The sequence below is a fragment of the Zoogloea sp. genome, from assembly GCF_017302315.1.
In the GTDB taxonomy this organism is placed as follows: Bacteria; Pseudomonadota; Gammaproteobacteria; order Burkholderiales; family Rhodocyclaceae; genus Zoogloea.
This window is the reverse complement of record NZ_JAFLDT010000018.1, coordinates 1-53,599: the sequence shown is the minus strand read 5'-3', so window position 1 is coordinate 53,599 and position 53,599 is coordinate 1. Positions and strand designations below refer to the sequence as shown.

The window sequence follows — 53,599 nt, the reverse complement described above, 5'->3', positions numbered from 1 at the left end:
CCCGTTCGCCACTCGTCAGCGGAGCAAGCTCCCTGTTACCGTTCGACTTGCATGTGTAAAGCATGCCGCCAGCGTTCAATCTGAGCCAGGATCAAACTCTTAAGTTCAATCCAAAAACTCCAGAAACTTGACGTTTCTGCAGATACTTCAATTTCTTCGTGGCTTCTGGTATAAACCAGTTACCCCTCAGAACCGAGTACCCACACCTATCGGTTGTTCATCTTTTTAAAGAACGGCTGCCACAGCAGCGAAGAGGTGCGCATTATACAGAGCCTAAAAACCCTGTCAAGCACTTTGTTTCGAAAACCACTTGACCACCGAAACAAACCACTTGGCGCAAGCATCGCAATACCTACCGCAACACCCCCTCCACCGCTTCGGAACACTTCATCGTGCGCCGCAGCGAAGAGAGGCCGAATTATAAAGACCAATCGCTACGTGTCAACAAGATTAAGAAAATAAATCCTATCGAACGGTGACGCGGGCAAATTTCCTCTTCCCGACCTGCAACACAACGACAGCCCCAGACTCGAGCATCAACCCACGATCCGTGAGCTTGTCTCCGTCAAGACGAACCCCCCCCTGGTCAATCATCCGGATCGCCTCCGAGGTACTGGCCGTCAGACCAGCCTGCTTCAGCACGGCCACAACACTTATGCCGCCCTCGCCCGCAAGCGATACTTCAGGGATGTCGTCAGGGATCGCATTCCGCTGAAAGCGGGCCTGAAAGTCCTCAAGGGCGGCAACCGCAGCCGTCGGCCCATGGAAGCGCGCAACCAACTCCTGAGCAAGGAGTACCTTCACATCCCTTGGATTCCTGCCTTCGGATATGGACTGACGCAATCCAAGAATCTCCGACTCAGACTTGAAAGAGAGCAAGTCGTAGTAGCGCCACATGAGCTCATCAGAGACCGACATGACCTTGCCAAAAATCTCATTCGGAGGCTCATAGATCCCGATGTAGTTACCCAGCGACTTGGACATTTTGTTGACACCGTCGAGCCCTTCGAGAAGAGGCATCGTCAAGACGCACTGGGGAGCTTGCCCATAGTGCTTCTGCAACTCACGCCCCACCAGCAGGTTGAAGCGCTGATCAGTCCCGCCAAGTTCGATGTCAGCCTTCATGGCGACAGAGTCGTAGCCCTGACACAATGGGTACAGGAACTCGTGAATGGCGATGGGCTGCTGAGCGGCATAGCGCTTTGAAAAGTCGTCGCGCTCCAGCATTCGCGCCACCGTGTGCTGCGCTGCCAAGCGGATCATGCCTGACGCGCCAAGGGCCTCCATCCAGGTGGAATTGAAGCAGACCTCCGTCTTCGCCGGATCAAGGATCTTGAAAACCTGATCCTGATAGGTCTTGGCGTTCTCAAGAACCTGCTCACGAGTCAAGGGCGGTCTGGTGGTGTTCTTGCCTGACGGATCACCGATCATCCCCGTGAAATCACCGATCAAGAACAAGACCTGGTGCCCCAACTCCTGAAAGTGGCGCAACTTATTGATCAAGACAGTATGGCCGAGATGCAGATCAGGGGCGGTGGGATCGAACCCGGCCTTGACGCGCAAGGGCCGCCCGGTCTTGAGCTTCTCAATGAGGTCGGCTTCAATGAGGAGCTCGTCAGCCCCGCGCTTGATAAGCTCCAGCGCCGTTGTGATTTCAGTCATATTTGTCCTTAAGCAAGTACAGGTCCGCGTCGTTTTTGTTAGACTTCGCGGCTTGTTTTTGCTTGGAAAGTCCGATGCTTGGAGAAAAGACGGCGATTCTAGCGCATCTCAAAAAACTCCGCGCAGACGCCCCCGGGCTACGGTGGCGTTTAGCTGGCGTGGCAATCAGCTCAGCAGTGGGCATGGCAGCCGCCATCGCCGTTGTTCCAGGTCAGACCGGCCACAACACTCCCAAGGAAACGGTGCTTGAACACCTTGGCACGCCCAAGGTCACCATCCCGCGCGGCGACGAACGGCCGTTCATCCGCGAGAGCCGCATCCGCCCGGGAGAGTCACTGGGAGCCGCCCTGCGGAGACTCGGGCTAACCGACGTGGCACTCGCATCACAGGCAAGCTCACAAGGGGTTATCAAGCAGCTAGCCGGTGCAAGCAGCCCTGGCTCTCTGCTCACCGTGGCCACAACAGCGACAGGACACTTGCACTCTGCCTCGATCACACGACAGGGATCGGAACTCAGCTACATCATCGAGCCCCACGACGGAGAGCTTCGAGTGTCATCGAGGACGGTGCAACTCGAAAGCCGCGTCCACATGCAGGGCGGGGTTGTCCAGTCTTCACTCTTCGCCGCAATGGACGCCGCCGGCCTGCCAGACAGCGTGGCGGAGGATCTCTCCAGGATTTTTGGAGACGACATTGATTTTCACACCGAGCTGCGCCGCGGTGACCGTTTCAGCGTGATCTATGAGGTCTACTATCACCGGGGGCATGCAGTACGCACAGGCAAGATATTGGCCGCCGAGTTTGTCAATCGGGGCACTCGTCACTCCGCCTTCCTCTTCCGCCACCCAAATGGAACAGAGGATTACTACAACGAGAACGGCAAGAGCCACAAAGAGGGCTTTCTACGCTCTCCGCTCGAGTTCTCCCGTGTCAGCTCGGGATTTTCGATGCGGCAGCACCCGATCTTCGGCAACTGGCGGGAACACAAAGGTGTCGATTACGCAGCACCACATGGCACCGCAGTGAGGGCCACATCAGACGGTATCGTGGATTTTGTCGGCAAGCAGTCCGGCTATGGCAACTTCGTCGTATTGCGTCATGGCGAAACCTACACGACAGCCTACGGACACCTCAGCAACTTTGCCAAGGGCCTACAGATCGGAAGTCACGTCCACCAAGGGGAGACCATCGGCTACGTGGGAAGCACCGGATGGGCCACCGGCCCCCATCTTCACTACGAATTCCGGATGAACAATGTCCACCAAGACCCGCTCACCGTTCGACTGCCCGACGCACAACCATTGAGCGGGAACACATTACTCAACTTTCGCCAGCAAATCGCCCACTTGAGCACCAGACTCACGCAAGTGCAAGAGAGCCGGATGGCCTCCATCGATTGAGCGCCGTCGGGATCGTCTGAAAAAAGGCTGCCCCGCAGACAAGCAAGGCAGCCTCTTTTATTATTGCCGAAAATCCGGCAGAGCAAGCACTCCACCGGCTCTCCTGCTCCGCTATCAAACAGAGAAAGACGAACCACAGCCACAGGTGCTCGTGGCGTTCGGGTTTCGGATCACAAACTGGGAGCCCTCAAGCCCCTCCGTGTAGTCAATCTCTGCGCCAACGAGATACTGATAACTCATCGGGTCGATCAGGAGCATCACGCCCTCCTTCTCCATCACCGTGTCGTCATCGTTGCGGATCTCGTCAAACGTAAAACCATACTGAAAGCCGGAACAGCCGCCGCCCGTCACAAAAACCCGCAGCTTCAGATCCGGGTTGCCTTCCTCGATGATCAGATCCTTCACCTTGCTGGCGGCACTGTCAGTAAAAACAAGAGGGATGGGCATTTCAGTCACGGCGTTCATTGATCTACTCCTTCAGATTTGTCTTCGAATTATGGTCAGCGCCCCACGGACGGTCAAGGCACCAGCAACCAATAGTCGACAAAATTAGTCGAATTTAGTTCAGGGCATCACTGGGACATGCCCCAGCCCGGTCACCTCGGGAAGTCCAAAGAGAATGTTCATGTTCTGAACTGCCTGACCGGCCGCCCCCTTGACCAAGTTGTCGATGACCGACAGCACGACCACGACGTCGCCGCCCTGGGGGCGATGTACCGCGACGCGACACATGTTGGCCGAGCGAACAGAACGCGTCGAAGGATGAGCCCCCTTGGGCATCACATCGACAAACGCCTCCCCGGCAAAGCGCTCTTCAAAAAGCGCTTGCAAATCAACTTCCTTGTTCAGGCGGGCATACAAAGTTGCGTGAATCCCCCTGATCATCGGGGTTAGATGGGGAACAAAGGTCAGACCGACCGGGGCCCCCGCAAAACGCGACAAGCCTTGGCGGATCTCCGGCAGATGTCGATGCCCTGCCACACCATAGGCTTGGAAATTATCGGACGACTCCGAAAACAGAATGTGGGTTTCGGCCTTTCGCCCAGCCCCGGAAACACCGGACTTGGCATCCGCGATCAAACTCCCCAACTCAACCACCCCCGCCTCCACGAGCGGCAGGAAACCAAGCTGAACGGCCGTGGGATAACACCCGGGATTCGCAACCACCCGCGCGCTAGCCACAGCCTCCCTATTCACCTCAGGAAGACCATACACCGCCTCGGCAACCAGTTCGGGGCAGGCGTGCTTCATCCCGTACCACTTCTCCCATTCAGCGATGTCAGTGATGCGAAAATCCGCCGCCAGGTCAATCACCTTGACGCCAGCATCAACCAGGGCTTTGGCCTGCTGCATGGCGATGCCGTTCGGCGTTGCAAAGAACACCACATCACACGCGGCAAGATCCGCGGCCTGAGGATCGACGAAGCAAAGATCAACCCTGCGACGCAAGCTTGGGAACATGTCAGCCACCGGAAGCCCCGCCTCACCTCGAGAAGTGATCGCCCTGATCTCCACATTCGGGTGCTGCGCCAACAGGCGCAAGAGCTCCACTCCGGTATATCCCGTCCCGCCAACAACACCAACCTTGATCATGCTCGCTCCCAAAGAAAATGAACGACTGTCGCCGCAGGCTCATGCCCACCGACAAAAATACTACCTCAAGATGACAAAAAGCCGCCCGGAGGCGGCCTTTTGGCGAAACATCGAACCGGATTAACGCTTCGAGAACTGCTTGCGACGACGCGCCTTGCGGAAGCCCACTTTCTTACGTTCGACTTCGCGAGCATCACGAGTCACCAGCCCGGCCTTCTTGAGGGGGGACTTGAGCTCGGCATCATAGTCAATCAGGGCACGCGTGATGCCATGACGGACAGCACCGGCTTGGCCGGATTCGCCGCCACCGGAGACATTGACGAGGATATCGAAGCTATCGACAAAGTTTGTCAGCACCAGCGGCTGACGCACAATCATCCGACCGGTCTCACGGGAGAAGAACTGGTCGACCGGCTTGCCGTTCACGACGATGTTGCCAGAGCCCTTCTTGATGAAGACACGGGCAACGGCCGACTTGCGGCGACCGGTACCGTAGTTGTAAGTCACAGCCATTATCGGCTCCTGTTAGATCGCGAGAACTTTGGGCTGCTGGGCGGCATGCGGATGCTCGGCACCGGCGTAGCACTTCATCTTCTTGAGCATGGCGTAGCCGAGCGGGCCCTTGGGCAGCATGCCCTTGACAGCCTTCTCAAGCACGCGAGCGGGGAAGCGCTGCTGCAGCTTGGTAAAGTTAGTTTCGTAAATACCACCCGGGTAACCGGAGTGACGATAATACTTCTTGTCCTGGGCTTTGTTGCCGGTAACACGCAGCTTTTCGACGTTCACGACGACGATGAAATCACCGGTATCGACGTGCGGCGTGTAGATGGCCTTGTGTTTGCCGCGCAAGCGTCGCGCAACTTCGGAAGCAAGCCGACCAAGGACTAGGTCCGTCGCGTCTACAACGAACCAGTCGCGCTTGACCTCATGCGGCTTGGCAGAAAACGTTTTCATGAAGATCCCTCAGACTTTTCCCGACACCGGGAACAACCATAATTCGGAAAGCCGCGGATTCTACCGCGATGCCTTCGCCCATGTCAAACCCTGACGAGAGATAAAAAAAAGCGCAGATCGGGGAGATCTGCGCTAAATCCACACCAAAGGAGGAGGGTGGAGGAGACACCTTTCAGTCGCTTCAAACAACAAAAGTAACTGGACTGAGTGAATTATCGCGCCAGAAACGGCGAGGCGCAAGCTATTTTTGTGCGTCGCACCACAAATCTTTTGATTAATATATAAACAAAATTAATTTACCCAAAAACACATCCAAACAATTGATTTAAAACAAAAAATACGCCAAAAATAACCAGCGTCAAGAACCCGCCGGGGTGCCAGCCAAAGGCAGTCGTGTTGCATCGCAGCACAACTGCCGCGCCCATCACGATTAAGCAAAGCTACAATCCGTGCTCATCGGGCAGGTCGGAACGCGGGAACTGCCCCCACGCGATCAAGGGAGATAGCGCAGCATGGAATGCTTAGTGAAGTGGGTGGGTGGGATGAGCTTCATGGCCGAAACAGGTTCCGGCCATGCGGTGATGATGGATGGGGCACCTGAAGCCGGTGGGCGCAATCTCGCTCCACGCCCCATGGAAATGATGCTGGCTGGCGCAGGCGGATGCACGGCTTTCGACGTCGTCCTCATCCTCAAACGTGGCAGACAGGACGTCACGGACTGCAGCGTCAGCCTGAAGGCGGAGCGCGCCGAAACCGACCCCAAGGTCTTCACCCGAATTGCCTTCCATTACACTGTCAGTGGCCGCAATCTGAAGCCGGACAGCGTCGAGCGGGCGATCAAACTGTCCTCTGACAAATACTGTTCCGCCACGATCATGCTCAGCAAGACCGCCCAGATCGAACACACCTGGGAGATCGTGGAGGCCTGATCCGAGCAGTCATTGAGCGTGGCGTGGCGCGGCAGGACACTCAAACCCAATAGGCGACGCCCGTCATGACTCTTGAGCTGGCCTTCATTGCAGCCTTCACCGGACCAGGCAGGTCTACCGCTCCCAGCCGTATGGCAGTGTCTGCGTGCTCCGCTTCATCTTTCTTCATCTGGGTCACGATTTCCCGCGACTTGAGATCCAGCGGAGGCAAGCGATCCAGATGGCTCTTCAAGTGACTCTCCACCTGGCGCTCCGTCTCCGCGAGGAAACCCAGATTGACGCCATCACCGAATCGCGCCGCGAGGATGCCGATCGCCAGCGACCCGCCGTACCAAAGCGGGTTGAGCAGGCTCTTGCGCCCCCCAAGCTCAGCAATGCGGCGCTCCGTCCATGCCAAGTGTTCAGTTTCCTCCTGGGCCGCGGACTCCAGGGCGCGCTTGATCCCTTCATCCTTGGACATCAGGGCCTGCCCTTGGTATAGGGCCTGAGCACAGATCTCACCACAGTGATTGACGCGCATGAGCGACGCAGCGCGACTCCGCTCGTCATCAGACAGGTCGGCCTCGGGAAGGCCTGCCCCTGGAACGGGTCGCAGGGTGCTGGCGTTCGCAAAAACCGTTCGCAAAGCCCTGTCAAAACCCACGATGAGTTGGTCAAGCATGTTTGACGACTCCGAAAAGACAACTCTTCAACGAACGGGGGCTGCACTGCGCAGCAAGCCGAGGATCTCATCTCTGGTCGGCAAGATGGCCCCGGGAGGACAGAAGAACTCTTTTGCCAGAACGGCATACTGGCGGTTCAGCGAGTTGTCGGAGATGCGTTGCCATTCCGCAACCCGGGGCAGAACCCACTCGCTCTTTCCACGGCCAATCGCATACAGCTTCCGCTCGGCCGTTTCACAGCGCATACCTTCGTAACTCAGATTCTCAGCCCCGCCCGCAGCCCGGACAAGCAGCGTAAAACGCACGATGCCGTCATCGCCAAGGCGCAACGACCGCCCGTCGACATAGAACGCCGCGCTGGCATTTGAACTGACATGAAAGGGGATGAGGTCTTTCTCGAACGGCAAGGGGGGGAGCTCAAGCGCGCCCTCCTTCCACTCCGGCCTTGCCTCATCTTCGAACAGGGCGGTACGCCCCCCCATACACGCGGAAAGCAGCGCGGCCAAGACAACGGCAACCACGCCCGCCATAGGGGGACGCAAACTGAAAAAGGCAGAAACCATGACAGCTTTCACAAAAGGCGGCCTTGGATTCTAGCGCCTCCCGCCCGACCGGACCACCGTGGCAGGAGCCCCGGATCAACCTGCTATGGCTGCCTCGATTTCCGCAAAGGTGCGCGCCACTTCTGTCGTTTGGAGGGGAATACCCATCTGGCGAGCAATCTGCGATGCAGAAAATATCCCTCGCAACGAAAGAACGCCGTTCCCTCCCTCCTCCACAACGAGCGCATGCTGACGACCGCACGCCTTTAGGGTCGAAACCACATGACCCACCTCTGAGCGAAGGACGTCGGAGAGCGAAACGGCATCGAGCTCTTCCGTGGCAACCATGATGTCGCGAACGACAAGCTCCTCATGGCGCATCATCCGCTCACCCGCCACGCGCGTCGGCTTTTCTCCCAAGAGATCGTTGGAAGTGATCACACCGACGACACGCCGGCTGAGGTCAGTCACAAAGAGCAGACGAACCCCACGCAGAATCATGCTGTGATTGGCCTGAGCCAGCGAAAGATCATGGGCAATTGTTGCCGCGGGAATCTTGCGCAGGTCAGTCATGACCTCAATGGCTGGCGAAGATGCCGTGACCTTCGCCATGCTCCATGGGTCGGAAATCTCACAGACCCCGCTACGGACACGAAACTGTTTGATCGGCTGATAGTGCAAGCGCTCCATGGTGTCTCCTCCCATTGTGCCCTACATCAGGAGCCGGATCTGCGGAAGCAGCCCCGGCAATCACGCCGCCAGACGACGGCGAAAGAACCGACAACAACAGCCGTGAGACCGCAGCCCTCGCTTCGAGTTTCCTGGCGCTTACGAGGAAACAGGGGGATCCGCGCCATCCGGTGGCGAATCAAACAGCCGGTAACTGTCCGGGATCTCGAAGAAGCGATCGCGAAACAACAGCCTGGCAAGCTCGAGCAAGGCCGACTGATAGACACCCCGCTTGAACTCGATCACCGCTTCCAGTGGTACCCAGTAATAGCTCCAACGCCAAGCATCGAATTCAGGGTGATTGCTCGCACGCAGGCAAACATCGGAGTCACGCCCCACCAACCGGAGCAGAAACCAGATCTGTTTCTGCCCCCGATAAGTGTTTCGCCACTCCCGCTTGATCCAGTGCTTGGGCACGTCATAGCGCAACCAGCCGCGCGTGCGGCCAATGATGCGGACGTGCTCAGGCTTCAAGCCGACTTCTTCGAAGAGCTCACGGTACATAGCCTGTTCCGGCGATTCGCCGTGCTTGATTCCGCCTTGCGGAAACTGCCAGGAATGTTCTCGTATCCGTTTGCCCCAGAAAACTTCGTTGCGCGCATTCACCAGAATGATGCCGACGTTAGGCCGATAGCCTTCACGGTCGAGCATGTTGCAACCTTTAATTCATGAACTGGCCGGAATTCTTCCACATTTCCCCCTGTCGTGAAAGAACAACGCCCTGATTCGGTGCGCCGCAAGACAAGCGCTGCCAGTCTGCCTTGTGCACGGTAAAATTGCAGGCTGTACTTTCAAACGGATCCGGTCCATGCGTGCCTCCCAGTTCTTCCTCTCCACCCTCAAGGAAGCCCCGTCCGACGCCGAAGTCATCAGTCACAAGCTCATGATGCGGGCGGGCCTGATCAAACGGCTCGCGGGTGGTATCTATACTTGGATGCCACTTGGCCTCCGCGCCCTGCGCAAGGTAGAGGCGATCGTGAAGGAAGAGATGAACCGTGCCGGCGCCATCGAGTTGCTGATGCCCGCAGTCCAGCCCGCCGAACTCTGGCAGGAATCCGGACGCTGGGACTTCTACGGCCCAGAGCTGCTGCGCTTCAAGGACCGCCACGACCGCGACTTCGTGATCGGCCCGACCCACGAAGAAGTCATCACTGACGTCGTGCGTCGTGACCTGCGGAGCTACCGGCAACTGCCCAAGCACTTCTATCAGGTGCAGATGAAGTTCCGTGACGAGATCCGGCCGCGCTTTGGCGTCATGCGCGGGCGTGAGTTCCTGATGAAAGACGGCTACTCCTTCCACAGTTCCTTCGAGGACCTACAGCGGGAATACCGCAACATGTACGACACCTACCACCGCATCTTCAACCGCCTCGGTCTGAAGTTCCGCGCGGTGGCCGCCGACACCGGCTCCATCGGCGGCACGGGCTCCCACGAGTTCCACGTCATCGCAGAAACCGGCGAGGACGACATCGCCTACTGCCCCACATCCGACTACGCCGCCAACGTGGAACTGGCCGAAGCTCTGGCGCCCTCCAGTCCGCGTCCGGTCGCGACCGCAGCCCTTACCAAGGTGCACACGCCGGGCGTCAAGACCATTGACGAGCTGGCAGCCTTCCTGAACGTGCCGGCCACGAGCACCGTCAAGGCCATCGTCGTCGACGGTGACGACAGCACCGGCAACAAGCCGGTGCTGCTGCTCCTGCGTGGCGACCACGAACTGAACGAAGTAAAGGCCCAGAAGATCGCCGGTGTAAAGAATCCGCTGACCTTCGCCTCCCCTGCCGCCATTCTTGCCGCGTTTGGAGCCAACGCAGGCTCGCTCGGCCCCGTGGGCTTTGAGGGCCGCGTGGTGATGGACCGCAGCGTGGCCGCCATGGCCGACTTCGTTACCGGCGCCAACGAGGACGACCATCACTACACCTGCGTGAACATCGGGCGCGATTTCCCGGAGGCCGAAGTGGCCGACCTGCGCAATGTCGTTGCCGGCGACCCCTCACCCGACGGGCAGGGTACCCTGGAGATCTGTCGCGGCATCGAAGTCGGGCATATTTTCCAGCTCCGCACCAAGTACGCCGAAGCCCTGAACTGCAAGTTCCTCAACGAGCAGGGCAAGGAGCAGATCATGGAGATGGGCTGCTATGGCATCGGTGTGTCGCGCATCCTGGGCGCCGCCATCGAACAGAACAACGACGCGCGCGGCATCATCTGGCCCGACGCCATCGCCCCGTTCCAGGTCGCGATTGTGCCCATGGGCTACGCCAAGTCGGATGCGGTGCGCGACGCAGCCAACGCCCTCTACACTGAGCTTGTTGCAGCGGGCATCGATGCCTTCCTCGACGACCGGGACGAACGCCCCGGTTCGCTGCTGGCCGACAATGAACTGATCGGCACGCCGCATCGCGTCGTCATTGGCGACCGCGGTCTGAAGGAAGGTGTGGTCGAGTATCAAGGGCGTCGCGACGCGGAAGCCACCAAACTGGCCCTCAACGAAGTGGCCAGCCTCGTCATCGGCAAGCTGAAGGGCTGACCCATGGCTGCATTGAACCGCACCCTCGCCTCAAGCTTCCTTGCCCTGTCATTAATGGGAGCAGGAGCTGGCGCATGGGCCGGCAATCAGCAATATCAGCCCCTCGCCGCCAGCGTGCAGGCAGCCCTGCACGCTGCGGTGGCGGATCAGGCGCCCCTTGATGCGAGCTTCCAGCGTTCGGCGGAGCGGGCCCGCTGGCTCTCCGAGATGTCGCAACGCCTGGCGAGGCGCATTCCCGACGAAAGCTATCGCTCGGAACTCCTTCGCGCCGTGCACTACGAAGCCAGCCGGGCGGGTCTCGACCCGCAGCTTGTCCTGGGACTGATCCAAGTGGAAAGCGGCTTCAAGAAGTATGCAGTGTCGTCGGTCGGTGCCCGTGGTTACATGCAGGTAATGCCCTTCTGGGCTCGTCTCATCGGCACCGAAGACACCAACCTCTTTCACATGCGCACCAACCTGCGCTTCGGATGCACGATCCTGCGCCACTACTTGGACATCGAGAAGGGCGATCTCTTCCGCGCCCTCGGTCGTTACAACGGGAGCCTGGGCAAGGCCGAGTATCCGAACATGGTTCGGGCTGCCTGGGAACACAATTGGTCCTATCCCAGCTATCGATTGGCCCAGAACCCCTGAGACAAAGTCATATTAACGAGACGGGCGCCCAGTAGGCGCCCGTTCCGCATTCAAGCTACCTGAATCACCCCACGATGATCCCGCCACCCAGGCACACCCGGCTCTCGTAGATCACCACACTCTGCCCCGGCGTCACCGCCCACTGGGGCTGGGCAAAGGCAATCTCCGCCCGCCCGCCGGCCAAGACATCAATCTCGCAGGGCGCATCCGGCGTGCGATAACGCGGCTTGGCGGTGTAAACCCAGTGGGTGCGCGGATCCTGCCCCGACACCCAGGACAGGTCGGCAGCAATCATCCGGTCCTTGAGCAAGGCAGGATGATCGTGCCCCTGTACAACGTAAAGCACATTGCTGGCCACGTCCTTGACCGCCGCATACCAGGCATCGTGATCCCCGGCGTCATCCTGGTTACCCTTGATGCCACCAATCTGCAGGCCTTTGCGCTGACCAATGGTGTGGTGCATCAAGCCCTGGTGCTGGCCAATGACCTTGTTGCCCTCCAGAGTGCGGATCTCACCCGGCCTGGCGGGCAGGTAGCGGGACAAAAACTCGCGGAAAGGCCGCTCGCCGATGAAACAGATGCCAGTGGAGTCCTTCTTGGCGTGGACGTGCAAACCGGCCGCTTCGGCCATCTTGCGCACATCCCGCTTGTACAGGTGACCAATGGGAAACAGGGTTCTGGAAAGCTGGGCCTGGTTCAGACGATACAGGAAGTAGCTCTGGTCCTTGGTCCCGTCCTCCGCCTTCAGTAGCTGGTATTCCGTCCGCCCATCGTTGGTCCATTCACGCACCTGCGCATAGTGGCCAGTGGCAATGTAGTCGGCGCCAAGGGCCAGGGCGTGGTCCAGGAAGGCCTTGAACTTGATCTCGGAATTGCACAGGATGTCCGGATTCGGCGTACGCCCCGCTTCGTACTCCTGCAGGAAATCGGCAAATACCCGGTCCTTGTATTCCTTCGAAAAATTCACCACCTCCAGTTCGATGCCCAGCACATCGGCCACCGATACGACATCGACCAGATCTTCCCGGGTCGAACAATATTCGCTGTCGTCGTCATCCTCCCAGTTCTTCATGAACAGGCCGACCACTTCGTAGCCCTGCTGCTTGAGCAGCAATGCCGCCACAGACGAATCCACCCCGCCGGACATGCCGACAACAACCTTCTGCTTACGAGACATTCGGTCCCTCTCCATCCAGCCAATCTTCCAGGGGCAACACCACGGCCGGATCGCCATGCTCCCCGAACCACGAATCCACCACAAATCGCGCCCCCGCTTCGGGCGCCGCACCATTGGTCTCGCGAATCACCGCCGAGAAATGCTGGGTCACCAGCCAGCGCACCCGACGCTGGATCGGCTCCACCGCATGGAAACGCATCATCCCACGGCCTTCCATCATTCTCAGGAAACCGGAAGTCGTCTCGGCATGATCAATGCAATCCATCATTCCATGGACTCCGTCATCGAGGAAGTCCCCGGGGCGGTCTGCGTGGATCGGCGACTGCTCACCGGCCCACAGGTACAACTGGCCGACCACCAGTGACAGAATCGCCCGTTCGGCCACCGGAGTGTCCGCCAACCCCAGCCGCCGCCCAAGCTCGGTGAGCCTGGTTTCCGAAAAAGACACCTCCTGCCGGGCCACGCAGCCGTAGTTGAAACAGACGGTGGCCCGCTCATCCGCCAGGACGATGCCCGCCCACAGCAAGGCGGCGGCGGCAACTGACTTCATGATGCGTCGTAGTGACGGATCAGTTCCAGCGGATACCTGCACCCGGCAAGGTAGTCCTCGCAACACTGCAGGATCAGCGGGCTGCGATGGCGCTCCCGCGTCGCCTTGATCTCGTCAAGCGTCATCCACACTGCTCGCACGATGCCGGCATCCAGCGCACGCTCCGGCTCGAAACCGCACAGCTCACCACCAAAGGCAAAACGCAGGTAGGTCACATCACCGACCGGCCGCGGCCACTGGTATATGCCGACCAGAAACGAAGGGCGGAACCCATGGGCCGTTTCCTCCAGGGCCTCACGAGAAGCAGCCGCAACCAGCGACTCCCCCTGCTCCAGATGGCCAGCGGGCTGATTGAAGCGCAAGCCGTCCTCGGTCTCTTCCTCCACCAACAGGAAGCGTCCCTCGCGCTCCACCACGGCCGCCACAGTGACATTCGGTTTCCAGCTTCTCATGGCGATCCCGCAGACAAAGATCGTATTTTACCCCCTTCCGAGCGACGGTCCGCAGCCGCCCGGAATGAGCTAGAATCGGGGGTTTGAATTCACTGTTTCAGCTGGAGATCCTCATAATGTCAATGGCAGACCGCGACGGTTTCATCTGGTTCGACGGCAAACTCGTGCCGTGGCGTGAAGCAACCACCCACGTGCTCACCCACTCGCTCCACTATGGCCTGTCCGTATTCGAGGGCGTCCGTGCGTACAACACCGTCAAGGGCACGGCGATCTTCCGCCTCGCCGAGCACACCCAGCGTCTGCTCAACTCCGGCAAGATCTACATGATGAACATTCCTTACACCAAGGAAGTCCTCATGGAAGCACAGCTGGAAGTCGTGCGCGTGAACAAGCTCGAAAGCTGCTACCTCCGCCCGATCGCCTTCTACGGCTCCGAAAAGATGGGCATTTCCACCAGGGGAGCGACGGTGCACGTGGCCATTGCCGCCTGGCCGTGGGGTGCCTATCTGGGTGAAGACGGCCTGCAGCGCGGCATCCGGGTAAAGACCTCATCCTTCGCCCGCCATCACGTCAACGTCACCATGCCCCGTGCCAAGCTGGCCTCCACCTACGCCAACTCCATCCTGGCCAATCTGGAAGCCACCGACGCCGGCTATGACGAGGCCCTGCTCCTCGACACCAATGGCTTCGTGGCCGAAGGCGCCGGCGAAAACCTTTTCGTGATCAAGGATGGCGCCGTCTACGAACCCGAGATCGCCTCTGCCCTCACGGGCATCACCCGCAGCTCCATGATTCAGGTTGCCAAGGAGTTCGGCCTGGACGTGATCTCCAAGCGCATCACCCGAGACGACATCTACATCGCCGACGAAGCCTTCTTCACGGGCACCGCCGCCGAGGTCACGCCGATTCGTGAGCTTGATGGACGTGTGATTGGTGAAGGCCACCGTGGTCCGATCACCGAGAAACTGCAATCCCGCTTCTTCGAGATCGTGAACGGTAAGGCACCTGAGTACGAACACTGGCTGTCATTCATCTAAGATCCCAGGAGAGATCCATGCCCGAGAATCAGGACAAGACCAAGCCGATCACAGTCACCGCCAAGGAGCTCCCGCTCCACTGCCCGATGCCCGACACCCCGCTGTGGGCGCGGCATCCTCGCGTTTTCCTGGACGTGACGGCCGAAGGCAGGGTTACCTGCCCCTACTGTGGAGCCCAATACGTCTTCTCCGGCGAACTGCCCAAGGGACATCACTGAGCTTTCGTACAGGCTTCGGCCAGCACGGGGGCGGAAACGCCCCCGTGTCACGTCAAGACGTCCACCCTGGAGCCCGCCGCATGAGCAGTCCTATCTTCACCACCCCTGACGAGGTCGAAGCGGCCTTTTACGCGGCCCTCGCCCACGCGGATCTCGACCGCATGATGGCGATCTGGTCCGAAGATGACGAGGTTGTCTGCGTTCATCCGGGCAGCATCCGCCTGATCGGACTGGTTGCCATTCGCGAGTCCTGGCGCCAGCTGTTTGCCAGCGGAGCCCGCATCACCGTCAGTGCGACTCACCCTGTACGCTGGTCCAACCTGATGACCGCCGTCCATACGGTGCACCAGCACGTGCACGTGGAAGGAGACGACCGTCTTCACCCACCCATCATCGCCACCAACGTCTTCGCCCGTGGAGCCCTCGGCTGGAAGATGGTGATGCATCATGCCTCCCCCGCCCCCGACATGGATAACCTGCACAGCAACGACAGCCCGCACATCATCCATTGACGCCGTCGCTCACGCCCTATAGCGCCCCTCTCTGGCTTCCCGGTGGCCACGCCCAGACCATCTGGCCACTTCTGCGCAAGGGGCCTCTCCCCGATTACCGGCGCGAACGCTGGGACACCCCCGACGGCGACTTCATCGATCTGGACTGGCTCCCCCATCGTCCTGGCGCCCCCCTTGTCGTCCTCTTTCATGGACTCGAAGGTTCAAGTCACTCCCCCTATGCCCGCAGCTTCATGCGACGGCTCGAGCGCACTGGCTGGAATGGCGTCGTGCCCCACTTCCGTGGCTGCTCCGGTGAACCAAACAGACTGCCCCGGGCATACCACTCAGGCGATGCGGAAGAGATTGGCTGGATACTGGAACGCCTCGCATGCCTGCACCCAACAGCCCCCCGCTTTGCAACCGGCGTATCCCTGGGCGGCAATGCCCTGCTTCTCTGGCTGGGAACCCGAGGGCGCGATGCCTGCCGAACTATCGACGCCGCGGCTGCCATTTGCCCCCCCGTGGATCTGAGCGCTGCCGGCCATAGCCTTGGACGAGGTTTCAATCGCGTCTACACCCGCCACTTTCTAAACACACTCAAACATAACGCCGCCGTCAAACTGCGCCAGCACCCCGGACTTTTCGACCTCGAAAACATGCTTCGCACCACCAACCTGTATGAGTTCGACAACCTGGTGACGGCACCGCTGCACGGCTTTCGCAATACGGACGACTACTGGCATCGCGCATCCAGCAAACCCCACCTGAAGGGTATCTGCGTCCCCACCCTGGTGCTCAATCCTCTCAACGACCCTTTCCTTCCTCCGAGCTTCCTCCCCGATCATCTGGACGTCTCCGCCTCAGTCACCCTTGAGCAGCCTGCAGAAGGTGGCCATGTGGGCTTCGTATCAGGTGGATGGCCGGGAAATCTCGACTGGCTCCCCCGACGCCTGGTGCACTTTTTCACGATCAGCCACAATTCCTGACGCACAAGCTTCCCGGGCGCCGAGGTGTCATGGTGCACCGCGTATAATCCAAGTCTCATTTCCCAATACCGGAGCCTCCAGCATGTTTGTCCCCGCCCCCGAGATCTTCAAGGCCTATGACATTCGTGGCATCGTCGACAAGACACTGACCGCCGAAGCCGTCCGAGCCATCGGCCATGCCCTCGGTTCGGAAGCCGTCGCGCGAGGCCAGAAGGCCATCGCCGTCGGCCGGGACGGTCGTCTTTCCGGGCCCGAATTGGCCGGCGCCCTGTCCGACGGCATTCGTGCCGCTGGCGTGGACGTGGTGGACGTGGGCTGCGTGCCCACCCCCCTGACCTACTTTGCAGCTTATGAGCTGGGCACGAACTCCTGTGTCTCCGTCACCGGCAGCCACAACCCGCCCGATTACAACGGTCTGAAGATGGTCCTCGGTGGTCAGACCCTGTTCGGCGAACTGATCCAGGCCCTGCGGCAACGCATCATCGACGGCAACCTGGTCAACGCAGCCGTCCCGGGCAAGCTGACCCAGGCCGATGTGGTTCCCGCCTACGTCGACAAGATCATCGGTGACGTAAAGCTCTCCCGCCCCATGAAGATCGTCATGGACTGCGGCAACGGCGTGGCCGGTGCGGTTGCCCCGGAACTCTTCAAGCGCCTCGGCTGCGAACTGGTCGAGCTGTTCTGCGACGTGGATGGCAACTTCCCCAACCACCACCCGGACCCGTCGAAACCGGAGAACCTGGCCGACGTGATCCGCGCCCTCAAGGAAACGGACGCCGAGATCGGCCTGGCCTTCGACGGTGACGGTGACCGCCTGGGCGTAGTGACCAAGGACGGCGAAATCATCTTCCCCGATCGTCAGCTAATGCTGTTTGCCGAAGACGTGCTCACCCGCGTGCCGGGCGGCGAGATCATCTACGACGTCAAATGCACCCGCAACCTGGCGGGCTGGATCAAGGATCGCGGTGGCAAGCCGACCATGTGGAACACCGGCCACGCCCTGGTCAAGGCCAAACTCAAGGAGACCGGCGCCCCCCTGGCCGGCGAGATGAGCGGCCACGTCTTCTTCAAGGAGCGCTGGTACGGCTTTGACGACGGCCTGTACACCGGCGTCCGCCTCCTCGAGATCGTGTCCCGTCAGCCTGACGCAAACCCCGTCCTAAAGGGCCTGCCCGACGCCATCAGCACGCCGGAACTCAACATCAAGATGAACGAAGGCGAGCCCTTCGCCCTGGTGGACAAGCTCAAGGCAGAAGCGAGCTTCGAAGGCGCCGAGAGCATGCTTACCATCGACGGTGTGCGCGTCGAGTACGCGGACGGTTTTGGCCTTGCCCGCCCGTCCAACACCACCCCGGTGGTGGTGCTGCGCTTCGAAGCGGATACCCAGGAGGCTATCGAACGCATCCAGGCTGATTTCCGCCACGCCATCGAAGGCGTGTGGCCCGGCATCCAGCTGCCTTTCTGACACCCTGGCAACAGGCGTGAAGAAGCAAAAGGGCCACCCAGTCGGGTGGCCCTTTTGCATGGATCGCTCCGGAACCGGCTATGGATCAGCGTGGGCGAACAGATTACCTTCCACGATCTCCGGCAGCGCCATCCCCCGGGACAGCATCCAGTCGCGCACGGCCTGCCCGGTGGCCTGAGGCCACGGGCGCAGCCTATCAGGGGCAATCAATCGAAACTCGGCCAGCTCTTCATTCAGCACGATGTCGCCCCGTGCCTGCACGTGGTAGCCGAGCAGCAGCTCATTCTTGCGCAGGAACGGATAAGCACCGAGCAGTCGCACCGACACGGCGTCGAGATTGACCTCTTCCTTCACCTCACGGGCTACCGCCTCTTCCGGCGACTCGCCCTTCTCCAGAAAACCGGTGACCAGGGCGAACATCCGCTCCGGCCAGGCATGATTGCGGGCCAGCAGGATTGCACCCTCCCGGTCCACGCACTCGATCACCGCCGCCACCACAGGCAAGGGATTGTCCCAGCGGACGAAACCACAGGATGGCGTGTAGCAGGCCTGCCGCTCGGCTCCGGCCACATGCCCCCATTCAAGGGGGCTGCCGCACTGGGGACAGAAACGCCAGGACGCTTGGCTCATCACACCCTCAACCCAGCTTGCCGCCAACCCAGGCCGCCACCGATGCCAGTGCCGCCGGCAATGCTGCTGCATCTGTGCCACCGGCCTGGGCCATGTCGGGACGACCACCGCCCTTGCCACCCACCTGCTGGGCAACAAAGTTCACCAGCTCGCCAGCCTTGACCTTGCCGGTCAGATCGGCGGTCACGCCAGCAATCAGGCTGACCTTACCGTCCGACACACTGGCCAGCACCACGGCGGCGCTCTTGAGCTTGTCCTTGAGCTTGTCGAGCGTCTCGCGCAGGGCCGTCGCGTCCGCCCCTTCAAGCACCGCAGCCAGCACCTTGGCCCCAGCCACATCCGCCGCCTGACTCACCAGATCGTCGCCCTGGCTGGCAGCCAGCTTGCTCTTGAGGCGGGCCAGCTCCTTCTCCAGCGCCTTCACGTTGTCCATCACCTGAACCACGCGGGACAGCACTTCCTGAGGCTGGGCCTTGAGGGCACTGGTCACCCCCTCAAGCAGCGCCTGCTGATCCTGCACCAGCGCCACCGCCACGTCGCCGCACACGGCTTCGATACGCCGCACGCCAGCCGCCACGCCCCCTTCGAGGGTGATCTTGAACAGGCCGATGTCGCCCGTGCGGGCCACGTGGGTGCCACCACACAGTTCCTTGGAAGAACCGATGCTGAGCACTCGCACCTCGTCACCGTACTTCTCGCCGAAGAGCATCATGGCGCCGGTCTTCTGGGCGGATTCGATGTCCATCACACGGGCTTCAGTGGCCGCGTTGGCGAGGATCTCATCATTGACGATGCGCTCGATGCGGGCGATCTCCTCGGAGGTCACCGGCTGGGTATGGGCAAAGTCGAAACGGGTCTTGTCAGGATCAACCTGCGAGCCCTTCTGCTGCACGTGCTCGCCGAGCACTTCACGCAAGGCCTTGTGCATCAGGTGAGTGGCAGAGTGATGACGCGCTGTGCGGGCGCGGGCCTGGATGTCAACCCGGGCGGTGACACCATTACCGACGCTCAGCTTGCCGGTCTTGACCACACCGTGATGACCAAAGACGGTGGCCTGGATCTTCTGGGTGTCCTCGACCGCAAAGATGCCATGCACGGAGCGCAGCTCGCCCCGGTCACCCACCTGGCCACCGGACTCGGCGTAGAAGGGCGTGTCGTCCAGCACGACGACACCCATGTCGCCTTCGGACAGCTCATTGACCGGAACACCGTCCTTGTACAGGGCCAGCACATTGCCCTTGGCTTCCAGGCCGTCATAGCCATGGAAGGTGGTCGCCGGGCCATCGTAATCAAGATTAGTGGCCATCTTGAACTTGCCCGCAGCACGGGCCTGCTCCTTCTGCCGGGCCATGGCCGCATCAAAGGCCGCCCCGTCGACGGTCACGTTGCGCTCGCGGCACACATCAGCGGTCAGATCCAGCGGGAAACCGAAGGTGTCGTGCAGCTTGAACGCGGTCTCGCCGTTGAAGACGGTATTTCCCGCGGCAGCCATCGCCACCAGCTCCCCTTCGAGGATGGCCATGCCGTTCTCGATGGTGGCAAAGAAGCGGTCCTCTTCCTGCTTGAGGATGTCGGTGACCCGCTGTTGGCCGGCCTTCAGCTCGGGGTAGGCCTCGCCCATCTCGGCCACCAGATCGGGCACCATCTTGTGGAAGAAGGCTGCGCGGGCGCCCAGCTTGTAGCCGTGGCGAATGGCGCGACGGATGATCCGGCGCAGCACATAGCCACGGCCCTCGTTACCGGGGATCACGCCATCGGCGATCAGAAAGGAGCAGGCGCGGATGTGGTCGGCCAGCACCTTGAGGGACGGGCTGTCCATGTCGGCACCGGAGGTCTCGCGGGCGGCCGCAGCAATCAATGCCTGGAACAGGTCGATCTCGTAGTTGGCATGCACATGCTGGAGCACGGCGGAGATCCGCTCGAGGCCCATGCCCGTATCCACCGAGGGCTTGGGCAGCGGGTGCATCACGCCGGCCTCGTCGCGGTTGAACTGCATGAACACGTTGTTCCAGATCTCGATGAAGCGGTCACCGTCTTCTTCGGGGGAACCCGGAGGGCCGCCCCAGATGTGCTCGCCATGATCGTAAAAGATCTCGGTGCAGGGGCCGCAGGGGCCGGTGTCGCCCATCATCCAGAAGTTGTCGGAGGCGTAGCGGGCGCCCTTGTTGTCACCGATGCGGATCACCCGCTCCGCCGGGACACCGATTTCCTTGGTCCAGATGTCGTAGGCTTCATCGTCCTCGGCGTAAACCGTGACGGTGAGCTTGTCCTTGGGCAGCCCGAAGACGACGGTGAGCAGTTCCCAGGCGTAGTTGATCGCGTCACGCTTGAAGTAGTCACCGAAGCTGAAGTTGCCCAGCATCTCGAAGAAGGTGTGGTGGCGGGCGGTGTAGCCTACGTTCTCGAGGTCGTTGTGCTTGCCGCCGGCACGCACGCACTTCTGGGAGGTGGTGGCGCGGCTGTAGGGGCGCTTGTCGAAGCCGAGGAAAACATCCTTGAACTGGTTCATGCCTGCGTTGGTGAACAGCAGGGTCGGGTCCTCATGGGGCACGAGAGAGCTGGACGCTACGATCTGGTGGCCCTTGGAGGCGAAGAATTCGAGGAACTTCTGGCGGATTTCGGCGCTTTTCATCGGCGTGGGGTCTCCGGGTGTCTCGGACAGCGACGGTCGGGGAAAGGTCAGGTTTCAGAGCCTGAAATTGTAGCATCCCTCCCCGCCTCGCCCGGCTGGCTATAATCGCCCCTCCAATAACATCAACTCCACCAGGAGACAGCAACCATGGGCCACCGCCTTTCCAAGATCTACACCCGCACCGGCGATGCCGGCACCACCGGCCTCGGCAATGGCAACCGGGTCTCCAAGAACAGCCTGCGCATCCACACCCTCGGCGAGGTGGACGAAGCCAACGCAGCCATCGGCATCCTGCTCTGTGAAGATCTGCCGGAAGACGTGCGCGCCCTGCTCACCAACGTACAGCACGACCTCTTCGACCTGGGCGGCGAGGTGTGCATTCCGGGCATGGAGATGATCACCGCCAAACAGGTGCAATATCTCGAGGACGAACTGGACCGGTTCAACGATGATCTGGAGCCCCTGAAGGACTTTATCCTCCCAGGTGGCACGCGTGCCGCGGCATTGAGTCACCAGGCACGCACCATCTGCCGGCGGGCCGAGCGGATGATCGTTGCGCTGGCCCAGGAGGAAGCAGTGAATGACGCACCGCGCCAGTACCTGAACCGCCTTTCCGACCTCCTCTTCGTGCTCGGCCGGGTGCTCAACCGGGCCGGCGGCCGCGGCGATGTGCTATGGCAGAAAAGGAAGAACGCCTGAAAAAAAGGGCTGCCCGACCGGCAGCCCATTTTTACCAATCAACTTTTTCCACCAGCCCGAGGGAACGCCCCAGGAAACGCTCACCAATGGTCTGGAAACGCAACGGTATGTCGGTAACGGTATAGCGATAGGTCGGCAGACACTCGCCGGAATTGGCGATGCCCAGTTCCGCCAGCTTGCGGGCCGCCTGCTCAGCAACGGTAATGGCTGAATCGACGAGACGCACATCCGGCCCGACCACATCCTGGATCAGGGGCTTGATCAAGGGGTAGTGGGTACACCCCAACACCAGCGTATCGACGTTCTCCGCCAGCACGGGCTTGAGATACTCCTGGGCGGTGAGCCGCGTCACCTCGTGCTCCAACCAACCCTCCTCCACCAGCGGGACGAAGAGCGGACAGGCTTGGGAGTACACACGCACACCAGGATCAAGGGCATGCATGCGCCGGGCGTAGGCATTGCTATTAACCGTCGTCGGGGTACCGATCACGCCAATCGCCCGGGAGCGGGACTCCGCCACCGCCGCGCGGGCCCCCGCATCGATCACGTCCAGCACGGGAATGCAGCCGGCCTTGTCCTTGACCACCTGGGACGCCACCGCTGCCATGGTGTTACAGGCGATGATGAGCATCTTCACCCCCTTGTCGAGCAGATGATCGGTGATCTGCCCCGTGAAGTGCTCAATGGTCGCCACCGACTTGACGCCATAGGGCACCCGGGCCGTATCGCCGAAGTAAACGATGTTCTCGAGGGGTAGGCGCTCCATCAGCGCTCGCACGACAGTGAGGCCACCCACGCCGGAATCGAAGACTCCGATGGGTAGCGTACCGGTTTCAGACATGGTATTGGACAAAAAGAGGTAGGGCGGATTCTACGCCAGTCCGCCCCGGGGAGACCGGCGGACGCAACTCAGTAGCCGAGGCGAGCCACCAGCTCGGCTTCTTCCTCAGGGGTGAAGGCGAACTTGTAGATTGATTTTTCGTCGGGTAGCTCACGCCATCTTCCGCCAATCTCCCGGAGACGGCTTTCGATGGTGGCGCACGACAGATGCATCAGCAGCGCCGGCGCCTTGACTCGCTCACACATCCGCTCGCCCCCCATCTGCTTGAATTCCAGCAGCTTCTCGTAAAAATCCCGATGCCGGGGATTGATCTCGATGAGGATGTCGGTGCAGCCCTTCACACGATACGAGTAGATATAAAGCAGATTAAAAAGCGAAGCGATAAGACGCTTGGAGCGCGCAGAAGGATCAATGGCAAACCGTCCGAACTCACAGAGTTTACGCCCCTGGGAGCGCAGCCGAGCGGCTTCCATGCCATAAGTCTTGTCAAGGGCCAGACCGGCGGGGGAGTCCACATTGACAGTCAAGGTTGCATAGACCCGGCCGAACAACTCAGCGTTCATCGTGAGCTGATTCGGTTCGTCCAGCGAACCGAGTTGCCCGTAACCACGCCAGGCATACCGCTTCTGGATGAGCAGCTCCGTCTCCCGCCTGCGCTCCCCATCGCGCATCAGCATCTTGATCCGGAACTTGTCTTGACGCTCGCTTGGCGCATCGACCTTGGGATCATCTTCGGCAATGCACAGCGGATCAAATCGCCATGACTCCATAGCCGTCACCTCCGCAAGCGTCTGCGGGGCACGATCATCCTGAACAGGGAGTTTGGGCGGTTTTCGAAACATCATTGGATACTATACCGCGGCTTCCGGGCTTGGAATATCGTGTTGCCTCAAAGCCCACAAGACATGCTCCCTGACCATGGCGCAGGGATCATCGCGACGGGACTCCAAAGCGGCGACTGCCATCGGAACCCCAATGGCATTTCCAAGCGCAACCGCAATATTTCGGGACCAGCGCTCGTAACCGATTCTGTAGATAGGACTACCTGTCATTCGCTCTTCGAAGTTCGCTTTCGACCACAGGAACAACTCTACCAGCCCCGCGCCATCTAGCCCATGCCGAGGTGTGAAATCAGACACAGCGGCGGGCCGGGCGAAGCGATTCCAGGGGCAAACTAGCTGACAATCGTCACATCCGTAGATGCGGTTGCCTATCGGCCGTCGGAACTCCTCGGGTATGGCGTCCTTCAGCTCGATTGTCAGGTACGAGATGCAGCGCCTCGCATCCACGCGGTAAGGCGCCACGATGGCGCCCGTTGGACAAGCGGGAATGCAGGCCGAACAGTCGCCACAATGGCCAGGCTTCGGCACATCAAGGGGCAGCGGCAAGTCAGTGTAGATCTCTCCAAGAAAGAAGAAGGAACCCGCTTGCCGCGATAACAACAGCGTATGTTTTCCGCGCCAACCCAGTCCGGCCTTTTCCGCAAGCGCCACCTCCATGACCGGGGCGGAATCCACGAAGACTCGATATCCATGCGGAGTCTCGGCAGAAATCCGGTCCGCAAGGCGCTGCAAGCGACTTCGCAACACCTTGTGGTAATCCCGCCCCAAGGCGTACCTCGATACGTAGGCTTTCCCGGGGCATTGCAGGATCGCATGGGGGCTCTCCCCCTGCGCGAGGTAGGACATTCGTACCGAGATGACGCGGCAGGTGCCGGGCACAAGTTCAGCCGGCCTGGACCGCTTCAGCCCATGTTTGTACATATAATCCATCTCCCCGTGACAACCGGCATCCAGCCAGGCCAACAGCCCCGACTCGGCGTCCCCGAGATCGATATCGGAAATACCGACCTCATCGAAGCCAAGCGCCTGCCCCCAAGCCTTGATACTCGCAGCCAGCGTCGCGAAATCACCCTGCCCACCGGAAAGTTTATCGTGCCCCAAGCTCATTCCATTGATGATAACGGCCCGACCGCCAGCATGCACCTCCTGGATGAGAGTGCGACTCTGTCCATCGGCGAACAGCTGGCCGAAGCGCTGCCTGACCGGCTGACGATCCACCTGATCGGCGACCTTGGCGCAGGGAAAACGACCCTATGTCGCGGCCTGCTCCGCGGCCTCGGTTACCTCGGCAAGGTGAAGAGCCCGACATATACCTTGGTTGAACCGTATAAAGATTCTAGAATAGTCGTATATCACTTTGATTTTTATCGATTCACGGATGCAGCTGAATTTCTCGAAGCAGGCCTTGATGAGTACTTTGAAGGTTCGGGGATCCGCCTCGTGGAATGGCCCGAGCGCGCCCAACCTTTCTTGCCCGAGGCTGACCTGGAAATTCGGCTGCAGATCGTCAGCGGCGGTGGGCGTACCCTCACCCTGTTTCCGCTGAGCCCGGAAGGAAGGATATGTCTTCAAAATCTGGATTCAAGCACAGCCGCACCACCCTGACATCCGGCGATATCAGGAACGTGACCCGTCGGCGCCTCCTGGGTTCGGCAGCCGCAAGTCTGCTACTGCTCGTCAGCAGGAATGTCGCCGCCGCCCCGGCATCCGTCCTTGCTGTGCGCGTGTGGCCAGCGCGGGACTACACCCGGATCACGCTCGAGAGCCGGGAACCGCTGATCTTCAGTCACCATTCCGCCCACCAACCAGAACGGCTGGTGGTGGACTTGGAAGGGCTTGAACTCAATAGTGTTCTTCAGTCCCTCCCGGCCAAAATCACCGGACAAGATCCGTATATCCAGCTCATCCGCGCCGGGAGAAATCGCCCAGGCGTCGTTCGACTGGTCATTGATCTAAAGACCGAGGTCATTCCACAGGTTTTCACTCTGAAACCCATTGGTGACTATGGCTATCGCCTTGTACTCGACCTCTATCCCACAGAGCCCATAGACCCCCTGCTGGCCTTCCTCGAAAAGCTCTCTCCCGAGGAAGCCGCTGCCGGCGGCGCCACTCCCCCGCCTGTCGTCGGGAAAGCAGAGGAAAAGCCCCCCAGACGCACTGCAGAAGCTGAGCGGAAAATCGATCCGCCAAAACGCGAGGCCACCACTGACCGTGCGCACAGACCGGCCGGCGAGGATGAGCCAATGGTGAGCCGACTGATCACCATTGCCATCGACCCTGGCCACGGCGGTGAAGATCCCGGTGCGGTAGGTGCAGCGGGTAGTTTCGAGAAGCACGTCACCCTTTCCGTCGGGCGACGTCTGAAAGCGCGCATCGACGCCGAACCCAACATGCGTGCCATGTTGACCCGCGACGCCGACTACTTTGTGCCGCTTCAGCAACGCGTTGCGAAGGCGCGCCGTGTACAGGCCGACCTCTTCGTGTCGATTCACGCCGATGCCTTCATCAGTCCCACCGCACGGGGCAGCTCGGTGTTCGTGTTGTCCGACAAGGGCGCGTCGAGCACGGCGGCCCGCTGGCTTGCTCAAAAGGAAAACGCCGCTGATCTGATTGGGGGGGTCAATCTCGGGGTCAAGGACAGCCACCTGGCGCGTACATTGTTGGACTTGTCCCAGACCGCAGCCATCAATGACAGCCTGAAAGTCGGCAAGGCGGTGCTCGGAGAACTCGGTGGGATCAACCGGCTGCATAAAGGCGAAGTCGAGCAGGCCAGCTTTGCCGTCCTGAAGGCACCCGACATCCCCTCGATCCTGATCGAGACGGCGTTCATCTCAAACCCGGAAGAAGAAGCCCGCCTCAACGACGAAGCGTACCAGGACAGGATGGCTGAAGCGATCCTGCGCGGGCTGAGACGCTACTTTGCCAAGAATCCGCCCCTGTCGAAGTCCAAGCTTGCCAGCCTCAACTGATGCAACGCATGGCCGAACACCTCAGCGGATGCACACTTTGCGCACCTGTTTGAGGTCCGTGACGCCACCGAACACCTTTTCAATGCCATCCTGGCGCAAGGTTCGCATGCCCTCATCCAACGCGGCAGAAAGGAGCGCGGACACCCGGGCGCGCTCCTGGATCAGGGACTTGATGCGATCAGATCCCACCATGAGCTCGTGCAGGCCCAGCCGCCCCTTGTATCCGCCGTTGCACTGATCGCAGCCAACCGGCTCGTACAGGGTAAATCTCCCGTTCTCATCGGCGTAGCTCTGACGCCAGCGTGCCAATATCTGCTCCCGTGCGGCAACGGGATCATCCATGAAGGCGGGAGTCTGGCGGAGGTCTTCACAATATTCATCCAACATCCCCCGAACCTCATCTTCCGACGGATGGTAGGGTTTCTTGCATTTGCCGCAGAGACGTTTGGCCAAGCGCTGGGCGAGAATGCCGAGGAGGGCATCGGCAAAGTTGAAAGGATCCATACCCATATCAAGCAGGCGCACGATGGACTCCGGAGCACTGTTGGTATGGAGGGTGCTGAAGACGAGGTGACCGGTCAGGGAGGCCTCCAGACCGATTGACACCGTCTCCTTGTCGCGCATTTCGCCAACCATGATCACATCCGGATCTGCACGCAGGAAAGAACGCATGACCGTCGGAAAATCGAGACCCGCCTTGCGGTTCACCTGCACCTGACGCAGCCCCTTCTGGGTGATTTCCACGGGATCCTCAGCCGTCCAGATCTTGGTCTCTGGCGTGTTGATATGGCCCAGAATCGAATGCAGGGTAGTCGTCTTACCGGACCCAGTGGGGCCGCACACGAAGAAAATGCCGTAGGGCTTGGCAACTGTTTGTTGGAGCCGATCAAAATTGCTCTCCAGCAAGCCGAGTTTCTCGAGTGGAATGGGTTCGCTATTGGCCAGCAGGCGCATGACCACATCTTCCATGCCACCAGTGGTCGGCACGGTCGCCACGCGCAACTCAATATCGAGGGGGCCGAATCGCCGGAACTTGATCTTGCCATCCTGGGGTTTTCGCCGCTCGGAGATGTCGAGATCACACATGATCTTGATGCGTGTGACAATCGGGTTTCGATAGCTCGACGGAACTTCGATGTAAGGCACCAGAGAGCCATCACGGCGAAAACGAATCTGCGTCTTTTCCTTGCCGGGACGCGGTTCGATATGGATGTCGGATGCACCTTGGCGGTGGGCATCAATGATGATGCGGTTGACCAGCTTCACGAGTTCATTGTCGGCGGCTGCCGAGACATCCTCGGCAACCGGGGAGCCCTCACCATCGTCATCCTGCATGTCCGACAGGAGGTCCGACACAGATGCATCATCGGATGCACTCCCCCCAAAAAACTGGGCGACAGTCTGTGTGAACTCCACCTGGGTGGTCACACAAAATACGGGCGCAGCCTTGGGAAAGACGTTCTGGACGACGCGCGAGGCGATTGCCTGCTCGGGGTCGGTCACCAGGGTGAGCAGGCCTTCAGGGTTTTCTTCGAGCGGAAGCCACTGGGCCTGCTGCACATAGTCACGTTTGAGGTTCCTGAGCAGATCCAGGGGCTTGACCCGATCAGGCCGAAAGGGCTCGTAGGGAACGCCAAAGAACCGCGAGATCGCGCTACCGATATCCGCCGGCTTCAGCTTGTATTGCTCGAGGAGGAGATGCTCAAGGGAGACCCCTTGGTCCCGCGCAATGCTCGTGGCCGCTTCGAGCTCCGCTCCGGTGAGCTTGCCATCATTCACCAAACCCTCGTATTTGGACTTGGGCTGCACCAAAGCGTGGCGGCGCTGAGCAAATGCCACCGCAAGCGTCTGCCCGAGCCCCTGGATACCCTCCTCAGCGATGGCCGAGAAGACCTCACCGCTCCGGGAGTTGATAAGCTGAATCACGCCTAGGATATCGCCAGTCTCGGCACTGGAAATTGGCGCCACAAGCATCTGATGGCAACGATAGCCCGTCCGCTCATCAACCTCCTTGCGGAACTCCATGCGCATCGAGATGGCCTTGAGCTCCTGCTCGTCGTAGGCATCGTGGATGTTCAGCATCTGCCCGGTGAGGGCTACGTAGCCCGCCACACTGTTTTCGGCAATTGGAAGACGGATGGTGCGAATACTGTGCAACCCGGTCTTGACCCGCGACGAGATCGTGGTCTTGCTCTCGTCGACCACGTAGATGGTCAATCTGTCGGCGGCAAACAACGAGCAAATGTCCGCCGAAAGCTCGAACATGATCTCGTCAATGTTCTCGGTCGCGTGAATGCGGTTGGTAACGGTCTGGAGCCCTTTGAAAAAGGCCAGACGACTGGCTACGTCGCTCGCACCACCCTTATGGATACTGCTCATGTTCGATCAGGTTCCGGAAAATAGGCCCTCATGGCATGGGGCGGGGAGGTTGAAACGGTATTCGAGGCGCTGCAGCAAAGCCCCCCGAACGAGGCGCCTAGAGCACCAACTCCAGCCCATTGTAGAGCGCCCGTGGAGAAAATCTGCCACAGTAGCTCAAGATCTCATCAAGGGTTGTTTGAGCCCGGCTGGGTTTGAGATGTGTGATCCACACCTCCGGATTCGACGTGACCCGTTCGAGAAACACAGCCAGCAGACTCGGACACAGGTGACGCGAGGCCAAAGCGAGATCATGCAGGGCGTCCGGGAAGGCAGTCTCGATGATAAGGTAGCGCAGATCGGGAATCTCATTTATCGCCGCGATCAGGGGCTCTGAATAAGTCGTATCACCCGAGAAAACCAGGCTTCCACCCTCACCCGACACCTGATAGGCGACCGCCGGAACCGTATGTAGGGCGGGCAGGGCCCTGATCTGACGCCCGCCACCCAGCTTGGCGACCTCATCGACCCGCATTTCCTGAAAGCGCAGGAAAGGATTGTGTCGATCAGGTATGGAAGAGAAGTCCGGCCAAACAAGCCAGTTGAAGATATGGGAGCGCAGGATACGCAAGGTTTCCGGCGACCCATGGACGACGATGGGCATGGATCGCGCCTCACCCACGGTGTCCACCAACAGCGGAATCATCGCAATGTGGTCAAGGTGCGCATGGGTCACGAAGACGTGATCAATCTTCAGGAGTTCGTCGTACTCCAGATCACCAACCCCGGTACCCGCATCGATCAGGATGTCATGATCGACCAGCAGAGCAGTGGTGCGCTGGTTGCGCCCACCGATCCCGCCACTGCACCCCAGAACCCGCACCTTCATCTTGTATCCATGAATTTCCGCAAGAGGGGCAACTGGACGGCACGCCCAGATACCGAAATAAGATCCAGCGCCAGTTCATCAGAATACGATCCGACGAGAATGCCGGACGTCAGAAATATCACGCTTCGGTAACGCAGACCCGCAATGATTGCTAATTTTGGACAGTCTGGGAGAAGAATTCCATCTTCACGCCCGCGATCTCGATGATGTCATGATCATTCAGGCGATGCGCCTGGGCATCAAGGGAGTGCCCGTTGACCACGGGAAACACGGTGCCTTCGACATGCGTAATGAAATAGCCATGAGGACGGCGAGTAATCACAGCAACCTGGGTGCCCGGCTTGCCCAATGTGGTCAAGGACTTCGACAACTCGAGCGTGCGGCCGGCGTGGGTCCCGCTAAGAATCTGGATCATCCCTACAACGCTCACCGTAGGCGCAGCCGATACCGCCGCCTCGGCCGCCCCCCCCCCGCTGGCCGGTGCATCGACGGCAAGGGCGGCACCAAAGGACACGGCCTCGTCATGCTCCGAGCCCGCGGTATTCTGCTCCGCCAGGAACTTGAGACGATACTTCCCTAACTCCACCACATCATTGTTCTGAAGAACATGCTTCTTGACGGGCTGGCCGTTGACGTATGTACCGTTGGTGCTGTTCAGATCCTCAAGAAAGGCATCATTCAGGATTGTAACTATCGCAGCGTGCTCCCCGCTGATGGCCAGATTGTCAATCTGGATATCATTGTGGGGCTTGCGACCGATGGTGGTGCGCTCCTTCTCGAGGGGCATTTCCTTCAGAACCAGACCATCCATGCTCAAAATCAACCTGGGCATTGCTTTTTCCTATCCGAAACGAGCCTTAACCGAGTTCTGTACCAAGGCGCACATATGTACAGGACGACACAACGATGACCGACACATTATCCACCCCCCCCCGATCAATGGCCAAATCAACCAGATGTTCAGCCGCAACTTGGGGACTACCACCAAGCGTGACCAGCACTTCGGCAATATCCGCTTCCGAAACCATGTCGGTGAGGCCATCCGAGCACAACAGATAGTGATCGTCGGGCGCCAGAAAAAACGCGGTCACATCAGGCACGACATCTGCCTCAACACCGATCGCCCTTGTCAGCAGGCCACGCAGGGCCACAGGACCCTCGGATGCAGATCCAATCATGCCCGCGTCGCACTGTGCCCGCAATACACTGTGATCGTGTGTAAGACACTCCAGGTCATCACCACGCAATCGATAGAGTCGCGAATCGCCTACGTTGGCAACAAGCAGGACGCCGTCTGCACGAAAGCACCCTGCGACGAGGGTACTCCCCATCCCTCGCAGGCCCGGATCTCGACGCGAGGCCATGAATACCGCCCGATTGGCAAGATACGCCGCATGCCGCAGATCGTCCTCCACAAGCATCTCGCCGTCGACCGCAAGCAAACGCTCCATCCAGGCCAATACCGCCATCTGCGAGGCTTCAGCCCCCCCCGCATGCCCCCCCATGCCGTCAGCCAGGACCGCCAGACCGCGCTTCTCGTTGAAAGCCACGCAGTCTTCATTGCGCAAGCGCACCAACCCGACATGGGAAGCCATTGCCATTCGCCAGTTAGCCTTCCCTTCGCTCACATTGAACATTCCGTCACAAGCGGGACTATAGACACTGTACCCGACGCGGCTCGCAGGCAAGCTGCCATCCCCCGAAGTCAGCCCTACAAATGAAAACCGCGCCCGGGCAAAAGCACGGGCGCGGTTCGCACAAGCTCAGGAGCCTGGTTACAGCATGGCCTTCAGCAGTTTGGCCATCTCGGACGGATTACGCGTCACGGTGAAGCCACACTCTTCCATGATGGCGAGCTTGGCGTCGGCCGTGTCGGCGCCGCCGGAGATCAGTGCACCCGCATGACCCATGCGCTTGCCCGCGGGGGCAGTCACACCGGCGATGAAGCCAACGATCGGCTTCTTCATGTTGGCCTTGCACCACTGGGCAGCTTCGGCTTCATCCGGACCACCGATCTCACCGATCATGATGACGGCGTCAGTATCGGGATCGTCGTTGAACATGCGCATCACGTCGATGTGCTTCAGACCATTGATCGGGTCACCACCGATACCGACGGCGGAAGACTGGCCCAGACCGATTTCGGTCAGCTGGGCAACAGCTTCGTAGGTCAGGGTGCCGGAGCGGGAAACCACGCCGATGCGACCCTTGCGGTGAATGTGGCCCGGCATGATGCCGATCTTGATCTCCTCGGGCGTGATGAGACCCGGGCAGTTGGGGCCCAGCAGCAGGGTTTCCTTGCCGCCAGCCGCAACCTTCTTCTTCATCTTGTTGCGCACTTCCAGCATGTCCCGGACGGGGATGCCTTCGGTAATGCAGATGGCCAGGTCGAGGTCGGCTTCAACGGCTTCCCAGATCGCCGCAGCCGCGCCAGCGGGCGGCACGTAGATCACGGAGACGGTGGCGCCGGTTTCGGCAGCCGCTTCCTTGACGGAGGCGTAGATGGGGATGTCGAAGATCTTCTCGCCAGCCTTCTTGGGGTTAACGCCGGCAACGAAGCATTCCTTGCCGTTGGCGTATTCCTGGCACTTTTCCGTGTGGAACTGACCGGTCTTGCCGGTGATCCCCTGGGTGATGACCTTGGTGTCTTTGTTGATCAGGATGGACATTCGCTAACTCCTTACTTGACCGCGTCGACGATCTTCTGGGCCGCTTCGGCCATGGTGTCGGCAGCGATGATCGGGAGGCCCGAATCGCGCAGGATCTGCTTGCCGATTTCTTCGTTGGTGCCCTTCATGCGGACAACCAGCGGAACCGACAGATGCACTTCCTTGGCCGCGGTCACAACGCCGGTGGCGATGGTGTCGCAGCGCATGATGCCGCCGAAGATGTTGACGAGAATGCCCTTGACCTTGGGGTTCTTGAGCATGATCTTGAAGGCTTCGGTCACCTTCTCGGTGGTGGCGCCGCCGCCCACATCGAGGAAGTTGGCGGGCTCGGCACCGAACAGCTTGATGGTGTCCATGGTGGCCATCGCCAGGCCGGCACCGTTCACCAGACAGCCGATGTTGCCGTCCAGGGAGATGTAGGCCAGATCGAACTTGGAAGCTTCGATCTCGTCGGCATCCTCTTCATCCAGATCGCGGAACTCGACGATTTCGGGATGACGGTAGAGGGCGTTGGAGTCGAAGTTGAACTTGGCGTCCAGAGCCTTGATGGTGCCGTTGCCTTCCAGGATCAGCGGGTTGATTTCCGCCAGGGAAGCATCGGTTTCCATGTAGGTGGTGTACAGCTTCTTGAGGGTGTCCACAGCCTGGGCGGTGGAGCCTTCGGGAACGCCGATACCGTTGGAGAGATACAGGGCCTGTTCGTCGGTCAGGCCGGTGGCCGGATCGACGAAGACCTTGAGGATCTTCTCGGGGGTCGAGTGAGCAACTTCCTCGATGTCCATACCACCTTCGCTGGAGGCCATCATGGCGACCTTCTGCGTGGCGCGGTCGGTCAGCGCGGCAACGTAGTATTCCTTTTTGATGTCGGCGCCTTCTTCGATGAGCAGGCGACGCACCTTCTGGCCTTCGGGGCCGGTCTGGTGAGTGACCAGCTGCATGCCGAGGATCTGCCCGGCGTACTGGCGCACTTCGTCCAGGGACTTGGCGACCTTGACGCCACCGCCCTTGCCACGGCCACCGGCGTGAATCTGGGCCTTGACAACCCAGACCTTGCCGCCCAGCGTTTCCGCTGCCTTGACTGCCTCATCGACTGAGAAACACGGCACGCCGCGCGGCGTCGTGACGCCAAATTTTCTCAGGATTTCCTTGCCCTGATATTCGTGAATTTTCATGGTTGCCCTTCGATCGAAGTCTTGGCCCTGTTTGGACCGCTCACGCTTGGTTGATGGGACTCTTCGGAGTACTTGTACACTCCGCGATGCTGCATGCCGTTCTCCCTCGTCCAGCACACGCACCGCTCCGTTCTTCTTGCTCCTGGACACACTGACCAGACGCAGGAAAGACGACCCTGCCACCGCCACATCCCGGAAACGCCGGAACATGTCGGATTTCGGATCAATGGATTATATACGAAAGAGACCGCATGACCGGTTTCGCGCTGCAGTGCACATGCGGGCACAGACTCTCATTCCGCATCACGCCGACGGTACCAGCGGGGGTAGTAGCGCATGACGGTGTCGGAGGTGGTTTCCAGCGCATGGCAGCGGTCCAGCTGGAACGGTTTTTCCCCATCGTCCTCGTTGTCCCTGCGAAAGGTGGCGAAGGTCTGGATGGCCGCAGTCGGCAAGGACAGCAAGAGTTCGGTCAGGTGGGAACACCCCCTGACGTCAGCGAACATCTCGCCCACCGTGCGCCGGAACCCACGGACCAGGTTTAGACCGATCAAGTGCCGATACGCAGGCCCGATGGTGTCGCACCCCCCGGGGTAGGGCACCCAATCGGACACGGCCTCGACGTCAACAATGACGAAGCTCGCATCAATGGTGACGCGGATGAGCAGATCGTGAACGGGATCACCGGCCCTGCGTACGCCGGAAGCAATCTGGTAATCGGCTTCCTTGAGATCGGTGATACGGGCATCTAGGTCAAAGAGGCCGTCATCGCGGAGGAACCCTTGAACCTCGATTCGGCGGGTATGGACGCGGGCGCGTCCGCAGGTGGGTTCGGAAAGAGGCATGGCAGCGGTAAAAAGATCGGCTTGGAGCGAAAAATTAGGTAAAAACAGGCGTGCACGGCACTCCCTGCAACACTCCGGCCCCGCATCGGCAGACAAGTCGGCGCGACAGGCCGCAAACTTCTTTAGAATACTGTAGCTTCGGTCGCGGTGCGAAGGTTCCGCCGCCGCCCAACATACCCACAAGGCCACCTTTGCCGGATGTCCAACGACTCGTTGATGAACTGCGCGCGCAAGCCCCTCCTCTTACTGATCGCGACGCTCGCCCCCTTCCTCAGTGGCACCCTCCGTGCAGCCGGATTCGGTGAGCTGGTTGTCCATTCGTCGTTGGGAGAACCGCTAAGGGCCGAGGTCGGGCTGGTACGAGCGCCAGGCGAAGCCATCGACGCGGATTGTTTCAAGGCCATGATGGGTGCGGGCGACGACATTCCCTGGATTCACCATGCACGGATCCGGCTGGTCAATGACCGGCTGCTGTTGAGCACCCGGGAGCCCGTCAACCATCCCGTGGCCATGCTCGGTCTGCGGATCGCCTGTGGGTCAGAGCTGCGCAAGGAATTCACCCTTCTCCTGTCTCCTCCGACGATCCGCGATGCCGGGCGGCCCGTCGATCTTCCCATAGGTGCCCCCCCCGGATATCCGGACCTGCCCAGCGCCCCCGCCGCCACGGCCGCGGCCGGTCAGGGTGGGGCTCCGGCCAAGGTGGCACCGCAACGGGTACCGCGCGTGCGCGCGGCGGCTTCGGCCCAGCCGCTCCCCACATCCGCGCCACCGACGCACCGGCAAGCATTCGCAGCAACGGCTGATGCCCCCGTCGCGCGGGCCGTAACGCCGCGCCTTCCCGCCCCCGTACTCCAGCAGGATCGTCTTCTGATCGGAGCTGGTGATGAGGCAGCGCTTATTCCGCTGCGTATGTCGGTGCAGCTCGCCAACCCTCCAAAGAGTGATGACGCTGCCGCCCAGCGCCCCCTGAACCAGGAGCAGCGGACCCTCGCGGAGATAGACGACCGTATCGCGGCTCAGATCGAACTGGATGAGAAGATCAAGCGGCTTGAGGAATACCAGGCCCTGTTGAAGGAACGGGTGGCACAGCTGGATCTTCGACAGCCGGCCGCCTCCCCCGCCGTAGCGGCTTCATCCGCGCCCACCACCTCCCACCCCGCAACGGAAGAGCGTGCTGAAACACTGCTCGCCCAATGGGCGGCTCCGCTCGGCGGCCTGCTGGCAGTTCTCGTCGGCGGGGGAGCCCTGATCTACCTTCGACGTCGGCGCCACAACACCGCGGATTCGCCCGTCACGACCGAGGCCGAATTCCACACCACACTGCAGCATCCTGGCCCCTTTGCCGACACCGAGAGCTCCGGGCTGAAACCACCCGCAGCCAAGACGACCACGACGGCAATGGGAGGTAAGTCCGCGTTACCCGAAATGCGGAAGCCCGTCGTTTCGACGGGAACCTCGCCATCGGCCGACACGGCTTCCGCCGAATGGGCCGAACCGACCTTCGCCCCGGCCCACCCCATTCCTTTTGACGAAACGGTCGATGAGCACGACTCGGCCCTTGAACTGGCCGAGATCATGATGTCCTTCGGGCGCACCCAGGGTGCCGCGGAGACCCTTGCCGACTACATTCGCAACAACCCCCGCCAGGCGGTGAAGCCCTGGCTGAAGCTCCTTGAGGTCTATCACGTCGCTGGCATGCGCGCCGAATTCGAAGCCCTGACCCGCCAGCTCAACAAGACCTTCAACGTCAAGATGATCGGCTGGGGCGACTTCAAGGTTGTCGTAAATGGCGCTGCCGAAACCGTTGAGCAGATGCCCCATGTCGTCCAACGTTTGCAGGAGCTCTGGGGCACACAAGAAGCACAGGCCTACATCCACCAGATCCTGCGTGACAATCGCAACGGCACGCGCCAGGGTTTCCCGTTGACGGTGGTCGAAGAATTGCTGCTGCTGCTAGCGATCCTCGATGATGAGCTTGGCGCCTACAAGCCGCCGGTGGAGCTCAGCCTGGTCGACATGGATCCACCTGAGGAGGGGCGCGCCGACCCGGCCGCGGCGTAAGCCTCAGACCGGGTTGTCCACATCGACGAAGTCCACCTCCAGGCCCCAACGCTCGGCCAGATGCGCCCCTAGTGCCTGGACCCCATAGCGTTCGCTGGCGTGGTGACCTACGGCGAGGTACGCCACCCCCGATTCCCGCGCCAGATGGGTGGTCTGCTCCGATGCCTCACCCGAGACAAAGCAATCCACCCCACAGGCGATGGCTTGCTCGAAATAGCTTTGGGCACCGCCCGTACACCAAGCGATCCGCTTTACCACGCGGGCCGGCTCCCCCAGCAGCAGGGGCTCCCGCCCGAGCCTCGCGGCAAGCTGCCGCACCAGCAATTCGGCCGGGGTCGGCTGGGCAAGCTGCCCGATCCAGCCGATCTCCTGCTCCCCGAAATGCCCCTCCGGAGTCCAGCCCATCAGGCGGCCGAGTTGGGCATTGTTGCCCAGCTTGGGATGGGCATCGAGGGGTAGATGGTAGGCAAACAGGTTGATGTCGCTGCCCAGCAGCGTACCCAGACGCTTGCGGCGCAGGCCCGTGACGCAGGCATCCTCGCCGCGCCAGAAGTAACCATGATGTACCAGCACCGCATCCGCATCCCGGGCAAGCGCAGCATCCAGCAGTGCCTGACTGGCCGTCACCCCGCACACAATGCGACGGATCTCAGCACGTCCTTCCACCTGCAACCCGTTTGGGGAATAATCCCTGAAGCGCCCGACTTCCAGCAGATTGTCGAGATAACGCTGCAATTCGGCTCTTTCCATGGCCGCCTCTCCTTGAAACCCAAGCACCCTGGCTGCGCACCCGCGCGCCACCTCCGACCGATTTTACGATGCATCGCCTGTGGATGATCTTTGCTCAAACAGTTACGGTCACAGTGGCCGTGCTGTTCGTTGTCAGCACACTCAAACCCGAGTGGACCGGTGAGCGCCCCGCCCTGCCCTCCGTGACCATCCAGGAGGCCGCCACGCCGACAGACATAGCTGGGCCGAGGCCGGTCGCCTCCTACGCCGACGCCGCCCGCGTGGCATTGCCGACGGTGGTGCATATCTTTACCAGCAAGGAAGTCAAGGCTCAGCGCCATCCGTTTGCCGACGACCCCCTGTTCCGGCACTTCTTCGGGGATCGCCTCGACAACCGTCCCCAGCAGCGTGCCTCGGGTCTCGGCTCCGGGGTGATCGTCTCGCCGGAAGGCTATATCCTCACCAACAACCACGTCATCGAAGCCGCCGACGAGATTGAGGTGGCTCTCAATGACGGGCGCAAGCTGCCCGCCCGGATCGTCGGCCGTGATCCGGAATCCGACCTGGCGGTGCTGCAGATCAAGGCCGACGGCAAGCTCAAGGCCATCACCTTCGGGCGCACCGAGCAGCTCCACGTGGGCGATGTGGTGCTCGCCATCGGCAATCCCTTCGGGGTCGGCCAGACGGTCACCATGGGCATCGTGTCGGCCCTCGGACGCTCCCATCTGGGCATCAACACCTTCGAGGACTTCATCCAGACTGACGCGGCCATCAACCCGGGCAACTCTGGTGGTGCCCTCATCGATACGGCCGGCACCCTGGTGGGCATCAATGCCGCCATCTACTCCCGCTCCGGGGGCTCCCTGGGCATCGGCTTTGCCATCCCCGTCTCCCTGGCCCGCAGCGTGATGGAGCAAATCATCCAGAACGGTTCGGTCACACGGGGCTGGATCGGCGTCGAAGTCCAGGCCATCACTGCCGAGCTCGCCGAGTCCTTTGGAATGGTCTCCAGTGAAGGCACCCTGATCGCCGGCGTGATGCGCGGCAGCCCGGCTGAACGGGCCGGCGTGAGGCCGGGAGACGTCCTGCTCGCCGTCGAAGGTCGCAAGGTCAACGACCCGCAGGCCATGCTGGAAGCCATCGCAGCGCTGGCCCCCGGCCGCAAGGCGGGTTTCGAGCTGCGCCGCGGCAAGGAAAAACTGGATCTGAAAGTCGAAATCGGTCGCCGCCCCGCCCTCTCCCGGGGCGACTGAGGCCGTCTCCCCCGGCTCGGAAGCACCGGTTTCCGTGGGGGAAAATTGACATTCCTCCGGTAGGCCTCTGAAATTGGCGGCACAAACATAATTGGAGGCAGCCGCCCATGAAACACCCCTTGCCGCCCTACCCCCACCTGCTCGCGCCCCTCGACCTGGGTTTTCTCTCGCTTCCCAACCGGGTGCTGATGGGCTCCATGCACACCGGCCTGGAGGAGATGGACCACCCCTTCGAGCGCATGGCGGCCTTTTATGCCGCTCGGGCCCGTAGCGGCGTCGCGTTGATCGTCACCGGTGGCTTTTCACCAAACCGTGACGGCGGCATCCACCAGGGGAGCTCGGTGCTGGACAACGAAGCCGAGGCCGCCAGGCACCGGACCATCACCGACGCCGTGCACGCCGAAGGCGGACGCATCTGCCTGCAACTCCTGCATACCGGGCGCTATTCCTATGGCCGCCAGCCAGTGGCCCCCTCCGCCATCAAGGCCCCCATCAATCCGGTCCCCCCCCGGGCCCTGAGCGAGGACGAGATCCTCCAGACCATCGCCGACTACGCCCGCAGCACCGCCCTGGCCCGCCAGGCCGGTTACGACGGTGTCGAGGTGATGGGCTCGGAGGGCTATCTGATCAACCAGTTCCTGGCCCCCGGCACCAATTTCAGGGATGACCGCTGGGGCGGCAGCTTCGAGAACCGCTGCCGCTTCGGGCTGGAAGTGCTGCGTGCCGTGCGGGCCGCCGCCGGCCCGGACTTCATCCTCATCTTCCGCCTGTCCCTGCTCGACCTCGTCGAGGGCGGCAGCACCTGGGATGAGGTCGAAGCCTTTGCCAAAGCGGCAGAAGGCACGGGCATCAACCTGCTGAACACCGGCATCGGCTGGCATGAGGCACGCATCCCCACCATCATGAGCAGCGTACCGCGGGCCGCCTTCAGCGCCTTCAGCGCCCGCCTGAAGAAGGTGGTGAAGCTGCCCGTGATCACCAGCAACCGCATCAACGACCCCCAGGTGGCGGAAGACATCCTGGCCCGCGGCGACGCCGACCTGGTGTCCATGGCCCGCCCCTTCCTGGCCGATGCTGCGTTCGTGGCCAAGGCCGCCGCCGGCCGTGCCGACGCCATCAACACCTGCATCGCCTGCAACCAGGCCTGCCTGGATCATATCTTTGCCGGCAAGGCGGCCTCCTGCCTGGTCAATCCGGATGCCTGCCGGGAATACGAGCCCGCCCCTCCGGCCATTGCCGCGGCAAGAAACGTGGCCGTGGTGGGCGCCGGCCCGGCAGGGCTGGCCGCGGCCACCACATTGGCCGAGCGCGGACATCGGGTCAGCCTGTTCGACGCTACCGAGCACATCGGCGGCCAGTTCAACTACGCCCGCAAGATCCCGGGCAAGGAAGACTTCGCCGAAACCTTGCGCTACTTCCGCACCCGCCTGCGCGAGCTGGAAGTGAGGCAACAGCTCGGCCGCACGGTGCAGGCCGCCGACCTTGCCGGCTTCGACCATGTGGTCGTAGCCACAGGCATCATCCCGCGCCGTCCGCCCATCCCCGGCCTGGATCACCCCAAGGTGGCCAGCTACATCGACGTCATTGAGGGGCGCCACCCGGTGGGTCGCAAGGTGGCACTCATCGGCGCCGGCGGCATTGGCTTCGACGTGGCCGAGCTGCTCACCCACCCGGGCGACAACCCCGACCCCATTGCTGCCTACCGGGCGGAATGGGGCATCGACGCCGCCTACACCGACAACCGGGGCGGCCTCACCCCGGCGCACGTGCCGACGCCGGTACGCGAACTGTGGCTCCTCCAGCGCAAGACCGGAAAGCTGGGCGCGGGGCTGGCCAAGACCACGGGCTGGGCGCGCAGCCTGTTGTTGAAGAAGCGCGGCGTACACATGCTCGGCGGCGTGGAGTATGTGGGCATCGACGACGCTGGCCTGCACATCCGGGTGGACGGACAGGACCGCCTGCTGGAGGTGGATACCGTCGTACTGTGCGCAGGGCAGGAGCCCCGGCGGGAGTTGGCAGAAGGCCTGACTGCTGCCGGGACGCCCTTCACCCTGGTGGGCGGCGCCGATGTAGCCGCCGAACTGGATGCCAAACGGGCCATCTGGCAGGCCACGGAGTTCGCCCGGCAGTTCTGAGCGATCGCCTGACAGGCGTCTGCACGCGTCTCCCGTAGGGGCGACTTCAGAGGGTGTCGCAAAACTCGTCGCCAACTAGGCATTCACGATGGACTCGGCACCAAACGCGGTTCAGTCACCCGAAAATGCCACGTTTTTGCAAGCTAAATGCCGTTTTTGATCTCATAACGCAGGTGTCTCGGCTGTGCAAAATGGTTTTACAACACCCTCTGAAGTCGCCCATCGCGCGCTGAGCAAAGGCAGGCCGTCGATTGACCCACGGGAGACTGAAGTCGCCCTCACAGTCCCTCCGGCAAACGCCATACCGCAGCGGCAAGGGCTCGGTGCGTCCGGCAGACCGTGCTAAGGGGACATGCGCCGGCCCCAGAAGTCCACCACATCGATCATCCGGTTGGCAAAACCCCACTCGTTGTCGAACCACACCAAGAGGTTGAGAAGGCGATCACCGCTCAGGCGCGTCTGGCCTCCATCCACGATGGCGGAGTGCGGACTGTGATTGAAATCGATGGAGGCATGGGGGTGATCGGTGTACATCATGCGCCCCGCGCCCCCGCCCTCCGTCGCCTTGCGCAGCAAGGCCTTGACCTCCGCCGCTGTGGTACCCTGGCCCAGGGTGGCCACCAGATCGATGGCGGACACATTCACCACGGGCACCCGGATTGCCTTGGATTCGATACGCCCGGCCAGCTCGGGCAACAAACGCTGCACGCCCCTGGCCAAGCCCGTGGACACCGGGATCATCGACTGCATGGCCGAACGGGTCCGATGCAGGTCGCTATGATGGTAGCCGTCGATCAAGGGCTGGTCGTTCATCACCGAATGCAGCGTTGTGAGCATGGCGTGCTCCAACCCGAAGGCCTCATCGAGGATGGACAGCACCGGCACGATGGCATTGGTGGTGCAGGACGCGGCCGAAACGATGCGCTCCATACCCGTGAGGAGTTCGTGGTTCATGCCGAACACGATGGTCTGATCCACGTCTTCGGCCGTCTGGCCGGGGTGGGATAGCAGCACACGCCGGCAACCGGCAGCGAGAAAGCGCTCCAGATCCGGGCGATGGCTGTAGCGGCCGGAAGCCTCGACCAGCACATCCACCCCCAGTTCGCCCCAAGCCACGCCCTCCGGCGTATCCGCGTGAAAGACCCGAATCGTCCGCCCGTCGATGCACAGGCTGCCCGGCCCCACCTCTACGGTGCCCGGAAAGCAGCCATGGGTCGAGTCAAAGCGTGTCAGATAGGCCATGCTCTCCAGGTTGGACGGCTCATTGATGGCCACCACCTCGAAGTGCCCGCGTGCCGGCGAGGCCAGCAAGGCCCTCAGGAAACACCGCCCGATCCGCCCATAGCCATTGATTGCAATCCGTAGCGCCATACCCTTCATCCTGTCCTGTCCGGCAACCGCCCCCGGGCGGCACCGCATAAGGCCTCAGCCGCGTTCGAGATCCCGCGCACCGAAACGCGTACCCAACATCATCCCGAGCCCCATGGCGACCACGTAGCCCATGGCCTCGCCGTTCCCCCCTGCAGCGACCAGCAGAGCCGGGCCGGGGCAGTACCCGGACAGCCCCCAACCCACGCCAAATAGGAGACTGCCAAGGACCAGACGCCCCTCGACCGGCCCGTGGGGTGGCGCAGGGAAACGGCTCCGCCGCCCCCATTGGAACACCGGCAGCGCAACCGCTATCGCTCCCCCCATCACCAGAGCGAGGGACGGATCCCAGCGCCCGCCGACATCGAGAAAAGCCTGCACCTTAGCCGGCTCCACCATGCCCGACACCATCAGGCCGATACCGAACAGCAGCCCCGCCACGCCGGCAACGCCCCCTTCCACGAGATGCCTCATGCCTGCGCCATCGAGAGCCATCGCAACACGGCCACCGTCGCCATGCCCGCCCCCATGAAACACAACACGGCCACGAGCGAGCGCGGCGAGAGGCGAGACAGCCCGCACACCCCGTGGCCGCTGGTACAACCGCGGGCGATGCGCGTTCCATAGCCGGTCAGCAATCCGGCCACGAAGAGCACGGGCAGGGGCACATCGAACCGGCCCTCGCCCCCGGAAGGCTGCCCTCCAAGCACCCAGGACGCCGCCACCAGCCCCATCAGGAAAGCCCATCGCCACCCGCCCCCGTCACGGGCGCCCCGCAGCGCCTCGCCGAAGATCCCGCTGACGCCGGCAGTCCGGCCGGTCACTGCAAACAGCAAGGCCGCGGCAAGCCCGATCAGGGCACCACCGCCAAGAGACGTCCCGGGCGTAAATTGAGCCCAGTCGATGATCATTCGAGAACCTCCGTCATACATCCGCCCGGCAGCCTGTCTCGCTAGCGCCGGCACCCGAGAGGGCGCGAGTGTACCCCGGACTCGCCGTGACACCCACCACGGCGACGCGGTGTCCGGAAGAGGGCATGGGTGCGTCGATTGAAGCGACCGAAGATCCCGGCCACAATCAGCGTCACTTCTCCACATCCGGAGCCCATGCCCATGAACACCCCGTCAACACCGGCCGACGGCCCCGTCAGCCGAATCGCCCGGCGCAAGGCGAAAACAGGCTGTGATGGCTGTTACGAGGCCATCGTGCGTGGCATGTTTGCGGAAACAGCCCGTTTTCCGGGCTTCCTGGGCGCCGACCTCATTCCCCCCTCGGCCCCCGGCGAGCTCCATCAGGTGGTCATGCGCTTTGCCTCCCAGGCAGACCTCGACCGCTGGGATGCCTCGGAAGCGCGGCAGGCATGGCATGCACGCCTCCAGACTGTGGCGGACGGCGATCCGGATTACCGTCTGCTGACGGGTCTGGAAACCTGGTTTTCCTTACCGGCCACAGCGGTGAATCATCCACCGGTACGCTGGAAAATGGCGGCACTTACCTGGCTGGGGATTTTCCCGACCGTATCCCTGTTGCTCCATGTCGTGGCGCCATTGCTCTCAGCCTTGCCTTTCCTGGTGCGCACGGCGGTGATCACGGCGCTGGCCGTCCTCATGATGACCTGGCTGGTCATGCCCCACCTGGTGAGGCTCTTCAAACCCTGGCTCACCCGCACCAACATGAACTAGTTCGCAGGTCCGCAAACAACACAGTCACTTGTGGCGAATTTAACGTATTTAACATTTAAACATGAACTACAGTGCAGATGAGACCAAAGACAGCCCTGGATAGCCTTGGACAAAGGCCCGATCCAACCCGACACGATGACCGACCCCAACTCCAACACCTCCCAGTCCCGCCGGCTTGAGTGCCTGGCCCGTCAACTCGAAGCAGCAGAGCAGGAACGTGCAAACGCCCTCAGCCTGCTTGAAAGGGCGAGAGCCGAACTGGCCCGTACCCAGAGTGAACGGGATCGCGCCGTAAGCGCCCTCATCGGGCTACGCAAGGAAACCTTCTTCAATCTGGCCCGCGACGCCGAAAGGCGGGATGGTGAGTCCCCCATGCACACGGTCCGGATAGGTGCCTACGCAAGCCTGATCGCCACCAGTCTGGGCTGCACGCCGGCCTGGAGCGAGATGCTCGAGACCGCAGCGCAGATGCACGACATCGGGAAGATCGGCATCCACGACAGCATCCTCAGCAAGACCGGCCCGCTCACCACCGAGGAATGGCGAATCATGCGCGAGCACCCCCGCATTGGCGCCGCCATCATCGGACAGTCCGAGGAACCGCTGCTCCAGCTGGCCGGCGAGATCGCCCTGACCCACCACGAGCACTACAACGGAGCTGGCTACCCCCGGGGCCTGTGTGGCAATGACATCCCCCTTGCCGGGCGAATCGTCGGCGTGGCCGACTTCTTTGACGCCCTCACCCATGACCGCAGCTACCGCAAGGCACTGCCCGTGGATACCGTGCTGTCGATGATCCGCGAGCGCCGCGGTGAACAGTTCGACCCCCAGGTCGTCGACGCCTTCCTGCGTATCAGCGGCCAGATCAAGGCCGCTCGCCAGCGCATCGTCGAGCAGGAGCGCTTCAGCCAGGCCACGGCCGGCTGGGACGGTGACTGGTGGATGCTCGCCTGAGCTTGTGGAGAAAGCGTAGCGAGCGGTTCGAGCGCTCGCCGAGAAACACACCCGTACAAGGGGTACTGCCAGCATCCGCAAGCCGCCGGGCGGCTTCCCTCTCACCCGCTTCTGGTGGAAACTGGCGGACATGACAACGCCCCCCGTTTCCCCCGTCCCCCTCTCCTTTCTCGATCTTGTGGCCGTCCGCGAGGGCGGTACCGTGGCCGAGGCGCTCGCCATTGCGCTCCAGACTGCCCGGCATGCCGAAGCCCTTGGCTTCACCCGCTACTGGCTCGCCGAGCACCACAACATGGCAGGCATCGCCAGCTCCGCCACCGCAGTGCTGGTCGGCCACATCGCCGGCGGCACCCGAACAATCCGGGTCGGCTCCGGTGGCATCATGCTGCCCAACCATGCGCCGCTGGTAGTGGCCGAAGCTTTCGGCACCCTGGCCGAGCTCTACCCGGGTCGGATCGACCTGGGCCTGGGGCGTGCCCCCGGCACCGACGGCATGACCCTGCGTGCCCTGCGCCGGGATCGCATCGAACGGGAAGAAGACTTCCCGCGGGACGTGGCCGAGCTGCAAAACCTACTGGCCCCGGCCAAGCCCGGCCAGCAACTCATCGCCATGCCCGGTGCCGGCACCCGGGTTCCGATCTGGCTGCTTGGCTCGAGCCTGTTCTCGGCACGACTGGCCGCCGCCCGGGGGCTGCCCTATGCCTTTGCGTCACATTTCGCGCCACGTCTCCTGCTGCAGGCGATCGACCTCTATCGCAGGGAGTTTCAAGCCTCCGACACGCTCACCAAGCCCTACGTGATCATCGGTGTGCCACTCATCGCGGCCCCCACCGACGCCGAGGCAGACTTCCTGGCGAGCAGCACCTTCCAGCGCGTTCTAGGGATCCTGCGGGGTGATCGGCGTCGCCTGCAAGCGCCCCAGCCTGATTTCATGGCCCGGCTATCCGCCGACGAACGGGCCGCCATCGCCGACTTTCTCGGCGCCGCCGTCATTGGTGGCCCCGACACCGTGCGCGACGGACTTGCCCGCCTCATCTCGGCCACAGGCGCGGACGAATTGATGCTGGTCTGCGACATCTTCGACCCGGCTCTGCGCCTGCGCTCCCTTGACCTCGCCGTCTCCGCCCGCGACGCCCTGGGCCGTGGCACGAGCGCATGACCCCGGACGATCTCCAAGCCCTGGTCGATCTGCCCATGCCTTTTGGCAAGTACAAGGGGCGTGCCATTGCCGATCTGCCGGGCCATTACCTGGCCTGGTTCTCCCGCCACGGATTTCCCCCAGGCCGGCTGGGCCACCTCCTAGCGCTGATGCACGAGCTCGACCACAATGACCTGCGCGCCCTGCTTCAGCCGCTTCGCACCTCCGGCCCAGGTCTCAAGACATCGCAAGCCCACCCCCAAGGCGAACCCTGATGCCCCCCGATCATGGCTGGAAGGGCCAGAACAGGGGGATCAGGGCACTGAACAGTAGCCAGCTAATGATGTTCATAGGAATGCCCAGACGGGCAAAGTCGCCGAAGCGGTAGTTCCCCGCACCATACACAAGGGTGTTGGTCTGGTAGCCGATGGGGGTGGCAAAACTACAACTTGCCGCAAACATGACACCCGCCACAAAGGGGCGAGGGTCAACACCCATCTGCTGGGCCAGACCGATCACGACCGGGGTGAAGAGCACAGCAATGGCATTGTTGCTGAGCACTTCGGTGGCGATGGAGGTGATCAGGATAACCAGTGACAGCATCAACCACGGCGACTGCCCCCGCCCCAGTTCCGCGAGCTCCACGGCCAGCATGCGGTCGAGCCCGGAGCTACGCATGGCGATGCTGATGGCAAGCATGCCGAAGATCAGTATCAGAATAGGCCATTCGATGGACTTGTAGGCTTCCTCACTGGTGATGCAGCCGGTAAGCACCACCAGCACCGCACCAATCAGGGCCAAGCCCTCGATTGGCATCACATCCAGGGCCGCCAGCAGCATCACCCCGACAATGGTCCCCAGGGCGATCGGCGCCTTGTGACGGCGACTAGCCAGTTGCCGACCCTCGGTGAGGGGAATAAGGTCGCCGTTGTCGCAGAAGCGCTTGATCTGCTCTGGCGTGCCTTCGACGAGCAACACATCCCCCACCTGCAACTGAAAGTCGCCACCAACCTGCGAGATCGACGCGTCGCGCCGATGGACGGCGACGAGGTGGATACCGTAACGGGCCAGCAGATCGAGATCGCGGACCGGGCGCAGCACATAGCGCGACGTCTGGCCGACGATCGCCTCCACCGTCACCACATCACGACGCCGCAGGGTTTCCAGATCCTGATCGCTGACCTGAGGCTGCGCCTGCAGCCCCACCAGATCCGTACTGTGCAGGACCATGACCGCACTGCTGCAGCTATGCACCACCACCCGGTCTCCTGCCTCCAGGCGGGTATCCGGATCCGGATTGGCAAGCTCGGCTTCCCCTCTCACCAGATTGAGCACCTGAATCGTGCCGTTGCTGAGGGAGGCCTCCTTCAGGGTTTTACCCCGCAGGCGCGAGTGTTCGGGCACGAACAGCTCGGTCATGAACCAGCGTTCGCCGCTCCCTGTGAACTGCTGGGTCAAGGTCTCCCGCGTAGGCAAGAGACGCGGTGCGAATACCAGCATGAACGCGAAACCCACAGCCGCCATCACCAGGGCCGGCAGACTGATCTCGAACATGGAGAAGGGCTCCAGGCCCTGCGCCCGGGCCACGCCGTCCACAAGGATGTTGGTGGATGTTCCCACCATGGTGACCAGCCCACCGAGAATGGTGGCGTAGGAAAGGGGAATCAGCAGCCGTGAGGGGGCCAGGCCACTGCGGCTGGCCACTGCGATGACCGCGGGGATCATGACCATCACCACCGGCGTGTTGTTGATGAAAGGCGACACCAACAGACTGGTGAGCATCAACGCCGCCAACAAGCGCCGCTCGCTGCCCCCCGCAACCGCAGACAGCCACCCGCCCAGGGCGTCCACGCAGCCGGTGCGCGCCAAGGCGCCGCTGATGATGAAAAGGCAGGCGATGGTGATCGGCGCACTATTGCCGAACACCCCCAGCACCTCCTTGGACTTCAATACGCCCGCGACCAACAGGATCGCCACCGCCCCCATCACCGCCACATCGGGCTTGACCCACTCCCGCAGGAAAGTGACAAACAGACCGATCAGAACAAGACCGACAAAGGACGCTGCATAAGTCTCGGGAAACAGCATTCTGTGCATTCAAGGCATGGAAAGGCCGGATCTTAGCGTCACGGCAGAAGAGCCCTAAATATCAAATCCTGGAATGCTTATTCTCCAGATCCAGGATCGCCCCAGCGAACGACACGCGCCCGGAGGTCGCGGTGACGAAGCGGTGTCCCGCCCCCTCGGAAGGACGTACAAGCAGCGCGCACAAGCAAAAAGGCCCAAGCACCTAAATGCTTGAGCCTTTTTGCTTGTGTTTGGTTGCGGGGGCAGGATTTGAACCTGCGACCTTCGGGTTATGAGCCCGACGAGCTGCCAGACTGCTCCACCCCGCGTCTGGAGGGGGCGAATACTAAGCGCTAATCAATGAAACGCCAAGCGATTTCTCTCGGCCATGGTCGCTCGACGATTTGAAAGGGACGACACCGGCCTTCCCCCCGAAAAGCACAGAACCCGGCCCGAACCAACAGCGAGAAGTGCCAGCCCTGGGAACTAACCCGCGCGCAAACCCGATCTGGTGCCCCCTGACGGAATCGAACCGCCAACTGATGATTACAAGTCAACTGTTATACCACTTAACTAAGGGGGCTCGTGGAGGCAAACGAGTCGTCTCCGGCAATGCATGGCATGGACGGAGAAGGCTGCACTGCACTATCCTTTCAGAAGGCGCAGGCCCGAGCGAGGGCCGGATTATAAACAGAACCGACCCATTCACGCAGCCCTCCGAACACGCATGCCACCTGCCATCAAGCCGGACGCCCCCCGCGGGGAGCCAGACAGCACCGCCAAGCCCCCCATCCGTCTGCTGTTCATCGAGGACTCGGAGAACGACGTCCTGCTCATCCTGCATCAATTCCGGAATGCGGGCTATGCCCCTACCCATCTGCGCGTGGCCTCGCCCGCCGAGATGCGCGCTGCCCTGGAACGGGAACCCTGGGATCTCATCCTGTGCGACCACAACCTGCCCGGCTTCAGCGCCCAGGGGGCCTTGCGCCTGAGCCGCGAGCTGGCCCTCGACCTTCCCTTCATCATCGTCTCGGGCGTGATGCAGGAAGACGAAGCCATCGCGGCAATGCGGGCAGGTGCCCACGACTACCTGAGCAAGAACAAACTCGACCGCCTGATCCCCGCTGTCGAACGCGAGCTGCGCGAGGTGGCCAATCGTCGCGAGAAGCGTCAGGCCGAACACACCCTGCGCCAGAGCGAAGCGCGCCTGCGTGCCCTGACCGACAACATCCCCGGCGTGGTCTTCCAGATGGGCTACACGCCGGATCGCACACTGGGCTTCCAGTACCTCAGCGAAGCCGCTGCAATGCTCTTCGGCGCCCCGGCAGAAGAACTCATCGGTGGTTCCTCCGGCTGGATGAGCTGGCTGCTGGATGAAGACCTGCCCGGCTTCATCGACGCCGCCGAGAGCTCTGCAGAAAGCCTGTCGACCCTCAACTGGGAGGGCCGCATCCAGCTTCCCACCGGCGAACAGAAATGGATCAACCTGCGCAGCTCACCACGCCTGTCCGAATGCGGCAAGGTGGTATGGGAAGGCGTCATGTGGAACATCACCCACAGCAAGCATGTGGAGGCCGACCTGCGCGAGTCCCGCAGCCAGCTCGCCGCCCTCTCCAACCACCTGCAGCGCATCAAGGAAGAAGAGCGGGAACGCATCGCCCGCGACGTACATGACGTGCTCGGCGGCACCCTGGTGGCCATGAAGTTCGAGATGTCCCTGCTTGAATCCAAGCTCGACAGCCAGCTCGCCCAGGCCCGGGAACGGGCCCGCAACGTGGGCCGCATGGTGGACGACGCCATTGCCACGGTCGGCCGCGTCACCCGCGAGCTGCGCCCCGGAATCCTCAAGGACTTTGGCCTCGCTGCCGCCATCGAATCCCAGGGAGAAGACTTCGCCCAGCGCACCGGCATCACTTGTAACATTCTTTGCACCGATCACGACCTCGACCCGGACTACGATACGGCCTTGGCCCTGTTCCGCATCTTCCAGGAAGCGCTGACCAACGTCAGCAAGCACGCGGGCGGCACGGAAGTTCGCGTACGGTTGATGCAGGAGGGCGATGAGGTCGTACTCGAGATTGCCGACGACGGTTGCGGACTGGCTGCCACCGACCTCCAGAAGCCCCGCTCCTTCGGGCTGCGGGGCATCCGGGAGCGCATGAGCAGCCTTGGCGGGCGCCTCGAGCTCAACCCGGTCGCTCCCCATGGCACTTGCCTCGTACTGCGGGCTCCACTATTGCCGTACCAGAGCGACGAGGCACAGAACAACAACCGGAGTGACCCAAGATGAGCAAGCCCATCCGAGTCCTGATTGCCGATGACCACGCCATCGTTCGACAGGGACTGCGCCAGATTCTCTCCGACACGCCCGACCTCACCGTGGCGGGCGAAGCCGAGAACGGCGTCCAGGCGGTGCAGATGGTGCGCTCGGGTGAATGGGACGTGGTCCTGATGGATGTCTCCATGCCGGACCGAAACGGCATTGACGCCCTCAAACTGATCAAGAAGGAATTCCCACGCCTTCCCGTACTCATTCTCAGCATGTACCCGGAAGAGCAATACGCCATCCGCGCCCTCAAGGCCGGCGCCTCCGGCTACCTTACCAAACAGAGCGCGCCCGACCTCCTCGTCACCGCCATCCGACAGGTGGCGAGCGGCAAGAAGTATGTCAGCCCCTCCCTCGCCGAAGAGCTGGCCAATGCCATCGGTGAAGACACCGAGCGCCCCGCCCACGAGAAACTGTCTGATCGGGAATACCAGACCCTGTGCATGATCGCCTCGGGCAAGACCCCCACCGAAATTGCCGAAGCGCTCAATCTGAGCGTCAAGACCGTCAGCGTCTATCGCGCCCGCCTGCTCGAGAAGATGCATCTGCGCAACAACGCCGAACTCACCCACTACGGCCTCAAGCACGGTCTGGCCGAGTAGGGCTCGCGCGGCCCGCGCCACTCGAACCGTCGCCAACGCGGCAAGACAGAATTAATCAGGGTAAGAAGGGCTTCGGGGCTCAAGACGGCGATCGAACCGCCGATATTCAAAAGGATTTTCCTTCGATCCGAACATGAGCCCAAGCGGCATTGCATCACAGCAGGACGCCGGATGATTCAACGCCCCCCAGCCCCGCGCCGACCCAAAATGACCGACACCAGCCAACCCTCTGACGTCGCACGTGAAACCCTGCGCCAGCTCGCCCTGAGGCGCATCGCACCGACGCCGGACAACTACCGTGCCCTCTACCATGAGATCGCCGGATCGGCGGCCGAAGACATCTTTCCGGAACGTGCGCTCAAGCAGATCGCGGCAGCCCTGCCGCGGCACAACCACGAATCCCTGCGTCTTGCCCGCGACTTCGAAACGGCGATTGCCGCATCCGACTGGAATGCCCTGCGTGGCGTGCTTACCGAAGGCTTCGCCCGCACCGAACAACTCAGCTTCAACTGGAGCCCCCTGCTGCGGGACCTCATCACCGAATGGGACCGACGCCAGTCCGGACTCACCCAGGCCCGCAAACGGGACATGCTGGACCGCGTCCTCTCCGCATCCGGTGGCAACCCTGACAAACTCCACGAACGTCTTCAAGGCCTGCTCCGAGCATGGTCCCGAAATGGGGACGAGGAGCTGCCCGGCAGCGCGCCCCTCCTCCCTGCGGACAACACCGACGCCCCGAGCGTTGCCGTCGCCATCCCCCAGTCTGCATGCGCGCCGGAATCGAACGGAGCCCTGGCCGAGATGCTTGCTACATTGCTGGCCAGCCTGGCAGGCCAGTTACGTGCAACAGCCCCCGAGCTTGCGTGCGAAGCGGACGCCCTCGCCAATATCCTCCGTGCTAACCCCGAACCCGCCGCCGTGCGCGAGCGCCTGGATCGCCTGCGTGCCGGTCTGGACTGGGCGGCGGAGGACCAGCTAGCCCTGCGTGAAGCACTGGAGCGCGTACTCCACCTGATCCTTGAGAACATCAGCGAACTCGTCATCGACGACCGCTGGTTGCACGGCCAGATCACCCTGATGGGAGAGATGTTCGACCAGCCACTCGACGTGCGTATCCTCGGGGAACTGGAAAGCCGTCTGCGCGACGTCATCACCCGCCAGGGCGCCATCAAGACCGAGCTTGGTGAAGCTCAGGCACGGCTCAAGGAAATGCTCGCCCGCTTCGTGGACCGTCTGGGGGATTTCTCCGAATCGACCGGTGACTATCACGACAAGATCGAGAAGTGCGCCGAGCGCATCGTCGGCGCTGCGGACATCACCGAACTCACCGACGTCATTGCGGAAGTGATGCGCGAGACGCGCACGGTCCAGGAATCCACCCGCCGCTCCCGCGAGCAGATCCAGGAACTGCAGGCCCGCGTTCACGACGCCAACCACGAGATCAGCCGTTTGCAGGTCGAACTCGAACAGACCAGCGAGATGATCCGCCATGATCCCCTCACCGGTGTGCTCAACCGCAAGGGTCTTGACGAAGCCCTGGCCCGTGAGACGGCCCTGGCCCGACGCCGCGGAACCGGCCTGTGCCTGGGCCTGCTCGACGTGGACAACTTCAAGCAGATCAACGACAACCACGGTCACCAGACCGGTGACGAAGCCCTGCAACACCTCGTCGAAGTGGTCCGCGAAAACGTGCGCCCGCAGGATTCCGTTGCCCGCTACGGTGGCGAGGAGTTCGTTATCCTCCTCCCCGACACCGGCCTCGACAGCGCCGTTGCCACCCTGGTCAGGCTGCAACGCGCCCTCACCAAGCGCTTCTTCCTGGCGCGGGAACAGAAGCTGCTGATCACCTTCAGCGCCGGCGTGGCCGAACTCCGCGACAGCGAAACGCCCGAAGACGCCATCGACCGCGCCGACAAGGCCATGTACATCGCCAAGCGTTCCGGCAAGAACCGGGTGCTCGCCGCCCCCTGAGCGCATACCGGTCGCGACGGCCGGATTATGCTAAAGTCGTATCGAAATGACATTCATCTCGATACGTTCAGCATACGCACTCCTCGTCTTTTTGCCGGCAATCACGCTGGCGGCGGAGCCCATCGGCCGGCTCTTTTTCAGCCCTGCCGAGCGTGTCGGCTCCAACCAGCAGCTGGTGGCCTCCCCACCACCCGCCGCGCCGCCGCGGCTCGACGGCATCATCACCCGCAGTGCCGGCAATCCCACCCTGTTTCTCGATGGCCAGGCCACCGCAGCCCATCCCGGCCAGGTGCGCATGGGCGATGCCACCGCCCGGGTCGCCGCGCGTGACGGGCGCTGGCACCGCCTGCGGGTCGGCGATCCGCCCCCCCGATGACCCTTGGATGCGCCACAGGCTCTGCCCAGCGGGGCATGATGCTGCCCGCCCTGGTGCTGCTGCTCGGCTTCGGCGGCCTTGGCTGGCTGCTGGCCCGCCTCGATACCGCCGCAGATCGGGCCGCCCACCAGCTCGCGGCCGATCTCCGCACCGAACGGGCACTGCAGACTGCCCGGGACGCCCTGCTTGGCTTCGCCGCCACCTACCGCAACAAGGAGCATCCGACGGCCGATTTCGGCTACCTGCCCTGTCCCGACCTGGACGGCGATGGCTCCTCGGAAACCTGCGGCCAGCAGGGCCAACCCGTGGTCGGCCGCCTGCCCTACCTCACCCTCAACCTGCCCGATCTGCGGGATGGCAGTGGCGAATGCCTGTGGTATG

At 61.8% G+C, this 53,599-nt stretch carries 52 protein-coding genes, 2 tRNA genes, 1 rRNA gene and 1 pseudogene; 24 read left to right on the top strand and 32 right to left on the bottom strand.

Annotated features, from left to right (window positions below; translation table 11 throughout):
• Both J0L98_RS08195 and tyrS read right to left on the bottom strand, forming a co-directional pair.
• Positions 1–107, bottom strand: a 16S ribosomal RNA gene (locus J0L98_RS08195); the annotation flags it as partial.
• A 358-nt stretch (positions 108–465) separates the two neighbouring features.
• Entirely contained in the window at positions 466–1,662 is a 1,197-nt protein-coding gene (tyrS, locus tag J0L98_RS08190) for a tyrosine--tRNA ligase (protein WP_296411179.1), read from the bottom strand.
• A 182-nt stretch (positions 1,663–1,844) separates the two neighbouring features.
• Between tyrS and J0L98_RS08185 the strand changes: the two genes are divergently transcribed.
• Positions 1,845–3,062: a M23 family metallopeptidase gene (locus J0L98_RS08185; RefSeq protein WP_296411177.1), complete on the top strand. Its 1,218-nt coding sequence runs from the start codon at positions 1,845–1,847 to the stop codon at positions 3,060–3,062.
• A 114-nt stretch (positions 3,063–3,176) separates the two neighbouring features.
• On the opposite strand, the gene erpA is transcribed toward J0L98_RS08185, so the two are convergent.
• The 4 genes from erpA to rplM form a co-directional block, all read right to left on the bottom strand.
• Positions 3,177–3,527, bottom strand: coding sequence for an iron-sulfur cluster insertion protein ErpA (erpA, locus tag J0L98_RS08180; protein ID WP_296405275.1), 351 nt, complete (start codon positions 3,525–3,527; stop codon positions 3,177–3,179).
• 99 nt (positions 3,528–3,626) lie between these two features.
• Positions 3,627–4,655 (bottom strand): N-acetyl-gamma-glutamyl-phosphate reductase, encoded by a 1,029-nt coding sequence (gene argC, locus J0L98_RS08175; protein WP_296411176.1) that lies wholly within the window; start codon positions 4,653–4,655, stop codon positions 3,627–3,629.
• 120 nt (positions 4,656–4,775) lie between these two features.
• Positions 4,776–5,168, bottom strand: coding sequence for a 30S ribosomal protein S9 (gene rpsI, locus J0L98_RS08170; RefSeq protein WP_296405279.1), 393 nt, complete (start codon positions 5,166–5,168; stop codon positions 4,776–4,778).
• A 12-nt stretch (positions 5,169–5,180) separates the two neighbouring features.
• Positions 5,181–5,609, bottom strand: a complete 429-nt coding sequence (rplM, locus tag J0L98_RS08165; RefSeq protein WP_296411174.1) for a 50S ribosomal protein L13 — start codon at positions 5,607–5,609, stop codon at positions 5,181–5,183.
• Between the two features lie 512 nt (positions 5,610–6,121).
• On the opposite strand from rplM, the gene J0L98_RS08160 reads away from it, so the two are divergent.
• Positions 6,122–6,538: an OsmC family protein gene (locus J0L98_RS08160; RefSeq protein ID WP_296411172.1), complete on the top strand. Its 417-nt coding sequence runs from the start codon at positions 6,122–6,124 to the stop codon at positions 6,536–6,538.
• A gap of 40 nt (positions 6,539–6,578) precedes the next feature.
• Here J0L98_RS08160 and coq7 read toward each other — a convergent pair whose 3' ends face one another.
• The 4 genes from coq7 to J0L98_RS08140 all read right to left on the bottom strand — a co-directional run bounded on the left by coq7 (position 6,579) and on the right by J0L98_RS08140 (position 9,122).
• Positions 6,579–7,199, bottom strand: coding sequence for a 2-polyprenyl-3-methyl-6-methoxy-1,4-benzoquinone monooxygenase (coq7, locus tag J0L98_RS08155; protein ID WP_296411171.1), 621 nt, complete (start codon positions 7,197–7,199; stop codon positions 6,579–6,581).
• Positions 7,200–7,226: 27 nt separating this feature from the next.
• On the bottom strand, positions 7,227–7,763 hold the full coding sequence (locus J0L98_RS08150; protein ID WP_296411169.1) for a CNP1-like family protein: 537 nt from the start codon (positions 7,761–7,763) through the stop codon (positions 7,227–7,229).
• A 75-nt stretch (positions 7,764–7,838) separates the two neighbouring features.
• Positions 7,839–8,432 carry a CBS domain-containing protein gene (locus J0L98_RS08145; RefSeq protein WP_296411168.1) on the bottom strand — a complete coding sequence of 198 codons (594 nt, stop codon included), beginning with the start codon at positions 8,430–8,432 and terminating at the stop codon, positions 7,839–7,841.
• Between the two features lie 138 nt (positions 8,433–8,570).
• Positions 8,571–9,122: an RNA pyrophosphohydrolase gene (locus J0L98_RS08140; protein ID WP_296405292.1), complete on the bottom strand. Its 552-nt coding sequence runs from the start codon at positions 9,120–9,122 to the stop codon at positions 8,571–8,573.
• Between the two features lie 157 nt (positions 9,123–9,279).
• On the opposite strand from J0L98_RS08140, the gene J0L98_RS08135 reads away from it, so the two are divergent.
• On the top strand, positions 9,280–10,998 hold the full coding sequence (locus J0L98_RS08135) for a proline--tRNA ligase (RefSeq protein ID WP_296411166.1): 1,719 nt from the start codon (positions 9,280–9,282) through the stop codon (positions 10,996–10,998).
• A gap of 54 nt (positions 10,999–11,052) precedes the next feature.
• Entirely contained in the window at positions 11,053–11,631 is a 579-nt protein-coding gene (locus tag J0L98_RS08130; RefSeq protein WP_296411184.1) for a lytic transglycosylase domain-containing protein, read from the top strand.
• A 64-nt stretch (positions 11,632–11,695) separates the two neighbouring features.
• Here J0L98_RS08130 and mnmA read toward each other — a convergent pair whose 3' ends face one another.
• The 3 genes from mnmA to J0L98_RS08115 are packed head-to-tail and all read right to left on the bottom strand — an operon-like array spanning position 11,696 to position 13,816.
• On the bottom strand, positions 11,696–12,808 hold the full coding sequence (mnmA, locus tag J0L98_RS08125; RefSeq protein WP_296411165.1) for a tRNA 2-thiouridine(34) synthase MnmA: 1,113 nt from the start codon (positions 12,806–12,808) through the stop codon (positions 11,696–11,698).
• Positions 12,798–13,358: a hypothetical protein gene (locus J0L98_RS08120; RefSeq protein ID WP_296411164.1), complete on the bottom strand. Its 561-nt coding sequence runs from the start codon at positions 13,356–13,358 to the stop codon at positions 12,798–12,800. Before J0L98_RS08120 ends, mnmA begins: the two co-directional genes overlap by 11 nt.
• On the bottom strand, positions 13,355–13,816 hold the full coding sequence (locus J0L98_RS08115) for an NUDIX hydrolase (protein WP_296411183.1): 462 nt from the start codon (positions 13,814–13,816) through the stop codon (positions 13,355–13,357). The genes J0L98_RS08120 and J0L98_RS08115 overlap by 4 nt, the downstream gene beginning before the upstream one ends.
• Before the next feature lie 110 nt (positions 13,817–13,926).
• On the opposite strand from J0L98_RS08115, the gene J0L98_RS08110 reads away from it, so the two are divergent.
• From J0L98_RS08110 to J0L98_RS08090, 5 genes are all read left to right on the top strand, one after another.
• Positions 13,927–14,847 carry a branched-chain amino acid transaminase gene (locus J0L98_RS08110; protein ID WP_296411163.1) on the top strand — a complete coding sequence of 307 codons (921 nt, stop codon included), beginning with the start codon at positions 13,927–13,929 and terminating at the stop codon, positions 14,845–14,847.
• 17 nt (positions 14,848–14,864) lie between these two features.
• Entirely contained in the window at positions 14,865–15,065 is a 201-nt protein-coding gene (locus J0L98_RS08105) for a zinc-finger domain-containing protein (RefSeq protein WP_296411161.1), read from the top strand.
• Between the two features lie 80 nt (positions 15,066–15,145).
• Positions 15,146–15,577: a nuclear transport factor 2 family protein gene (locus J0L98_RS08100; RefSeq protein WP_296405307.1), complete on the top strand. Its 432-nt coding sequence runs from the start codon at positions 15,146–15,148 to the stop codon at positions 15,575–15,577.
• Positions 15,574–16,545, top strand: coding sequence for a hydrolase (locus J0L98_RS08095; protein ID WP_296411159.1), 972 nt, complete (start codon positions 15,574–15,576; stop codon positions 16,543–16,545). The genes J0L98_RS08100 and J0L98_RS08095 overlap by 4 nt, the downstream gene beginning before the upstream one ends.
• Positions 16,546–16,627: 82 nt before the next feature.
• Entirely contained in the window at positions 16,628–18,010 is a 1,383-nt protein-coding gene (locus J0L98_RS08090; RefSeq protein WP_296411158.1) for a phosphomannomutase/phosphoglucomutase, read from the top strand.
• Between the two features lie 78 nt (positions 18,011–18,088).
• Here the strand turns inward: J0L98_RS08090 and J0L98_RS08085 are convergent, their stop codons facing one another.
• Entirely contained in the window at positions 18,089–18,640 is a 552-nt protein-coding gene (locus J0L98_RS08085) for an NUDIX domain-containing protein (RefSeq protein WP_296411157.1), read from the bottom strand.
• Positions 18,641–18,647: 7 nt separating this feature from the next.
• A complete protein-coding gene (alaS, locus tag J0L98_RS08080) occupies positions 18,648–21,272 on the bottom strand; it encodes an alanine--tRNA ligase (protein WP_296411155.1) in 2,625 nt (874 codons plus the stop codon).
• Between the two features lie 147 nt (positions 21,273–21,419).
• Here alaS and J0L98_RS08075 point away from each other — a divergent pair, with 147 nt between their 5' ends.
• Complete coding sequence (locus J0L98_RS08075) at positions 21,420–21,971, top strand: cob(I)yrinic acid a,c-diamide adenosyltransferase (protein ID WP_296411153.1); 552 nt, start codon at positions 21,420–21,422, stop codon at positions 21,969–21,971.
• Positions 21,972–22,002: 31 nt separating this feature from the next.
• On the opposite strand, the gene murI is transcribed toward J0L98_RS08075, so the two are convergent.
• The 3 genes from murI to queG all read right to left on the bottom strand — a co-directional run bounded on the left by murI (position 22,003) and on the right by queG (position 24,761).
• The gene (gene murI, locus J0L98_RS08070) at positions 22,003–22,812 is read right to left on the bottom strand and encodes a glutamate racemase (RefSeq protein WP_296411151.1); all 810 of its coding nucleotides are present in this window, start codon (positions 22,810–22,812) and stop codon (positions 22,003–22,005) included.
• Positions 22,813–22,880: 68 nt separating this feature from the next.
• Positions 22,881–23,657, bottom strand: a complete 777-nt coding sequence (locus tag J0L98_RS08065; protein ID WP_296411150.1) for a hypothetical protein — start codon at positions 23,655–23,657, stop codon at positions 22,881–22,883.
• A 6-nt stretch (positions 23,658–23,663) separates the two neighbouring features.
• Positions 23,664–24,761: a tRNA epoxyqueuosine(34) reductase QueG gene (gene queG / locus J0L98_RS08060; protein ID WP_296411148.1), complete on the bottom strand. Its 1,098-nt coding sequence runs from the start codon at positions 24,759–24,761 to the stop codon at positions 23,664–23,666.
• Positions 24,762–24,791: 30 nt separating this feature from the next.
• Here queG and tsaE point away from each other — a divergent pair, with 30 nt between their 5' ends.
• Positions 24,792–25,259 (top strand): tRNA (adenosine(37)-N6)-threonylcarbamoyltransferase complex ATPase subunit type 1 TsaE, encoded by a 468-nt coding sequence (tsaE, locus tag J0L98_RS08055; RefSeq protein ID WP_296411181.1) that lies wholly within the window; start codon positions 24,792–24,794, stop codon positions 25,257–25,259.
• Positions 25,217–26,623: an N-acetylmuramoyl-L-alanine amidase gene (locus J0L98_RS08050; protein WP_296411147.1), complete on the top strand. Its 1,407-nt coding sequence runs from the start codon at positions 25,217–25,219 to the stop codon at positions 26,621–26,623. The genes tsaE and J0L98_RS08050 overlap by 43 nt, the downstream gene beginning before the upstream one ends.
• Before the next feature lie 21 nt (positions 26,624–26,644).
• Here J0L98_RS08050 and J0L98_RS08045 read toward each other — a convergent pair whose 3' ends face one another.
• From J0L98_RS08045 to J0L98_RS08015, 7 genes are all read right to left on the bottom strand, one after another.
• Entirely contained in the window at positions 26,645–29,002 is a 2,358-nt protein-coding gene (locus J0L98_RS08045) for an ATPase, T2SS/T4P/T4SS family (RefSeq protein WP_296411146.1), read from the bottom strand.
• A 97-nt stretch (positions 29,003–29,099) separates the two neighbouring features.
• Positions 29,100–29,870 carry a 3',5'-cyclic-nucleotide phosphodiesterase gene (locus tag J0L98_RS08040; protein WP_296411145.1) on the bottom strand — a complete coding sequence of 257 codons (771 nt, stop codon included), beginning with the start codon at positions 29,868–29,870 and terminating at the stop codon, positions 29,100–29,102.
• A 151-nt stretch (positions 29,871–30,021) separates the two neighbouring features.
• Entirely contained in the window at positions 30,022–30,702 is a 681-nt protein-coding gene (locus J0L98_RS08035; RefSeq protein ID WP_296411144.1) for an FHA domain-containing protein, read from the bottom strand.
• 25 nt (positions 30,703–30,727) lie between these two features.
• Entirely contained in the window at positions 30,728–31,471 is a 744-nt protein-coding gene (locus J0L98_RS08030) for a protein phosphatase 2C domain-containing protein (RefSeq protein ID WP_296411142.1), read from the bottom strand.
• Between the two features lie 174 nt (positions 31,472–31,645).
• Complete coding sequence (gene sucD, locus J0L98_RS08025) at positions 31,646–32,539, bottom strand: succinate--CoA ligase subunit alpha (RefSeq protein ID WP_296411140.1); 894 nt, start codon at positions 32,537–32,539, stop codon at positions 31,646–31,648.
• An 11-nt stretch (positions 32,540–32,550) separates the two neighbouring features.
• Positions 32,551–33,711 (bottom strand): ADP-forming succinate--CoA ligase subunit beta, encoded by a 1,161-nt coding sequence (sucC, locus tag J0L98_RS08020; RefSeq protein ID WP_296405339.1) that lies wholly within the window; start codon positions 33,709–33,711, stop codon positions 32,551–32,553.
• A gap of 293 nt (positions 33,712–34,004) precedes the next feature.
• Entirely contained in the window at positions 34,005–34,556 is a 552-nt protein-coding gene (locus J0L98_RS08015; protein WP_296411139.1) for a DUF2889 domain-containing protein, read from the bottom strand.
• Between the two features lie 198 nt (positions 34,557–34,754).
• Between J0L98_RS08015 and J0L98_RS08010 the strand changes: the two genes are divergently transcribed.
• Positions 34,755–36,617 carry a hypothetical protein gene (locus J0L98_RS08010; RefSeq protein WP_296411138.1) on the top strand — a complete coding sequence of 621 codons (1,863 nt, stop codon included), beginning with the start codon at positions 34,755–34,757 and terminating at the stop codon, positions 36,615–36,617.
• Positions 36,618–36,620: 3 nt separating this feature from the next.
• Here J0L98_RS08010 and J0L98_RS08005 read toward each other — a convergent pair whose 3' ends face one another.
• Complete coding sequence (locus J0L98_RS08005) at positions 36,621–37,367, bottom strand: Nif3-like dinuclear metal center hexameric protein (RefSeq protein ID WP_296411136.1); 747 nt, start codon at positions 37,365–37,367, stop codon at positions 36,621–36,623.
• Between the two features lie 68 nt (positions 37,368–37,435).
• On the opposite strand from J0L98_RS08005, the gene J0L98_RS08000 reads away from it, so the two are divergent.
• Entirely contained in the window at positions 37,436–38,599 is a 1,164-nt protein-coding gene (locus J0L98_RS08000; RefSeq protein WP_296411135.1) for a Do family serine endopeptidase, read from the top strand.
• A gap of 119 nt (positions 38,600–38,718) precedes the next feature.
• Positions 38,719–40,734, top strand: coding sequence for an NADPH-dependent 2,4-dienoyl-CoA reductase (locus J0L98_RS07995; protein ID WP_365954450.1), 2,016 nt, complete (start codon positions 38,719–38,721; stop codon positions 40,732–40,734).
• Positions 40,735–41,076: 342 nt separating this feature from the next.
• Here the strand turns inward: J0L98_RS07995 and J0L98_RS07990 are convergent, their stop codons facing one another.
• The 3 genes from J0L98_RS07990 to J0L98_RS07980 are packed head-to-tail and all read right to left on the bottom strand — an operon-like array spanning position 41,077 to position 43,013.
• The gene (locus tag J0L98_RS07990; RefSeq protein ID WP_296411132.1) at positions 41,077–42,105 is read right to left on the bottom strand and encodes a glyceraldehyde 3-phosphate dehydrogenase NAD-binding domain-containing protein; all 1,029 of its coding nucleotides are present in this window, start codon (positions 42,103–42,105) and stop codon (positions 41,077–41,079) included.
• Between the two features lie 54 nt (positions 42,106–42,159).
• Positions 42,160–42,576: a DUF6691 family protein gene (locus J0L98_RS07985; protein ID WP_296411130.1), complete on the bottom strand. Its 417-nt coding sequence runs from the start codon at positions 42,574–42,576 to the stop codon at positions 42,160–42,162.
• Positions 42,573–43,013, bottom strand: a complete 441-nt coding sequence (locus J0L98_RS07980; RefSeq protein ID WP_296411129.1) for a YeeE/YedE family protein — start codon at positions 43,011–43,013, stop codon at positions 42,573–42,575. Before J0L98_RS07980 ends, J0L98_RS07985 begins: the two co-directional genes overlap by 4 nt.
• A 201-nt stretch (positions 43,014–43,214) precedes the next feature.
• On the opposite strand from J0L98_RS07980, the gene J0L98_RS07975 reads away from it, so the two are divergent.
• The 4 genes from J0L98_RS07975 (at position 43,215) to J0L98_RS07960 (ending at position 46,151) form a co-directional block, all read left to right on the top strand.
• Entirely contained in the window at positions 43,215–43,784 is a 570-nt protein-coding gene (locus J0L98_RS07975; RefSeq protein ID WP_296411128.1) for an antibiotic biosynthesis monooxygenase, read from the top strand.
• A gap of 135 nt (positions 43,785–43,919) precedes the next feature.
• On the top strand, positions 43,920–44,738 hold the full coding sequence (locus tag J0L98_RS07970; RefSeq protein ID WP_296411127.1) for an HD domain-containing phosphohydrolase: 819 nt from the start codon (positions 43,920–43,922) through the stop codon (positions 44,736–44,738).
• Positions 44,739–44,868: 130 nt separating this feature from the next.
• Entirely contained in the window at positions 44,869–45,897 is a 1,029-nt protein-coding gene (locus J0L98_RS07965) for an LLM class flavin-dependent oxidoreductase (RefSeq protein WP_296411125.1), read from the top strand.
• Positions 45,894–46,151 (top strand): DUF3820 family protein, encoded by a 258-nt coding sequence (locus J0L98_RS07960; protein ID WP_296411124.1) that lies wholly within the window; start codon positions 45,894–45,896, stop codon positions 46,149–46,151. The genes J0L98_RS07965 and J0L98_RS07960 overlap by 4 nt, the downstream gene beginning before the upstream one ends.
• A 10-nt stretch (positions 46,152–46,161) precedes the next feature.
• Here the strand turns inward: J0L98_RS07960 and J0L98_RS07955 are convergent, their stop codons facing one another.
• The 3 genes from J0L98_RS07955 to J0L98_RS07945 all read right to left on the bottom strand — a co-directional run bounded on the left by J0L98_RS07955 (position 46,162) and on the right by J0L98_RS07945 (position 48,526).
• Positions 46,162–47,973: an SLC13 family permease gene (locus J0L98_RS07955; protein WP_296411122.1), complete on the bottom strand. Its 1,812-nt coding sequence runs from the start codon at positions 47,971–47,973 to the stop codon at positions 46,162–46,164.
• 222 nt (positions 47,974–48,195) lie between these two features.
• Positions 48,196–48,272 (bottom strand) — tRNA-Met (locus J0L98_RS07950).
• Positions 48,273–48,452: 180 nt separating this feature from the next.
• Positions 48,453–48,526, bottom strand: a tRNA-Thr gene (locus tag J0L98_RS07945).
• A 144-nt stretch (positions 48,527–48,670) separates the two neighbouring features.
• On the opposite strand from J0L98_RS07945, the gene J0L98_RS07940 reads away from it, so the two are divergent.
• The 5 genes and pseudogenes from J0L98_RS07940 to J0L98_RS07920 all read left to right on the top strand — a co-directional run.
• Complete coding sequence (locus J0L98_RS07940; protein ID WP_296411120.1) at positions 48,671–50,233, top strand: histidine kinase; 1,563 nt, start codon at positions 48,671–48,673, stop codon at positions 50,231–50,233.
• Positions 50,230–50,871 (top strand): response regulator transcription factor, encoded by a 642-nt coding sequence (locus J0L98_RS07935; protein WP_296411118.1) that lies wholly within the window; start codon positions 50,230–50,232, stop codon positions 50,869–50,871. Before J0L98_RS07940 ends, J0L98_RS07935 begins: the two co-directional genes overlap by 4 nt.
• Before the next feature lie 207 nt (positions 50,872–51,078).
• Positions 51,079–52,842 (top strand): GGDEF domain-containing protein, encoded by a 1,764-nt coding sequence (locus J0L98_RS07930; protein WP_296411116.1) that lies wholly within the window; start codon positions 51,079–51,081, stop codon positions 52,840–52,842.
• 91 nt (positions 52,843–52,933) lie between these two features.
• The gene (locus J0L98_RS07925) at positions 52,934–53,218 is read left to right on the top strand and encodes a hypothetical protein (protein ID WP_296411114.1); all 285 of its coding nucleotides are present in this window, start codon (positions 52,934–52,936) and stop codon (positions 53,216–53,218) included.
• 35 nt (positions 53,219–53,253) lie between these two features.
• A pseudogene (locus J0L98_RS07920) lies at positions 53,254–53,599 on the top strand (hypothetical protein); the annotation flags it as partial.

Excerpts from the sequence above, each read along its gene's own strand:
- J0L98_RS08005 (WP_296411136.1), bottom strand. The coding sequence starts at position 37,367 with ATGGAAAGAGCCGAATTGCAGCGTTATCTCGACAATCTGCTGGAAGTC.
- rplM (WP_296411174.1), bottom strand. The coding sequence starts at position 5,609 with ATGAAAACGTTTTCTGCCAAGCCGCATGAGGTCAAGCGCGACTGGTTC.
- J0L98_RS07990 (WP_296411132.1), bottom strand. The coding sequence starts at position 42,105 with ATGGCGCTACGGATTGCAATCAATGGCTATGGGCGGATCGGGCGGTGT.
- J0L98_RS08145 (WP_296411168.1), bottom strand. The coding sequence starts at position 8,432 with ATGGAGCGCTTGCACTATCAGCCGATCAAACAGTTTCGTGTCCGTAGC.
- J0L98_RS08065 (WP_296411150.1), bottom strand. The coding sequence starts at position 23,657 with ATGATGTTTCGAAAACCGCCCAAACTCCCTGTTCAGGATGATCGTGCC.
- J0L98_RS07955 (WP_296411122.1), bottom strand. The coding sequence starts at position 47,973 with ATGCACAGAATGCTGTTTCCCGAGACTTATGCAGCGTCCTTTGTCGGT.
- J0L98_RS08010 (WP_296411138.1), top strand. The coding sequence starts at position 34,755 with ATGTCCAACGACTCGTTGATGAACTGCGCGCGCAAGCCCCTCCTCTTA.
- alaS (WP_296411155.1), bottom strand. The coding sequence starts at position 21,272 with ATGAAAAGCGCCGAAATCCGCCAGAAGTTCCTCGAATTCTTCGCCTCC.
- J0L98_RS07940 (WP_296411120.1), top strand. The coding sequence starts at position 48,671 with ATGCCACCTGCCATCAAGCCGGACGCCCCCCGCGGGGAGCCAGACAGC.
- sucC (WP_296405339.1), bottom strand. The coding sequence starts at position 33,711 with ATGAAAATTCACGAATATCAGGGCAAGGAAATCCTGAGAAAATTTGGC.
- J0L98_RS08040 (WP_296411145.1), bottom strand. The coding sequence starts at position 29,870 with ATGAAGGTGCGGGTTCTGGGGTGCAGTGGCGGGATCGGTGGGCGCAAC.
- J0L98_RS07960 (WP_296411124.1), top strand. The coding sequence starts at position 45,894 with ATGACCCCGGACGATCTCCAAGCCCTGGTCGATCTGCCCATGCCTTTT.
- rpsI (WP_296405279.1), bottom strand. The coding sequence starts at position 5,168 with ATGGCTGTGACTTACAACTACGGTACCGGTCGCCGCAAGTCGGCCGTT.
- J0L98_RS08160 (WP_296411172.1), top strand. The coding sequence starts at position 6,122 with ATGGAATGCTTAGTGAAGTGGGTGGGTGGGATGAGCTTCATGGCCGAA.
- J0L98_RS07935 (WP_296411118.1), top strand. The coding sequence starts at position 50,230 with ATGAGCAAGCCCATCCGAGTCCTGATTGCCGATGACCACGCCATCGTT.
- tyrS (WP_296411179.1), bottom strand. The coding sequence starts at position 1,662 with ATGACTGAAATCACAACGGCGCTGGAGCTTATCAAGCGCGGGGCTGAC.
- J0L98_RS08185 (WP_296411177.1), top strand. The coding sequence starts at position 1,845 with ATGGCAGCCGCCATCGCCGTTGTTCCAGGTCAGACCGGCCACAACACT.
- mnmA (WP_296411165.1), bottom strand. The coding sequence starts at position 12,808 with ATGTCTCGTAAGCAGAAGGTTGTTGTCGGCATGTCCGGCGGGGTGGAT.
- J0L98_RS08120 (WP_296411164.1), bottom strand. The coding sequence starts at position 13,358 with ATGAAGTCAGTTGCCGCCGCCGCCTTGCTGTGGGCGGGCATCGTCCTG.
- J0L98_RS07985 (WP_296411130.1), bottom strand. The coding sequence starts at position 42,576 with ATGAGGCATCTCGTGGAAGGGGGCGTTGCCGGCGTGGCGGGGCTGCTG.
- murI (WP_296411151.1), bottom strand. The coding sequence starts at position 22,812 with ATGTCTGAAACCGGTACGCTACCCATCGGAGTCTTCGATTCCGGCGTG.
- J0L98_RS08150 (WP_296411169.1), bottom strand. The coding sequence starts at position 7,763 with ATGGTTTCTGCCTTTTTCAGTTTGCGTCCCCCTATGGCGGGCGTGGTT.
- J0L98_RS07980 (WP_296411129.1), bottom strand. The coding sequence starts at position 43,013 with ATGATCATCGACTGGGCTCAATTTACGCCCGGGACGTCTCTTGGCGGT.
- J0L98_RS08030 (WP_296411142.1), bottom strand. The coding sequence starts at position 31,471 with ATGGCAATGGCTTCCCATGTCGGGTTGGTGCGCTTGCGCAATGAAGAC.
- J0L98_RS08035 (WP_296411144.1), bottom strand. The coding sequence starts at position 30,702 with ATGCCCAGGTTGATTTTGAGCATGGATGGTCTGGTTCTGAAGGAAATG.
- coq7 (WP_296411171.1), bottom strand. The coding sequence starts at position 7,199 with ATGCTTGACCAACTCATCGTGGGTTTTGACAGGGCTTTGCGAACGGTT.
- tsaE (WP_296411181.1), top strand. The coding sequence starts at position 24,792 with ATGCACCTCCTGGATGAGAGTGCGACTCTGTCCATCGGCGAACAGCTG.
- erpA (WP_296405275.1), bottom strand. The coding sequence starts at position 3,527 with ATGAACGCCGTGACTGAAATGCCCATCCCTCTTGTTTTTACTGACAGT.
- J0L98_RS07970 (WP_296411127.1), top strand. The coding sequence starts at position 43,920 with ATGACCGACCCCAACTCCAACACCTCCCAGTCCCGCCGGCTTGAGTGC.
- J0L98_RS08140 (WP_296405292.1), bottom strand. The coding sequence starts at position 9,122 with ATGCTCGACCGTGAAGGCTATCGGCCTAACGTCGGCATCATTCTGGTG.
- J0L98_RS08110 (WP_296411163.1), top strand. The coding sequence starts at position 13,927 with ATGTCAATGGCAGACCGCGACGGTTTCATCTGGTTCGACGGCAAACTC.
- J0L98_RS07965 (WP_296411125.1), top strand. The coding sequence starts at position 44,869 with ATGACAACGCCCCCCGTTTCCCCCGTCCCCCTCTCCTTTCTCGATCTT.
- J0L98_RS08130 (WP_296411184.1), top strand. The coding sequence starts at position 11,053 with ATGGGAGCAGGAGCTGGCGCATGGGCCGGCAATCAGCAATATCAGCCC.
- argC (WP_296411176.1), bottom strand. The coding sequence starts at position 4,655 with ATGATCAAGGTTGGTGTTGTTGGCGGGACGGGATATACCGGAGTGGAG.
- J0L98_RS08075 (WP_296411153.1), top strand. The coding sequence starts at position 21,420 with ATGGGCCACCGCCTTTCCAAGATCTACACCCGCACCGGCGATGCCGGC.
- J0L98_RS08045 (WP_296411146.1), bottom strand. The coding sequence starts at position 29,002 with ATGAGCAGTATCCATAAGGGTGGTGCGAGCGACGTAGCCAGTCGTCTG.
- J0L98_RS07975 (WP_296411128.1), top strand. The coding sequence starts at position 43,215 with ATGAACACCCCGTCAACACCGGCCGACGGCCCCGTCAGCCGAATCGCC.
- J0L98_RS08015 (WP_296411139.1), bottom strand. The coding sequence starts at position 34,556 with ATGCCTCTTTCCGAACCCACCTGCGGACGCGCCCGCGTCCATACCCGC.
- J0L98_RS07930 (WP_296411116.1), top strand. The coding sequence starts at position 51,079 with ATGACCGACACCAGCCAACCCTCTGACGTCGCACGTGAAACCCTGCGC.
- J0L98_RS08090 (WP_296411158.1), top strand. The coding sequence starts at position 16,628 with ATGTTTGTCCCCGCCCCCGAGATCTTCAAGGCCTATGACATTCGTGGC.
- sucD (WP_296411140.1), bottom strand. The coding sequence starts at position 32,539 with ATGTCCATCCTGATCAACAAAGACACCAAGGTCATCACCCAGGGGATC.
- queG (WP_296411148.1), bottom strand. The coding sequence starts at position 24,761 with ATGAGCTTGGGGCACGATAAACTTTCCGGTGGGCAGGGTGATTTCGCG.
- J0L98_RS08100 (WP_296405307.1), top strand. The coding sequence starts at position 15,146 with ATGAGCAGTCCTATCTTCACCACCCCTGACGAGGTCGAAGCGGCCTTT.
- J0L98_RS08105 (WP_296411161.1), top strand. The coding sequence starts at position 14,865 with ATGCCCGAGAATCAGGACAAGACCAAGCCGATCACAGTCACCGCCAAG.
- J0L98_RS08050 (WP_296411147.1), top strand. The coding sequence starts at position 25,217 with ATGTCTTCAAAATCTGGATTCAAGCACAGCCGCACCACCCTGACATCC.
- J0L98_RS08135 (WP_296411166.1), top strand. The coding sequence starts at position 9,280 with ATGCGTGCCTCCCAGTTCTTCCTCTCCACCCTCAAGGAAGCCCCGTCC.
- J0L98_RS08000 (WP_296411135.1), top strand. The coding sequence starts at position 37,436 with ATGCATCGCCTGTGGATGATCTTTGCTCAAACAGTTACGGTCACAGTG.
- J0L98_RS08085 (WP_296411157.1), bottom strand. The coding sequence starts at position 18,640 with ATGAGCCAAGCGTCCTGGCGTTTCTGTCCCCAGTGCGGCAGCCCCCTT.